The following is a 55709-nucleotide window of genomic DNA, read 5'->3' as shown; positions in this document are numbered from 1 at the left end:
CGGCGCACAAACGCAACGGCGATCTCCGGATCGCCCGTCGCCAGTCCGGACAGCAGTGCCTCGTCCGACGCGTGGTCGAGAGGGAGGCCCATTCTCCTCATACCAGGGGATACGGTCGGCCTCCCCGAAGGGATTGCTCCGTCTCCGCGGGAAATCACCCTCCTATTCTCCTCCTCCGTTCGCCCAAGGCGTCCGTGGTCCGACCGCCAATCCCTCGGCGCGGTTCATCCGTAACACCCTGCACGACGGAACTTCCAGCGAGGGCCGAGCCATGACAAGGACACTCACCCGGAACCGTGTGGTGCTGGGGCTGGCAGCCGGAGCGCTGGCGGGCGTGCTCGCGGGCTGCGCAGGTGGAAACGGAAGTGGGAACGGAGGCGGCTCGACGACTTCCACACCCCCGAAGAAGAGCGTCGAACCAGCAGTGACGCAGGTGAAAGCGGACCTGATCGACTTCCACATCGCACTGTCACAGAAAACGTTCAAGCCGGGCGCCTACGCCTTCGTCGCCAAGAACAGCGGCCATCACGACCACGCCCTGGAGATCGAAGGCCCCGCCGGAGAGCACCGCACCAAGACCCTCGCTCCCGGAGCTTCCGAGACGCTCGAGGTGACCTTGAAGTCCGGCACCTACGAGATCTACTGCCCCGTCGACGGGCACAAGGACCTGGGCATGAAGACGGAGATCACCGTGGGTGGTACCGATGCGCCCGTGAACACGACCCCGCCGAAGAGCAATGGCTACTGAGCGTGCCGGTGTCGCAGTCACTCTGCGACGGGGCAGAGCTGCGCCGTCGGACAGCTGGCTAACCTTCTCTGATGACCACCGAGTTGACCCTGCTGTCGCGGGTCTCCTGCCGCGACCAGGAGATCACCGCGCCCAGGCTGCGCGGCCTGCTCGCCCTCCTCGCGGGCGAGCTGCGCACAGGATGCAGCACCGCGCTCCTGGTGGACGGGCTCTGGCCGGACGGGCAACCGGAGAATCCGACCAAGGCGCTGCAGATCCTTGTCTCGCGCGCCCGGGCACGCCTCGGCTCCGACGTGATCGCCAGCACCCCCACCGGCTACCGCCTCGCGCTGGGCGAGGACCAGGTGGACAGTTCCGCCGTCCTTCTCCGCGCCGCCGCGGGCGCGGAGCGCTCCCGGGCCGGGGACCACGCGGCGGCGCTCGCGCACGCCGAGGCGGGGCTTGCGCTGTGGGACGGCGGTGGCGGTGGTGTGTTCCATGAGGACGCCCTACCCGACGACCCGGTGTCCGCGCTGCGTGCGGAGCGGGCCCCGACGTATCGGTCGCTCATGCGGGTCCGCGCCCTGGCCCTCGCGCGGCTCGGCCGCCGGGCCGAGGCGGTGGAGCCGCTCACCGGCCTGGTCCGCGAGCTGCCGCGGGACGAGGAGGTGCTGCTCGAGCTGTTGCGTTGCGAGGCGGCCACTGCGGGGCCGTCCGCCGCTCTGGCGACATACGACGGCTATCGCCGAACGCTGGGCGACGAGCTCGGCACCGACCCGGGGCCCGCGCTGCAGGCCGTGCACCAGGAGCTGTTGCGGGGTGAGGCGCCCGCGGTCCGCCGTGGGGTGCCGCACGAGCCCAACCCGCTGCTCGGCCGCGACGCCGACATCGCCGCGGTGGCCGAGCTGCTGCGCATGTCCCGGGTCACCTCGATCGTCGGGGCGGGCGGCCTGGGCAAGACCCGGCTCGCGCATGTGGTGAGCCGCGAGGCGGAGCAGCGGGAGGTGCATCTCGTCGCGCTCGCCGGTCTCACCAGCGACGACGACGTGGCAGGAGAGGTCGCTTCCGTCCTCGGCGTCGGTGAGTCGCTGCGCACTCCGGTGCGCCACTTCGCCATCCCGACGGACGTCCTCACCGGCATCGTGGGCGCCCTCGGTCCCGGTCCCGCGCTCCTGGTTCTCGACAACTGTGAGCATGTCATCCGCGGCGTGGCAGAGCTGGTGCAGGCCCTGGTGTCGATGACCCGCGATCTGCGGGTGCTCACCACCAGCCGGGCCCCACTCGGCATCTCCTCCGAATCGGTGTATCTGCTGCCGGAGTTGAACCTGCCGACGACCGTCGAGCTGTTCGAGCAGCGGGCGCGGGCCGCCCGCCCCGGTGTCGAGCTGCCCGCCGGGACGGTGGCCGAACTCTGCCGCCAGCTGGACGGGCTGCCACTGGCCGCGGAGCTGGCGGCGGCGCGGGTACGGGTCATGTCGGTCGGCGACATCGCCCGTAAGCTCGAGGACCGGTTCGCCCTGCTGCGGGGCGGGGCACGGGACTCACCACAGCGCCACCGCACTCTGCACGCCGTCGTCGACTGGAGCTGGAACCTCCTGGACCCGGCCGGGCGGGCGGCGCTGCGCGCGCTGTCGGTCTTTCCCAGCGGCTTCACGGCGGACGCGGCCGAGCAACTGCTCGGTGCCGACGAGCTGTTCGGCGGCCCGCCCGGCGGCAGTGACGTCCCGCAGGTGCTTGAGGACCTGGTCGACCAGTCCCTGCTCAAGGTCACCGACACCGCGTCCGGCATACGCTTCGGAATGCTGGAGACCGTACGTGAATTCAGTACGGCCCGTCGGGCGGAGGCCGGCGAGGACGGCCAGGTGACCGGGCAATTCATGGCGTGGGCGAGCGACTTCGGGGCGGCCCACCACGATGCGCTGTTCGGGCCCGACCCCTTCGTGTCCTGGGAGCTGATCAGGGCCGAGCAGGACAACCTCGTCCAGGCGCTGCGCCTCGGCCTCGCCCGAAGTGACGGCGCCACGGTCGCGGCGACCACCGCGGTGCTCGGGAGCCTGTGGACCACCGAGGCCAACTACACCCGCCTTGTCCCGCTCACCCAGGACACCGGACCGCTGCTCTCCCACTTCCGGCCCGGGCCCGGCCTCGTCGAGGCCACCCGGACGGCCGCGGTCATGTGCACCGCCAATCTGTTCCTGGGTGTCGGTCCCGGGGCGATACGTCCCCTCGTCACCCTGCGCCGGCTGCCGCCGGCCTCGCCGGACACCCTGATCGGCGCCCTCTCGATCGTGCTGTGCGCCGCACCCGAGCTCCTGGGCCCGGAGCATTCGGCGCTGAACGCGCTGTGCGACAGCGACGAGCCCCTGCTCGCCGGCGTCGCCAACTGCGTCGCCAGCTATGTGTGGGAGAGCCAGTACGACCTGGACCGCGCGCTGACGGCGGCTGACCGGATGCTGAAGGCCTTCGAGGACCGGCGCATCCCGTGGGTGCAGGTCATGGCCCCTTGCCGGATGGCCGAACTGTGTCTGCAGGCCGAGCGGGGAGATGCGGCACTGCCCCACATGAAATCGGCCCTGCACGTCCTCGAGAAGCTCGGGGTGGGGACCGACTCGCTCGGGATCCGCTGGGGAATGGTGCTCGCCAGTCTGCAGACCGGCACGGTCGACGAGGCGGAGCGCCGGCTCGAGCAGATGATGCTCAACCAGCCGCGGGAGACCTCGGACGTGCTCACGCCCGGCCTCGGGGCACGCGCGGAGATCGCGCTCACGCGTGGCGAGACCGAAGCGGGTCTGCGTCTGTGGCGCCGGGCCGTCGATCAGGTGAAGAGCAGCGCAGGCCCGGTGTTCGGCGCCGAACGGGACCTGGAACCCTGGCTCCTGGAGGTCCAGGCCGTCGCTTTGACCGCTCATGCGTGGCACGGCCGGCTCGACCTCGTGGAGGAGATCAACGCCGCGGTGGAGGACGGGCTCGGGGCGCTGCTGACGCGCCGCGACGGCCTGCCGACCCTGGTGAACTTTCCGGTCTGCGGTGCGCTGCTGCTCGCGCTCGGGGCGGTCGACCTCGACCACGGCCGTACGAGGTCGGGGGCGCGGCTTCTCGCCCTGGCAGATCGCTTCCGTCATCTTCGCAACTTCCAGCCCACCATGTCCTCCGCCCGGGCGCGGCAGGCGGCCGAACAGGCCGACAGGGCGGCGTACGCCGACGCCGTGTCGGAGTACGCCGCCCTGGACGGGGACGGACTGCGGGCCGCCGCGCTGACGGCGCTGGAGGAACGGGACACCCCCTAGGAACCCGACACCTCCTGGAGACGTACCGGCAACCGGATCAGATGGAAGCCGTCCGCCGGCCAGTGCCCGAACTCCAGCTCGTCCCGGCCCACGGCGAGCGCGGTGTCCGGCCGCTGGACGAGCAACTGGTCGAAGACCACCGAGGTGACCAGGCGGCCGAGGGCTGCGCCCAGGCGGTAGTGGGTGCCGTGGCCGAAGGCGAGATGACCGCCACCGCGGCCGAACTCCCGTGTGATGTCGAGCCGTTCCGGTGCGTCCCCGTACTCCTGCGGGTCTTGGTTCGCGGCGAGCAGGGCCACCGTCACCGTCTCGCCCTTCTTCAGCGCGGTCCCGGCGAACCCGAGCTGCGGAGGGGTCCCAGCTGCAGGGGAGTTGGGGTTTCGGGTCAGCGGGGGTCGCGGTTGAAGATCTTCTTCGACCAGAGGTAACCGGCCACGGTGATGCCGAGGCACCAGGCGACGGCGATCAGCCCGTTGTTGCCGATCTCCGTGCCCGTCAGCAGGCCGCGCAGGGTCTCGATGACGGTGGTGAACGGCTGGTACTCGGCGAACCAGCGGATCCAGGACGGCATCGAGTCCACCGGTACGAAGGCGCTGCTGATGAAGGGCAGCAGGAACGAGAGCGGAAGCACGGCGTTGCTCGCCGCCTCGGGGTTCGGGCTCTTCAGGCCGAGACCGACCGCAACCCAGGTCAGCGCGAAGTCGATCAGGGTCAGGATGCCGGCCGCGGCCAGCCACTCGACGGGCGTCGCGCTGGACCGGAATCCGATCGCGAGAGCGACACCGACCACCAGGGTCAGGCTGACCACGGTCTGGATCACGCTGCCGACCACATGGCCGACCAGGACGGAGGCGCGGGAGATCGCCATGGTGCGGAAGCGGGCGACGATCCCTTCGGCCATGTCGGTGCAGACGGCCACCGCTGTCGGCGTCGCCCCCGAGCCCACGGTGATCAGCAGGATTCCCGGTACGACATAGGCGATGTACGCGCCGCGGTCCCCGCCGCCGCCGAGCCCATTGCTCAGCGCGCTGCCGAAGACGTACACGAAGAGGAGCAGCATGATGATCGGCATGGCCACGACGCCGATCGTCATGGAGGGGTAGCGCCTGGCGTGCAGCAGATTGCGCCGCAGCATGGTGGCGGAGTCGCGCAGGGCGTACGACGTCGAACTCATCGTGGAACTCATCGGGCTTGCACCTTCTCGTTGTCGGGGCGGCCGGTGACCGCGAAGAACACGTCGTCGAGATCGGGGGTGTGCACGGACAGCTCGTCGACCTCGATCGACGCGGCGTCGAGTACGTCGAGAACGGCGCGCAGTCCGCGTACGCTGCCGTCGTTCGGGACGTTGAGCGTGAGCGCGTCGGCGTCCCGCAGACCCAGGCCAAAGGCACGGGCGGCCGCCTCGAATGCGCTGCCGTCGCCGAACGTCAGCCGGACGTGACCGCCGGGGACAAGGCGCTTGAGCTCCTCCGGAGTGCCCTGAGCGACGAGCTTTCCCTGGTTGAGTACCGCGATCCGGTCCGCGAGCTGGTCGGCCTCCTCCAGGTACTGCGTCGTCAGGAAGACCGTGACGCCGCCGGCCACCAAGTCGCGGATGATCTCCCACATGTTGTGGCGACTGCGCGGGTCGAGCCCGGTGGTCGGCTCGTCGAGGAAGATCACGCTCGGGGCGCCGACCAGGGTCATCGCGATGTCGAGCCGGCGTCGCATACCGCCGGAGTAGGTGGATGCGGGCTTCTTGGCCGCGTCGACCAGATCGAAGCGCTCGAGCAGCTCGGCGGTGAGCCGGCGGCCCTCGCGGCGGCCCAGGTGGTGCAGGTCCGCCATGAGGGTCATGTTCTCCTCGCCGGTGATCATGTTGTCGACCGCGGAGAACTGGCCGGTGACACCGATCGCGGCGCGTACCGCCTGGGGGTCCGTGGCCGGATCGTGCCCGGCAACGCTCAGCCGACCGCTGTCGGCGGTGATCAGTGTGGACAGGATCTGGACCGCGGTGGTCTTGCCGGCGCCGTTGGGACCGAGCAGCGAGAAGATCGTTCCCTTGGCGACGTTCAGATCGATGCCGTCGAGCACGACCTTGTCGCCGTACGACTTGCGCAGCCCGGTTGCCACGATGGCCGGTCGGGTTGGGGTGAGGCGTTGGTTCGAAGTCATGCCGCAGAGCGTGCGAGCAGTGAGCTTCACCGCGGTTTCACTGTGGTTTCAGTCGGCCCGACGCCGGTGAACCGGACGCGCGGCTGCCGTACTGGACACGGCCGGGCTCACCCCGACCTCCGAGGGCACCCGGGTCGCCTCGTCCGGCGGCACGGTCACCTCCGAGGTCCGCGAGATTCGCCTCGGTCCAAGGTCTCCCGCTTCGCGATACAGGCCTCACCAGAGTCAGGCCGCGGCCGCGAGCGCTGAGGGCCACATGAGTGCATCCACTGCGCCGTCCTGTGGAGCGCCGGGTGAGCCTGTTTTGCCGGAGCCGCCCACGTCTATGGATCCTGTTGCTTGATCTCGGTCGATGGCCTTGCTGCCGATGAGTCATGGCCCGGAAGTCGTCCGAAATCGGGCAGTCGGCGATGGCAGAAGACCTGCGGCAGTGCCGATTGAGGCGAGGGAGTGATCAGCGCGATGTCGGTGGAGGTGGTGCAGACGGCGGACCTGTTCACCCACACCATGGTGCGCCCCTGGAGTGCGCGAACACGTACCGAGTCGATTTCACACTGGGGCCGGTCCGGATGGCCGTCCGCACCGAGCTGCTCGACGACAACGCGGTGGGGCTTCTGCGTCCGCATAGCCGGCCGCGGGGCCACGGCCTGAAACAGAAACTTCCCACAGCCTGTCCGGCATTGATCGCTCGACTCTCCCCACGCCGACAACAACGGACGATCACTCATCAAGCGCCTTCCGAAGGAGCCCGACCCGATGCCCAGACGTTCTGGATGGCGTGTCGCCCTGGCCGCCACCACCACAAGCCTGATTGCCGCCGCTTCACTGGTGGCCGCCGAACCGGCGTTCGCACAGTACCCACCAGCCCCCGGTGTTGTGATCGACGACAACACCGTGGCCCCCGGTGATCCGATCAATCACACCGCGACCGGCTTCCAACCCCTTGAGCAGGTTGTCCTCAGCCTCGTCCCCGCACCCGGAGCCGCAGCCAGGGCCGCACTGAGGGCATCGCCCGCGTCCGTACGGCCCCTTGCATCGGCCACCCCGAACGGCGATGGCGGAGGAAGCGGGGGCGGAGGTGGCGGAGGCGGAGGCGGAGGAAGCGTGGTGCTCGGCACCTTCACCGCCGACGCCAACGGCATTGTGACTGGAGGGATCACCATCCCCGCGCGCGTGCGCCCGGGCACCTACCTCTACCAGCTCGTCGGCCAGACATCCGGGCTCACGCTGTCCGCGACGGTGACCGTGTCCGCTGCCCCCGGGGGCGGTAACGGGAGCCATCCCCCCGGCGACGGCGGGACTCATCCGCCCGGCGACGGTGACGGGCACGGACGACCCGGTGACGGGGACGGCGACGGTGACGGTGACGGGCACGGACGACCCGGTGACGGCGACGACGACGGGCACGGTGACGGGCACGGCGGCGGCAACGACGACGGGCGCGATGACGGGCACGGCGACGAGAATGGGGGCTCCCCCAACTCAGGTCACGACGACAACGGCTCCTCCGGTCATGGCAACGGAACCTCCGGGCTCGCGGACACCGGTTCCTCGGATGCACCGGTGGCTCTGCTCACCGCGGCAGGTGGTCTGCTGCTTCTCGGTGGCGGGACACTGGTGATCACCAGGCGTCGGCGTACTGACGCTGAACGCGGCTGAGACCAACGATGCCGTGGACCACCCAAAGACTCTCGGCCAGCGCCGTTCTGTCTTATGTCACCGGCCTGGTGGGACGGATTCACCGTCGCATCAGGCCGGTGATGTGGGTGGCGGCAGGTTTTCTTCTCACCGGTTCGGGCTGGGTGCTCGTCACGGGTCTGTACGCCCGTAGCGAGCTGCTCGCGGCCCGACTCGACCTGGAGACACTGCGGAACACGGTGACGGCGTCCTCCTCGCCGGTCCCGACGGCGAGTGGCGGCACTGGCCGCAGGGCGCGCGCCGAAGCAGCGGGCCGTTCCGCTGCGGCGCACGCGGCCCGGGCACACCGGCTCACCAGCGGGCCCGCGTGGTCCCTGGCCGCGCACCTGCCCGGCCTCGGAGGCCCTCTCGCGACCGTCCGTGGTACGGCCAAGGCCGTCGACCGGCTGACCGGCGAGGTGCTGCCGGCCGTCGTCAGCGCCGCCGGCAACATCACGAACGGCGCGGAGGCCGGTGGCGGACACCTGAACCTCGCCGAACTGCGCAGTGCCGCCCCAGCTCTCGAGCAGGCCTCACGACAGGTGGCGGCAACTCGTACGGAGGCCCGCAGATTGCCCCGCCACACCTGGCTCCCCGCCGTGGACCGGGTCCGGGACCAACTCCTCAGCCGGCTGGACCGGATGGCGCCCGCTATGGAGAACGCCGCCACCGGCGCCCGCCTCCTGCCGCAGATGCTGGGGGCGGACGGTCCGCGGCGCTACCTCGTGATGTTTCAGAACCCCGCGGAGGCACGTGGAACCGGTGGGATGCCCGGTGCCTTCGCCATGCTGACAGCCGACCGGGGGGCGCTGGAGCTGACGCATTTCGGAAGCGACGCCGAGATGGTGGGCGCTCACCCCGAGGTGGACCTCGGCGCCGAGTTCGCCACCATGTACGGACGTGGCGATGCGGTGAACACCTGGGCCAACTCCAACATGAGCCCGCACTTCCCCTACGCCGCGCGTATCTGGTCGGCCACCTGGCTCTACCAGAGCGGCGAGCGTGTCGATGGCGTACTCGCACTGGATCCGGGCGCGCTGGCCCGGCTGCTCGCAGCTTCCGGGCAGGCGCGCACGACCGACGGCACAGTCGTCAGCGCGGACAACGTGGTGGACATCAGCGAGCGCACCAACTACATGACGTACCCGGACCCGCTCAAGCGCAAGGCTTTCCTGCTGGACGTGGCCCGCGCCGCTGCCGGGCGGTTGATGACCGCCGCCGAGGATCCCCACCTGCGGCCCTCGCTGCTGCTCGGCCTGTACGAGTTGCTGGGCAACGGGCAGGTGACCGCCTGGAGCTCCCACGCGAAGGAGCAGCAGGAGCTGGAATCACGCCCGGTCGGCGGCTCCTTGCCGCAGCGTCCGGAGCCCTACGCCGGGCTGGTGGTCAACAATGCCGCCGGCACCAAGCTCGACTACTACCTCGACCGCACCCTGGACTGGTCCCCCGGCCGCTGCACCGCCGACGGCCGCGAGGTCACCGTCAAGGCGGTCTTCTCCAACGGTGCACCGTCCGCAGGACTTCCCACCTACGTCACCGATCGTCTCGACAAGCCCCCCTATCCGACGCGTCAGGGGGACAATCGCCTGCTGGTCTCCTACTTCGCGACCGGCGGGGCAGATCTGGTCAAGGCTGACCTCGACGGGCGGCGCGCCTTCCTGACACCGGGTGTCGAGCGCGGCCATCCGGTGTACACGTTCGACGTCGAAGTGCCCGCGGGCAGCAGCCGGACGTTGACGCTGCACCTGCTGGAGCCCCCGGCCGACCAGGGACCCACCGTCTTCCACCAACGACTGCCACGCCCGCTGCGGGCCACGGTGCACCCGTCCCCGGGCTGCCCCGAAAGCTGAGTGACGTCTCTTCCGCCCGGTCCGGCACGGCTGCCGCGTCCCGGCCAGAAAAGTAGGCGATTCCGGGGTAATACTGGCGTCATGCTCGACTCCACCCCCTCCTTCGCCGCCTGGCGCCCGTCCCCGTTTCGGGTACTCACGGTGTGCACCGCCAATCTCTACCGGTCGCCTGTCGCCGAATGCCTTCTGAGGCAGCGGCTGGCCGCACTGCGGGAGGCGATCCATGTGAGCAGTGCGGGCACGGAGGCCGTCCCGGGTGCACCGATGGCGGCCATTGCCGCATCCATGGTGGCCGAACGGGGCGCGGACCCGTCCGGGACGGTCACGCGCCGGCTGACGGCCGGACTCGTCGACAGCGCGGATCTGGTGCTCGGGGCCGCGACGGAGCATCGTGAGGCAGCGGTGCGGCTCTCCCCCGTACGGGCCCTGTCCCGGGCCTTCAGCCTTCGCGAGTTCGCCCGGCTGGTGCGGGCCGAGGACGCGGCGGGTGCGACGGACCCGGCCGCCCGGTTCGCCGCGCTCGTGGAGGGTGCGGCGGCTCGGCGCGGTGCGGCCGGGGCGGGCGTGGCTGACGACGACGTGTCCGATCCGCTCGGTGCGAGTCCCGCCGCAGCTCGGGAGTGCGTGACGCGGATCGAAGAGTCGGTGGAAAGGATCGCCGTCGCGATGCAGGCGCGCTGAGGTACGTGGTCCGCGTCATGGGACCTGTCGGACACTGCACGCCGGGGCGGTAAGCCGAAGATGTTTACGCTGCCGAGCGCCGCTGGATCAAGGTCGGCCAATCCAAGCCCACCGAGCGTGGCCTGCCGTTTTCCACCTGAGGCTTGGCCGAGATGCGTTCCTCGTTGATCAGCTGTCCACACTGATGCCAGTTCCAGCCGTGGGCGAAACGCCGGCCTTGACCGATCTCGGACTCGCAGTGGGGATTTCAGCTTTCCCCCATGCGGGGGAGGTGAGGAGCGAAGGCTTCGGTTGCCTGCGCGTGGAGTGAGCGAGGAGGCAGCCCAGGGAAACCCAGAAAGGAGCGGTCACCAGCAGGTTCCCCAGAGTGTTGGCGAACAGCAGCCCCACCGAATAGGCCACTCCGAGCGATTGGAGGACCGCTTGGTCCGCAGTGCACCGCCGGCCGAGGCCGAGCCACAGCAAAGCCACGAAGAGTGCGAGCGTGCCCACTCCGGCCTCAGCCGCCAGGCGCAGGTAGTCGTTATGGGTGTTCATGTAGATGCCGATGCCGGACGGGGACTGTGCGTAACCGGGGAACACCCCGTACCCGATCCCGCGGAGCGGATGGTCGAGCGCCACACGCACGGCCAGCAGGGCAACCTGCTTCCGCACCTCGGTGTTCGTGGTCAGCTCGGTTGACGTCCGATTTCCCGTCAAATTGCTTTCCACCGCGTCGAGTGTTCCCGGGAGAGCCATGGCGACGGCGAGGATCGCCAGCGCGATGACCGCCTTGTGCCGCAGCGGACGGCCGATGAAGAGAACGCAGGCCAGTCCTGCCGCGACCATCAGAAAGGCGCCTCGCGACCGGGTCTCCAGGATCGCGGCAGCGCACACCAGCGCGGGCAGCAGCCACACCCAGGAGTGGTTGAGCCGCGCCAGGCCGACTGCCGCAACCAGTGCGAGTGCCAGCATGGCTCCCAGGTAGTTGGGGTTCAGGCCCAGACCCGCCAAACGGTCGTCAACGTGCTCTCCCCGGACGAGTAGGTACCCGGCGACACCGGCGCCCGAGCCGGCGACGATATGCGCGACCGACCGGGGGCCCGGGGGCGCAACGGCGGAAGCCATGAGCAAGCCGAGGCCCATCAGCAAGGAGGGGAACGCACTCCACGACCGGTCCATCAGCAGCGTCATCCGAGGCAGCAGGTAACTCGAGGTGAGGGCGAAGGCGATGAGCACAATCAGAGCAAGATGGACGCGCAGCTGGAAGCCGCTCAGCACGACACGGAACAGAACGAAACCGACTCCCGCAGCAACGAATACGGGCAGTGCCACGCCACTGGAATCGCCGACGGCGACTGCTGGGACGATCCCGAGCAGTATCAGCAACGCGAGGTCGGGGCGCGGCACGGCCAACAGGGCGAGGCACACCACGACGCCGGCGGCGACGGTCGCTGTGCCGTAATACAGCAGCATGTACGTCGCGGCCGGCATGGCGACCACAAGGCATCCCAAGCTGATGACGGTGGCAGTGAGAGGTCTCATCACCCCGCCCACCAGATTGACCATCACTCACTTCTTTCATGGTTTCGGCACCGGTCAGCCGGTGCCCGTGATCAACCTGGGCATGAGCCTGGTGACGGGATTGCTCGTGGGCTCCGCAACCGCTGTGCTTCGAAACTGACACCGCGCATTCGGCAATGTGGCGCCCGGCGCCGACGGGGCGCCAATACAACAGTCACCGGGGCTGTTCTCTACCCCTTGCGTGCGAGCACAACCCGAGTATGAAACCCGCGGTACAGCGACTCGACTGCAGACCATGAAATCACAGGAGCGAGAAGTCCGGAGGCCCGGCTGACGTTCCGCGTCGCCATGACGAAATCACGCTCCACGAACTCGACTTGCGAGAAGTGGCGACCGAAGGCCTGAGAAATCTCCCGCTTTGTTGGGTAGTTGATACCGCATCTGCTGTATTCGATGTTCCGCAGTGCGGTCTCGGCAGCGCCGAGACGCCGCTGGAAGGAGTTACGGATACCCAGCCTCGCCCACAGGGAAATGAGCGCTGGATGCTGGAACCGACCGCCGAAGGGGGTGAAGATGTGCGGCTCCACCGGCCGCCAGCGAGCGGGGAAGACGTGCAGCGTCCAGGCGCCGGATTTGAGGACCCGAGCGATTTCGCTGATTGGCTTCTCGTAGCTCATCACATGTTCGAAAACGGAAGTCGAGTAGCAGAAGTCAAAGGAATCGGCGGGAAATGGAAAGTTCCCATCCGCGTCCGACAAGTGCAGGTTCCTCCTGCCGTCCGTCGACAACTCTTCCCACCCTGCGACCAATCGCTCCACCGGCCTGTCCACGCCCGTCGCCTCGTAGCCTTCGGCGGCGAACTCGCGGACATGCCGGCCCGAGCCGCATCCGAAGTCCAGCACACGCCGGCCCGGGGCAAGCCCACCATGCCGGGCCAGAATGGCTCGGCATGCCGAAGTCATCGCCTGATTGCCGAGCATTTCAGGGGCGTCGATCGCCATGTCAGCTCCCACGTGCAGTCAGGGGGTCGGGGTTCGGTGACCATAACCTGCCATTCCGACCCGACTGCGATGTTGACGGCGCCAGGCAGCAGAGGTCACCGGATCAGAGCACAGGGCGATGTCTCCCGAAGGGGAGGGCGGCCGTTGCGAGAGCAAGATCTGGCAGAATGCCCATTTCCGTGTGATATGTATCAGACACTGGTGGTCGGCCCGCGAAGCGGTGCACCGGCAAGCAGCGTTGGCGATGTCGCCGGACCGGCTAACTGACGGTGCATCACGTTGGGAGAGCATTTTATGTGCGGTGTAGCCGGAATTGTGTCGACCAGCCCTCCCGACCCCGAACGGGTACGCGTGATGTGCCGCCTCATCGCCCACCGGGGGCCCGACGGAGAGGGCTTCCACACCGACGCCCACGCGGCGCTGGGAATGCGCCGGCTCGCCATCATCGACGTGGCCGGAGGAGACCAGCCGGTCTACAACGAGGACGGCACCGTCGCGGCGGTCTTCAACGGCGAGATCTACAACTTCGCGGAACTGCGGGAGCGGCTGATCGGGTGCGGGCACCGGTTCACCACCAACAGCGACACCGAGGTGCTGGTCCACCTGTATGAGGATCACGGTGAGGACCTGGTCGGGCACCTGCGGGGCATGTTCGCCTTCGCGATCTGGGATGCCGCGCGGCGCCGGCTGCTGCTCGCACGGGACCGTGTGGGCAAGAAGCCGCTGTACTACCGGCAGGCCGGAGCGTCACTGGCGTTCGCGTCGGAGCTGAAGGCTCTGGTGGCCGATCCAGCGGTGCCCCGTGAGCTGGACCCGGTGGCTCTGCATCACTATCTGACGTACCAGTATGTGCCGGCCCCGTGGTCGATCTACCGCAGTATCCGCAAACTGCCCCCCGGGCACCTGCTGGTATGGCAAGACGGCGAGGTGCGACTGCGGCGCTACTGGAAGCTGGACTTCACACCGCAGCAGGTGGGCTGCGAGCGGGAAGCAGCAGAACAGGCACGGGAGTTACTGCTGGACGCCACTCGGGTCCGCATGGTCAGCGAGCGTCCGCTGGGCGCGTTTCTGTCCGGCGGCATCGACTCCTCCGCGGTGGTGGCCGCCATGGCCCGAGTCAGTGATCAACCGGTGAAGACGTTCTGCATCGGATTCGACGACCAGCGGTACGACGAGCGGTCCTACGCGGCGACCGTGGCCCGCCGCTACGGAACCGACCACCATGAGTTCGTGGTGGCCGGGTCGTCCGCCCTGGAGATTCTGCCCACGGTGACCCGGCATTTCGACGAACCGTTCGCCGATTCCTCTGCCATTCCCTCGTTCTTCGTGGCTCAACTGAGCCGCGAGCACGTGACCGTGGTGCTCAACGGCGACGGAGGGGACGAAAGCTTCGGGGGCTACCGCCGCTATGCGTACATGAAGCGAGTGGGGCGGATGCAGGCCCCCTACCGGCTGCATGGTGCCCTGAACCGTCTCGGTTCCGCATTGGTGGAGGGCAGTACCACGCCCCGCTTGCGCCGGGTCGGACGGGGGTTGCGGCTGCTGGGTGACACGCCACAGCACCGCTACGCCACCCTCATGTCGTACTTCACCCGCGAGGCCAAGGACGCTCTGTACACCGACGCGATGCGCGAGCAGGTGGCCGGCGTCAACAGCTACGAGCTGGTCACGGAGATGTTCGACACTTCCCGTGCGGACGAGGACGTCAACCGTTTGATGGACGTCGACGTGAACACCTACCTGCCCGGGGACTTGCTCGTGAAGGTGGACATCACCACCATGGCTCACTCGTTGGAGGCCCGCTCTCCGTTCCTGGACCACCATCTGATGGAGTGGGCCGCCGGTCTGCCGGGCCGGTGGAAGGTCGACGGCCAGGTGACCAAGGCGCTGTTGAAGAAGGCGATGACCCCTTGGCTGCCATCCGAGCTGATCACCCGGCCCAAGGCCGGCTTCGGGGTGCCATTGGCGGACTGGCTGCGCTGCGAACTGCGGCCGCTGGCCTTCGATCTGCTGACCGACCACACGGCTCGCTCTCGCGGCCTGTTCCGGCCCGATGTCGTGCGACAACTGCTGCAGGACCATGACGAGGGGCGTGACCGCTCCCTACAGCTGTGGTCGCTCCTGCAGTTCGAGCTCTGGCACCGCACATGCGCGGAGCAGTCCTGGGACACCGCGCCTGCCACCGCCCAACCCGCCCAGGGACACTGTGGCTGACACCGCACGGCAGGTACTCGGCATGCTGGGCAGCCGGGCCGCGTGCCTTGTGCTGTCCGTGTTCACGAGCGCGGCCATCGCCCGGTCGCTGGAGCCGGAGGGTCGGGGGATCTACTACATGGCGGTCACCGTCGCCACCACCGCCACTATGCTGGGACACCTGTCCGGCGAGCAGGCGCAGAGCGCGTTGTGGACGGATGCCGAGCGCCGCGAGGCGCTCGCCGGCAACAGCGTGCCCCTCGCCCTGGTACTCGGGACGCTCAGCGGGCTTGCAGGGACGGCTTTGGTGGCCGTGATCGGACCCGAGTCCCTGAATCTGCCGGGCCAGTTCCTGGTGGTGGTGGCCTGCCTCAACGTTCCGCTCGGCATCGCGTCGAACTACGCCGTCAACATCGTGCTGCTGCGGGGGCAGGTGCGTGTGGCGAACTGGTCGATGCTCGCCGGTGCGCTCACCCAATGCATCGCTGTGGCCGCGCTGGCGGCCGGTGAGCGGTTGAGCGTCGTAGCGGCGCTGGTCGTCTGGGTCGCCGCGGGGAGTGTCCCCCTGGTGGTATTCATCGCCGTCGGAGCCGGCGCGGGGCGACACAGGGATCTGGCGCTGGCACGCACGACGGTGGTCACCGGCTCCCGATACCACCTGGGGCCCGCCTCGGTGTTCCTTTTGATGAACGCGGACATCTACATGCTCAGCGCATTCGCCGGCGCGCGGGAGGTAGGCATCTATTCGCTGGCGGTCGGCCTGGCCGGGTACATCCGCGTGCTGGCGGATGTCGTGTCCCAGGTAATGCTCAAGCGCCAGTTCAACTCCACCGACACCGAATCCGCCGACGTCACCGTGCAGATCACCAGGTACGCGGTTCTGCTGGCCCTGGCCCCGGCACTGGTGCTGATGCTGTCCGCACCGGTACTGGTCTCCGCCGTGTACGGTGCGGCGTACGCCGATGCGGTGCCGCTCGTGATGCTGCTGGCTCCCGGTGTGATGGCGCTCGGAGCGAGCCGACTGCCGAGCTCCTACCTTCTGCGGTTGCGCCGCGCGAAGCTGATCGTTGTGCCGTCCGTGATCGCCCTGGCGGTCAACATCGCACTGAACCTGCTGCTGATCCCCGTGTGGGGCGCTGCCGGATGTGCGCTGGCCTCCTCGCTGGCCTACGTACTGCTGGCCGCCCTGCAGACGCGCCTGTTCGCCAGGGTGACGGGCATCCGGGCCAGAAACCTGCTCCCCGTGACCGCGGACCTGCGCACGCTCCTCTACGCCATGCGTCGCTGTGTGCCGGGCCGGAACGCCGCGGCGTCCCTGCCGCCCGGATAGCCGTCCCCGGCCCCGGCCGCCACCGCGGTGCCATCACCCGGACGACAGCGCGTCGAGCTTGATATCGACACAAAAGGTGCTGAGAGCCTGAAGAAGAAGGAAAGCACGCAGTGCCGCGCCTGACTGCTGGATGGATGGAGCTGATATCAGTGACTGGACGCCGCGACACCAAGACCGTACCGATCGCCGCGAATGTCGTCGGCGGTGCCGAACTGTCCCGTGTGTGTCTGATGATCGGCCAATTGGGGCTGGGAGGTGCGGAAAAGCAAGTCGTGATGCTTGCACGAGGTCTGGTCGAGCGAGGCATTGAAACCACACTGCTGCTGTTGTCCGAACGAGGGCCGCGTGAGACAGAGCTGGCCGGTTCCGGGGTGAGGATCGTGAGCCTGGGATACCGGGGAATCCCCCGGCCGTGGGTGGATCTCCGGGGCACCCTGAGGGACGCCGCGGCCGCCGTCAGGGCGTTCGCTCGGCTCACGGCACACCTGCGGCGTACGCGCCCGCAGGTCTTCCACTGCTACTTGTTCCACTGCTACGTCGCGGGAGCCCCCGCCGCCCGTCTGGCGCGGGTTCCGGTGTGCGTGGCCGGGCGGCGCAGTCTGGGCACGTTCAAGGAGGGACGCCGTGCACTGCTGGCCGTGGAGCGGGGCGCAACCCGGATGACAGACTTCGTCGTGGCGAACGCGCAAGCCGTCGCCGAAGATGCCCTGCGCCAGGAAGGTCTGCCACTGGACAAGATCACCGTCATCCACAACGGGATGGAAGAACGGGATTTCCGGGCGGTCGCACCGGCTGACCTGGTCACGGACCAGCCCGTGGTGCTGTGCGTGGCCAATCTGCGTACCTACAAGGGCCACCAGTACCTGCTCGACGCCGTCTTCCGACTGCAACGGCGGGGGCATCCCTGCACCCTCGCGTTGATCGGTGATGGTCCCGAGCGACTCCAACTGCAACAACAGGCCGACCGGCTGGGCATCGACGTACGGTTTCTGGGCCATCGCACCGATGTACCCGCTTTCCTCGCCCGCGCGGACGTCGTCGTGCTGCCCTCCCTGGAGGAGGGCCTGAGCAACGCCGTCATGGAGGCCATGGCGACCGGTCGGCCGATGGTTGCCACCGCGGTCGGCGGAACACCTGAACTGCTCCGCGACCGAGGGGTGCTGGTGCCGCCGGCCGACCCCGAAGCCCTGGCGCAGGGCCTGCACTGGATGCTCACCGATCGCGCCGCCGCCTCACGACTGGGGAAGGCCGCCCGAGAGTGGGCTCTTGAGCACCTGAGTGCGGACACCATGGTGGACCGGCACATCACCCTGTACAGGAAGCTGCTGGGGGGCGGTTCCGCCAGGCGGTCGGGGGAGACGGCCGATGGGAGCTGAGCACCGCGACGGTGGGGGCCCGGCGGCCGCGGAACGACCGCGGCCGCCTCGGGCGGCGAGAACGGTCAGGCTGCCGTCACACTGTGCGCCCCGCGTGAAGTGTCCGTAGTGCCCTGGTCGGCAACCGACGCGAAGACGTACTCGTTGCAGCCCAGGCCCCCTCCGCAGGTCTTGAGGTGACGCAGCTCCAGCCCATGGCGCCGGCCGACACGGAACACCTCTTCCGGAGCGGCGACTTCGAAGGGATAGCCCCCGACCCAGTCGATGAGGTCGTACTGGGCGGACATACCGCGAGCACGTGGGCCCTCGCTGCCGACAGGACGTCGCCCCGTCCGGGCCAGCTTCAACAAGGCGACCGCGCGTCCGGGAGCGTACATATACATCCGGCTGCCAGCGACCAGCAAGCGCCGCTTTACCGCACCGGAGGAGTTGTATGTGCGCTTGACATGCGTCCACAGCCGGCTGCGCAGGCCTTGATCGTTGTAGATCGACACATACAGCAGGCCACCGGGGGCAACCATTCGGCAGGCGGTGTCCAAGGCTTCCCTCAGGGCGCCCGTATGGTGCAGCACTCCCCAGGAGTAGACGATGTCGAACTGTCCGAGGCGGGAAATCAGGGAGGAATCCAGCACCGAACCCTGCTCCACCCGCCAGTCGCTGTCGGGCGCGTACCGGTCGCGCAGCCGTCTGGTGGTCGCCACCGCGTCGGGATCGTAGTCGAAGGAGTGCACCTTCGCGCCGAGTTGGAGTGCGGCCAGCGAGAACAGCCCGCTGCCGCAGCCGATGTCCAGGAACGCGCGCCCGGCAAGGTCCCGGGTTCCCAGGGCCGCCACGATGGACTCCCGCGCGCCGGCGATTCGATCCTCGTCGATGAGCCGGCTGAACTCCTGCCAGTTGCGGCCGAAGGCGAAGCGCTTGCCCTGCTCTACCTCGCTGGAGCCGTCGATCACCTCATGGTCTCCTTTCTCCTGGGAGCATTTACTGCAGACGCCGACGCTGCCCCGCTGCGCTCAACCCGACAGGGAACATACGCACTTACGCGGTATATCAGACGCCGGGCCGAGAACGGTGTCGACGCTGCGGTGCGGGATACGAGAACCGACCGAATACCAGGCTGGCTCTCGGCGATCCTTCCAAGGCCTATCGAAATGCTTCCGGGGGGTGTCCAAAGCGGCGGACACATATGTCGCGCCTTTGACAGATACCGGAGTGTGCTCGGCTTAATATCTGGCACATGTCGACCGCCACGTACCAGAGCACCGGTTTCGGCATCCCACGCCTACGCGTGATGAGAGTCATCACCAGAATGAATATCGGTGGTCCGGCCGTCCAGGTCACGGCACTCATGCGGGGCCTGGATACCGAGCGATTCGACCATCAGCTGATTGCCGGACTTGTGGGTGCGGGTGAGGCGGACTATCTGGAGCAGCGGGCACCCGACCTGCCGGTCCATCGGCTCAATGGCCTGGGCCGGACTGTCCGGCCCACGGACGATGCGCGCTGCCTGCTCGAACTGGCGGCAGCCATGCGCCGATTCCGGCCCCATATCGTCCACACGCACACAGCGAAGGCGGGCGCGCTGGGGCGGGCGGCTGCCGTGCTGGCGCGTGTCCCCTCAAGGGTGCACACATTTCACGGCCATCTCCTGCATGGTTATTTCTCCCCGGCGAAGACTCGCGTCCTGGTGCAGACCGAGCGCAGGCTGGCAGCCCTGAGCGATCGGTTGGTTGCCGTGGGCAGCCGGGTGCGGGACGACCTCGTCGCCGCCGGTATCGGAAAGGCGGACCAATTCACGGTCGTGCCGCCCGGCACCAGGCTCGCAACCGCACCGGAGCCCTCGGAAGCCCGGCGACTGCTAGGACTCCCGCAGGGCTGTCCCGTGGTTGCCTATGTGGGACGAATTACCGGAATCAAGCGACCCGACCGCTTTCTCGCCGTAGCCCGCGAGGTGCGCCGCACAGTACCCGCAGCGCATTTCGTGGTGTGTGGATCGGGCGACTTCCAGCCGGATCCGGAAGCGGTCACCGACCTCGGTGACTCCCTCCACCTGCTGGGCTGGCGCGCAGACGTGGAGACCGTATACGCGGCGGCCGACCTGGTGTTGCTGACCTCGGACAACGAAGGCATGCCCGTCAGCCTGATCGAGGCCGGCCTGGCGGGGCTGCCGGCGGTGGCCACAAACGTCGGCAGCGTCGCGGAGGTCGTACAGGACGGCACGACGGGGCTCCTGGCCGGGCTGTCGTCCGGTGAACTCGCTCGCCACACCGTGACTCTGCTGCGCGACGGGGAACTGCGCCAGGAGATGGGGGCACGCGCGCGTACGTTCACCAGCCGGCGCTTCAGCGAGGAACGTCTGGTGGCCGACACACAGGCTCTCTACACCTCCATCGCCGTCACCCGAGGCTGGTGGACCGCATCCCCGTTCGAAAGGTGAGCACTGTTGAACGTCCTTGTTACGGGAGGCGCCGGCTTCATCGGCGCCAACCTTTGCCGAGAGCTTGCATCGCGTCCGACTGTGGGCAAGGTCATCGCTCTGGACGACCTGAGCACAGGTTTCGCAGCCAACCTGGTGGGAGTCGACGCGGAGCTGGTCGAGGGCAGCATTCTCGACCCCGACCTCCTCGACAGCGTCGTCGCCGGAATGGATGCTGTCGTCCACCTCGCAGCCCGCCCGTCCGTGCCGCGCTCGCTGGCGGACCCGGTCGCCAGTCATCACGTCAACGCGACCGGGACGGTGTACGTCCTCGAGGCCTGCCGACGCGCAGGCCTCCCGGTGGTCGCCGCCTCGTCCTCCTCGGTCTACGGTGCCGTTCCCGTGCTTCCAAAACACGAGGAGCTGCCGACCCAGCCCATGAGCCCCTACGCCGCGAGCAAACTCGCCACCGAGTCCTATGCCCTCGCCTACGGCGCCTCGTTCGGCCTCCGGGTTCTGGCGTTTCGGTTCTTCAACGTCTACGGGCCGTTGCAGCCGGCCGGCCATGCCTATGCCGCCGTGATCCCGGCCTTCATCGATGCCATGCTGCGCGGCACGCCCGCGAGGGTTTTCGGCGACGGCCTGCAGACGCGGGACTTCACGTATGTCGGAACCGTCGTCAGGGTGCTGGCCGATGCGGTCCTGCGCAAGGTCGCGTACCCCGGTCCGGTGAACCTGGCCTTCGGTACCCGGGTGCCCCTCATCGACATCGCCCAGCAGCTCGCGGAAATCATCGGGTCGCCGGCCGACATCCGGCACGAGGCGGCGAGGGCGGGAGACGTCCGCCACTCCCAGGCCGCGGATGGTCTGCTGCGCGAGCTCTTCCCCGATGTCGCCCAAGTGCCGCTGCCGCGTGGACTGGCCGAGACGGTGCGCTGGTTCCGTACCCTGCCCGAGTACGCCGAGCTGCCACCGGCCAAGTCCCTCACGGTGGAAGTGGGCTGACGACAGAGTCGAGGGGAGTCACGGCGACGCACCGTGGCTCCCCTCAGCTCTGTGCGTCCGCGCTCACGGCATACACAGGGACCCTCAGAAGCAGCCCCGAGGCCACCAGGGTGACCGAGACAACCGTGACCAGCACGGCGTTCTGCGGGAGGACCTTGAACATGACGAGCACCGCTGTCAGGCATGTCATGGCCGCGAAGCCCCCGATGACAACGGCTACCTGACGAACCGTCAGTCCCAAGCGACGGAGTCGGTGGGCGATGTGATCCCTACCGCCCTGCAGCACAGGTCTGCCCTCCCTGCGTCGCGCGACCATGACCAGTCCGGTGTCCGCAGTGACGACCAAGGTGACGAGGAACAGACTGGTGTACCCGGACAGGGCGCCGTTGTCCCTGTGCAGAGACACCGTGGCGGACGACACCAGAAAGCCCACGAAAAGCGAGCCCGCGTCACCCAGAAAGATCCGCGCCGGATGCCAGTTGTGGAAGAGGAAGCCTGCACACGCCCCGGCCAGGGCGGCCATGACCGAGGCAGTGCCCACCAGACCGCCGGAGAGAGCGGCGCAGCAGAGGAATCCCGCGGTGACCACGGTCACGGTGGAGACCACGCCGTCCATGTTGTCCAGCAGGTTGAAGGCGTTGGTGGTGAAGAGGATCCACGCGACCGCGACGACCACGTCGAGCCATGTACCGAAGAGCACGGGATGGCCGCACCACAGAACCACCACCAGGGCTGCCGCCGCCTCGATGCAGACACGAAGACGGATGCTGAGCGGACGCAGGTCGTCTGCGAGGCCGAGAACGGCGATGAGCGCAGCGCATGTGAGCACGACGCCAACCGTGGTGTCGTGCCCCTTCGCGGCGAGTGTCGCCACACTCGCGGAGCACAGGGTGGCAAACGCGACCGCGATGCCGCCGAGATAAGGCGTGGGATGGACATGGATTCTGCGTGCATTCGGCTGGTCGGTGTATCCGCGCCGCAGGGCCAGCCGCCGCAGTGGCTCGGTCAGCAGAGCAGCGATGAGCAGAGCCCCCAGCCCCGCGACTGCCGACACCAACCAGGGGCTCAGACCGGACATGGACCCGCCAACACGGTCTGGCCGGTGGAATTATCTGTTTCCCCCTTGGCCTGGCCGTCGGCGACAAGCCCGAGTACCTGCCGCCTCACCTCGCTTCGGGCATCCGCGACGGCGTCCGCCAGCACATCGTCGAGGTTCCGTTGCGGCTGCCAGCCGGTGAAGGCCCTTAGTTTCGTGGTGTCGGGGACGCGACGCTCCATGTCTTCGAACCCCGGTCCGTAGGCCTCGCTGTACGAGAGACGGTGCACGGACGAAGTGCTCTCGGCGCAGGCAATGATCCGCTCCGCGAGATCCAGAATGCTGATCTCCTCGTCGCTGCCGACATTGAAGGTCTCACCTACGGAATCCGGAAGGTCAATCAGCGACAGGAGCGCTTCGACCACATCCGCGACATGCAGGAAACAGCGGCTCTGCTGCCCGGTGCCGTAGACGGTGAGGTGTTCTCCTCGGACCGACTGACGGGCGAATCTCGGGATGACCATGCCATAGGCGGGGCTCTGCCGGGGACCGACGGTGTTGAAGAACCGCACGATGGTGGCACGCAGTCCGTACTCCCTGCGGTACAGCTCGGCGAGGATTTCGTCGACCGCCTTGGCGGTGCTGTAGGACCACCGTGGGACAGAGGGACTGCCCAGGATGCGGTCGGAGGTCTCGTTCAGCGGTCCGGAGGAGTTCTTGCCGTAGATCTCCGATGTACTGGCGAGGATTACCCTTCGGCCATAGCGGTGAGCAGACCCGATGACGGTTTCGGTGCCTTTGGTGTTGATGGTGAAGGAATTCAGCGGCTGTTCGACGATGAGTTTCACGCCTACGGCTGCCGCCAGGTGCACTACACAATCACATGCACGCACCAAATCGTCTACGAGCGGCGCATCCAGTACGGAGCCGTGGATGAATTGGAAGTTACCCTGCTCGCGCGCATGCGCAAGGTTCTCCAGGCGTCCGGTGCTGAGGTCATCGAGTGCGACGACCGGCTCACCACGTGCCAGCAGTGCATCGACGAGATGGGAGCCGATGAAGCCGGCTCCTCCGGTGACCAGGTACTTCGGACGATCCATCACGCCGTCACTCCAGGTTTGCGGGTGGGGCGTTGCCGGGGACATGTGCACCGGCGACGCATGGCAACGATAACCAGGGGCAACGCAAATAGAATGAACGGAATCGACAATTAGCCCATTCGCGCCCCCACTTGACGGCTGACATGGCTCCATTCGCCTGACGAGTGTCACTCAAGAGATGTACGGGAAGCCACGTCGAGCGAGTGTCAGGCATATTCCTCCGAAACATTCTGCTTGGCAAGCAAAGAGGAGGCTCACCGTGTCGGAGGCAGCAGAGAAGGCGGTAGTGGCCGGCCAGGAGCCGGTCAACCGCAGCCAGGTCCTCTTCCGTCGTCATTGCCACTGACCATGACGCCTTGGATTACGCAACGGTGAAGCGTTTCGCCGACTAGGTTTTCGATGCCTGTAAAAATCGATGCCGTGCGAGACCGTTGAGCCCCTCCGAGGGGACGTCCATTCACTCCGTTGGGGTAAGAAAAGGCGAGTGTGCATGCCACGTGCCCCAAATCCCGCAGCGTGGTCCTAGCGTGACTGTTTCACCCACTCGCTCCGATCGGGGAAGACGTTGGATTTGCGCGACTACCTACGAGTCCTTTCCCGCCGATGGCACGTCATCGCTCTTGTGGCTTTGCTGGGGACGACAGCCGGAATCCTGGCAAGTGTCTTTGCCACTCCTGAGTACCGGGCAACGACCACGCTGTTCGCTTCTCTCCAGAGCGGCGCCGACACGTCCCAGCTCAATCAGGGGAACGCGTTCACCGAGGCCAGAGTCCAGTCCTATGCCGACGTGGCGAGCAGCCCGAAGGTGACCGGACCGGTCGTAAAATCCCTCCGGCTCGACATCACGCCGGCTCAGCTGGCGAAGCGGATCTCGGCCGAGGCGCCGCTCAACATGGTGCTGGTCCGTCTGACCGTCACCGACACCCAGGCGTCACGAGCTGCCCGGATGAGCAACGCGGTCGCTGCTCGCTTCGCACAGGTGATCAGAGAGCTGGAACGTCCGGAGAAGAGCAAGTCCGCCTCCCCGGTGCGACTCACCGTCACCCAGCCTGCCACCGTGCCGTCCGCGCCTTCGTCCCCGAACACCACTCTCAATGTCGCGCTCGGTCTGGCGGTGGGCCTGTTTCTCGGGCTGGGTCTGGGCGTCGCACTGGAGACAGTGGACACGTCGATGCGTGATTCCAAAGCCCTCGCCGAGTGCCTGGCAGGGGCCGGGGGGCCTCCCGTGCTGTCCAGCATCGTGCAGGACCCGCGAGCCGTACGGCAGCCGGTCTCCTTGCGCGACGACAGGCACGGTCCTCGTGCGGAGGGCTTCCGGAAGCTTCGGGTCAATCTGCAGTTCGCGGACGTGGACCAGCGGCCGAAGGTGATCGCCGTCACCAGCCCGCTGCCCCGTGAGGGCAAGAGCAGCGTGTCGGTCAACCTGGCCGCCACACTGGCCGAAGAGGGCGCGAGGGTGTGCCTGATCGACTGCGACCTGCGCCGCCCATCGATTGCTCCAGCCCTTGGCCTGGTCAGGGACGCCGGGCTCACCACAGCTCTGGTGGGCCAGGCCGAACTGCATCAGGTACTGCAGTCGGCCGGGTCCTTCACCGTGCTCACCAGTGGGATGATTCCGCCCAACCCGACGCAGCTCCTCGGAAGCACCCAGTTCGGCTCCTTGCTGCACACTCTTGCCGAGCAATTCGACCATGTCGTGGTGGACACCCCTCCGGTGCTCCCCTTCGCCGACACGGCAGCGATGGCACCCGCCATTGACGGTTACCTGCTCGTGGCGCGCGCCGGGCGGACAAGCAGGAGCCAGGTCGTCGACGCCTTGCGCATCCTCGAACGCGTCAACGTCCCTGTGCTGGGGGCTGTCCTGAATGGCGCTCCGGCACGCGGGGAGGGCGACGCATACGGCTATGCGTACAAGTACCGGCCGAAGCAGAACACGACAGAACGGCTCACCGCGCTCGTGTCGTCGCGCTTTGCGGCAGTGGTCCCCGGCCGAGGGCCCGCTGCCAAGGGGCACGGGGCACCGGCTTCGGCCAAGACACGACCGCAGAACCAGGTGACCCGGCCGGTGTTCGTGGACGGCCTGTCCCCTTCGGTCGTCCCCTCGCCCCCCAACGGCGGCGAGCCGACGCCGGGACAACTACGCCTTGGGAGCGAGCGTCCGTGAGCCGGTCGGGCGGGACAGGGCTGCTCTTGTCGGCCACCGTGCCGGTGTGAGGCGAGATGCGTCTTGCGCCGGCGGTCCCTGTCGTGGTCGTGGCCCTGGTCAGTGGAATGCTCGTCCCGTCGTGCGGGACGGGTGGCGGAGCCGAGGGCCGCGGCCCGGGCATGCACGGGCGGGCCGCGGCAGGGGTCGAGCGGTTGAAGGTGGAGGTCGTCGAGGTCCTGCCGCATGACCCGAAGGCCTTCACCCAGGGCCTGGAGATGACCGGCGGCATGCTGTACGAGAGCACAGGCGTGGCCGGACAGTCGTCGGTTCGGGCGGGGCCGCTCGGCAAGCCTCCCGCGGTCCGCGCCGATTTGCCCCTGCCGCTGTTCGGCGAGGGAATCACCGTTGTGGGGCCGACTCTGTGGCAGCTCACCTGGCAGGACGGTGTCGCGGTCGAACGGGACGCGAGGACGCTGGCCGAGTTGCGCCGGGTCCCCTACCGGGACGAAGGCTGGGGAGTGTGCCACCAGCGGCACCGCGACCGGCTGGTGACGAGCAACGGCTCCTCCCGGCTCACTTTCCGGGACCCCGGAACACTCGCGAAGACAGGGGAGGTTGCCGTCACCGCTCATGGGCGGCCCGTGAGCCTGCTGAACGAGCTGGAGTGCGTCGGTGACATCGTGTACGCAAACGTCTGGTCCGCCGATCGGATTGTGCGTATCGACGCCAACACCGGCACGGTGACCGGCGACATTGATGTTCCGGCACTGCTCGGCGCAGCCGAGAGGCGGCGCGCGAACGTCCTGAACGGTATCGCGGCCATTCCCGGGACCCATCAGTTCCTGCTCACCGGCAAGTGGTGGCCCAAGATGTTCCGGGTCGCCTTCGTTCCCGGGTGACTCACCATGCAGGGCCGTTGCAGTGCTGATCGGCGGCATTCCGCTGCCTCATGGGCAGGGATCTGACCATGCCCATGCTCGTCGGAACCTCGGGGTGGCAGTACAAGGACTGGCGCGGCGTTCTCTATCCGCCCGAGCAACCGCAGCGGCTGTGGCTGGAGGAGTACGCCCGGCACTTCGCCACTGTGGAGAACAACAACGCCTTCTACCGGCTTCCCACCACGGAGAACTTCGCCTCCTGGCGGGAGCGGACGCCGGAGGGCTTCGTCATGGCGGTCAAGGCCAGTCGCTATCTGACCCATGTGAAGCGGCTGCACGACCCCGAGGAGCCGGTGCGCCGGCTGATGGACCGGACCGAGGGCCTGGGCGACCGGCTGGGGCCCGTCCTGCTGCAACTGCCGCCCAACTTCCGGCAGGACATCGGGGCTCTGGACGCCTGCCTGAGCTGCTTTCCCGGCACGGCCCGGGTGGCCGTCGAATTCCGCCACACCTCGTGGTGGGAGGCGGAGCGGGAGCTTCGGCAGTTGCTGGAACGGCACAGCAGCGCACTGTGCTGGGCGGATCGGGGGTCCCGCCCGGTGACGCCGCTGTGGCGTACAGCCTCGTGGGGGTACGTGCGGTTGCACGGCGGCATCGCCGAGCCCCCGCCGCGCTACGGCCGCCAAGCGCTGAAGTCCTGGGCCCGACGCATCTCCGACACCTGGCCGGACGAGGACGATGTGTATGTGTACTTCAACAACGACCTGGGCGGTGCGGCGGTCGTGGACGCCGCGAAGTTCGCCCGGGCAGCGGCCGCGTTGGGCCGGACGGTGAGCCGTACGCCGTCGGCCCCGGCGGCGGGCGGAAGCGGCGCCACGGACCTACGATGAGATGACCGTCGAGTCGAACCGGCGTTCCGGAGGAGGCTGCGATGGAGGAGCATTTCGTCTGGGTGACGACGCGCCGGATCAAGCCGGGCGCGTTGGAGGAGTTCGAGAGGGTCTGGCGCCCTGCTCCGCACCCGCAAGGCCTGCGTCGCGCCTATGCGTACTGGTCCGAGGACGGACAGGAGATCACCGGGGTGTCGTTCTGGGACACCAAAGAGGCGTGCGACTCCTGGCGGGCCTCCGAGGCGGAGACACAGCGGCGTGCGGCCATGGCCCCTTACGTCGTAGAGGAGCGCGAAGGTTTCTACCGTGGCCGCGAGCTCGGCGTCGGCTCCGCCTGAGACCGCCGCGGCGCTCACCGCCCCCGCACTCCCCCTGCCTCCGGGGCCACTGGAGACATGGCCCCGGACCGACCATGGCGGGGCAGACACGATCAGCCGGCCGTCGCCGGCTGCGTCTGCGGCACATCGACGAGAGCGGTCGGCAGGGCAAGGTACGCCGTGACTCCGCAGACCCCCTCCTGCCCCTGGGTGGGGCGCAGTTCGACCTGGGCGCCGAGCCGGGCCGCGAGGGTCCCGACGACGAAGTGGCCGAGGTAGCGGGTGGGGGCGACCAGGAAGGACTCCCGGCCCGCGAGCCGGGCGTTGGAGCGGGTCAGTTCCTCGGCCGTCATCCCGGAGCCGCGGTCGACGACCGCGAGGCAGTACTCGCCGCCGTCGCGCCAGCCGTGGATCTCGACCGGACGCGTCGGCGGTGAGAAGAGCAGGGCGTTCTCGATGAGTTCGGCGAGCAGATGGGAGAGCTCGGCGACGGCCCGGCCGCGGATCCGGCCCTCCTGTACGTCGACCACGGCGACGCGCTGGTACTGCTCCACCTCGGCGATCGCCGACTGCACCACCTCGGCCGCCGACACCAGTCCCGACCAGGTGCGCGGCGGCAGCTCCTCCCCCGCGAGCACGAGCAGCGACTCGGCATTGCGGCGCATGCGAGTGGCCAGGTGGTCGAGTTCGAAGAGCTCGCCGAGTGCGTCCGGGTCGATCTCCTGACTCTCCAACGTGGTGATCAGGCCGAGCTGGCGGGAGAGCAGTGCCTGATTGCGGCGGCCGAGGGAGGCGAGTGACTCGGAGCTGTTGCGGCGCAGCACAGCCTGCTCGGTCGCAAGACCTATCGCAGTGTGCTCGACATTGTGCAGGGCGGTGGCGAGCCGGGTGATCTCGCGGGCGCTGTCAGGCACCCTGCGGGACGGTCCGGAGACGAGTTCGTCGTCCGCCTCGGCCTCCTGGATCCGGGCAACAGCGGCGGGCAGTCCGGTACGGGCGACCGAGTCGGCCTCATCGGCGAGTGCGACGAGCGGCCGGGTGATCGAGCGGGCGGAGAGCACGGCGAGTGCGGCCGCAACCGCGAGGATCAGCACACCGAGGCCGATGAAGCCGCCCAGCTGGCCGGTGGCGTCGTCCCCGATCCGGTCCGCGCGAACCCGGACCTCGGCGCCGATCTGCCGCTGAACGCCATGGAGTTGGTCGACGAGCGCGGTCATCGACGACCACCATGTGCCGGGGTCCACGGCGAGCCGGCTGCCATCGGCTCCGCCCTCGGCCCGCTTCTCGTAGCCGATGGCCCGCCGGGCGCCCCCGGTGGCGAAGGCGGCGTCGAGCGCGGACTGCTGGGCGGGGGTGGCGAGTTCGGCGTACTGGGCCAGGAAGGCCAGCCGGGCCGCCCGCACCTCGGTGAAGTCGAGGAACTCGCTCTTCTTGAAACGCCCTGCCGCGAAGACCCCGTTGAGGGAGCCGCGCTCAAGAGCGACGGCCTCGGTGGCTCGGACGAGGGCCTGCCAGGCGCCCATCGCCTCGGCGAGGCCGCGGTCACCGCGAGCCGGTTCCGCGGCTGCGGCGTCGATCAGTCCATCGATCGCCTTGGTGTACGCGGCCAGGGTTGGGGCGCGCTGACCAGTGCCGCCGTCGACCTGGCGGCGTACGGCGGCCAGTGCCGCGACCGGGGCGAGCGCCTCCCGTAAGGCGTCGGCGGTGTCCGCTCCCGCGTCCCCCGCCCCGAGCAGGGCGTCGAATCCGGCACGGGCGGTTTCGGTGCGTGCGCGCTGGACATCGACGTCGTCGCGGTACTTCGCGGCGCCGCCCAGCAGGCCATTGGTGAGGCCACGTTCGCGCTGGAGCTCACGCACCAGGTCCTGGGTCTTGAGGAGGAGCTCGACTCGGCCGGCGGTCTCGCGCGCCGCGGACCAGTCAGCAGCCCGGTCGGTGACGCCGAGGCCGGTCACGACCAGCAGCAGACAGGTGGGGACGGCGAGCACGATGGCCACACGGCCGCGGATCGTGCCCCAGCCGGGCAGAGCGGGCGGTTGCTGTAACAGGCGTCGTTGGATGCGCATCACATCCGACGACGTTACGAACCGGGGTGCCCGGCGTGGTTTCCCGGGGGTAAGGGTCTGATTGCTACCGGTTCACAGGAGGCAGGGCCGCGGCGGGCACCGTACGCCACCCTTTCGTAACGCAGCGGCCGGCCCCACGGCCCTTGGCCTCCCACATCCGCAGCCGACCGGTTCCTGACGGACGCAGATCCGGCTGTTTGCTGGTACACGATGGGGTGGGTGCCGGTGTGGTGCAGGGAGCTGAGAGGGCGGGAGGCGCGGATGGGTGGTGACGTAGGTCGGGGACGGGTGCTGGTGGTGGACGACGATCCGGCGATCCGGCGTTCGCTGGAGCGGGGACTGCGGTTGGCCGGTTTCGCGGTGGCGCTGGCCGAGGGAGGGCGGCCCGCCCTGGTCCATGTGCGCCGGGAGCCGACCGATGTGGTCGTGCTCGATATTTCGATGCCCGATCTCGACGGAATCCAGGTGTGCCGGGCGCTGCGCGACGACGGCAACGACCTGCCCGTACTGATGCTGTCGGCGCTGGACGAGACGGCGGACCGCATCGCGGGGCTGCAGGCGGGTGGTGACGACTACCTGGTCAAGCCGTTCGCGTTGCAGGAGCTGGTGCTGCGGCTGGAGGCGCTGTTGCGCCGGCGGCCGCCGAGGGACACGGACATGGTCCGCATCGGCCTTCTGGTGCTGGATCCGGCGGCCCGCGAGGCGAGGCTGGACGGCGAGTTGCTGGTGCTGACCCGGCGGGAGTTCGAGCTGCTGGAGGTCCTGGCGCGCAACGCGGGGATCGTGCTCACCAGGGACCAGTTGCTGGAGCGGGTCTGGGGGTACGACTTCGAGGTGCGCACGGATGCCGTCGACACCTTCGTCAGCTATCTGCGGCGCAAGCTGGAGAGCGGCGGCCGGGCACGGATCATCCATACCGTGCGGGGCGTCGGTTTCGTCCTGCGCCCGGACAACGGGAGCCGGAGCGCGTGAAGCTGTCGACGCGTATCGCACTCGCCATTGGCGTCACTGTGCCGGTTCTGGTGCTGGCGGCGGGATGGTTGCTGCTCCGGCTGGTCGCCCGTGATCTCCATGCGGAGCAGGACGCGCATCTGCGGGAGCGTGCGGCAGTGGCCGCGGGGGACGCCCGCCGGCTGTTGCGGGCCACCGCCGCCGACCGTCCCGCTGCGGTCGAGCAGGCCCGTGAGCGGCAGTTGTACGCCTCCGGCCTGGATGTCGGTATCCGGCTGACCGGGCCGCGGGGCACCGTCTCGGGCGGCCCGCAGCCCGATGCTTCCGTACCGCTTCCGCAGAGCACTCGGACGCCGGTCACCGTCGAGGAAGGGGCCAGGAGCTGGCGGGTGCTGTCCGTGCCTGTGCAGGGCTCGCGCCCCGGTGTCGACGGCACGCTGTGGCTGTTCTCCCCCGATACCGCGAGCGAGGACCAACTGGCTCTCGTACGTCGGCGCGTGGTGACCGTGGCGCTGCTGGCCGCGCCGTTGTCCGGGCTGCTGGCTCTGGCTGTCGCCTCGCGGGCCGGCCGCCCGCTGCGACGACTGCAACAGCGCACCAGCGGCCTCGACCCGAGGGTGGATGCGGCAAGGCTCGACCACAGCCGGACCGGGGTCACCGAGGTCGACGACCTCGCCCGTACGCTGCAGACCGTACTGGCCCGCTATGACGAACAGGCCGCGCGGACCACGGGTGCCCTGACCACAGCCCGGTCGTTCGCTTCCGCCGCGGCGCATGAACTGCGCACCCCGCTGATGAGCATGCAGACGAACCTGGAGATCCTCGCCGAGCATCCCGACCTCGCATCGGCCGACCGGGACGAGGTCCTGAGGGATCTCCGGGCCGAGCACGCCCGGCTGCTGAGCCTGCTGGTGATGCTCAGGGAACTCGGACGGGGCGACCTGGTCGAGGCCGATGCCTTCGGTCCGGTGGACCTCACCGAAGTGATCGACGCCTCCGTCGCCGACGCCAGGCGCAGGCATCCCACAGCGGAGATCACCGTCCCGGTGATGCCGCGCCTCAGCGTGCACGCATGGGAGCCCGGAGTACGGACAATCGTCGACAACCTCCTGGCCAACGCCCTGACTCACGGTCGGGGCAGCGACGGACGGGCCCGGATCGAGCTGGGCCTTCGAGCCGGCGGACAGCCCACGGGCTCGGTCGCCGTACTGACGGTGGACGACCAGGGGCCCGGCATCCCACCGCCACTCCGCGATGCGGTGTTCCATCGCTTCGCGCGCGGACCGGACAGCCCCGGCTCCGGGCTCGGCCTGACCCTGGTCGCGCAGCAGACCGCCCTGCACGGCGGCCGCGTCCAGGTCCAGGACCGCCCTGGCGCCGGCGGCACGCGGATCGAGGTGCGGCTCCCGGTGCGGGAGAGCAGGCAGACCGAGATCCTCCTGCCGGCCGAGCGGGACTGGCTGACCGGAACTGCCCAGCACCCACAAGGTTTCCACAAGGACGGCTCCTAACTTCTCGGCAGGCGCTGGCAGATGGGCCTCGCCCTGATCCGGAGGAGAAACCGCCATGAGGACCGTCAAGACCGCTGCCCTGGCTCTCACCGCCGTCGCCGCGCTGCTCGCCGCGGCAGGCACGGCGTCCGCCGGCGGAGGGACACCGTCGCCGGACGCCGCGCCCACCGGCGACGGCGCCCAGGCCCTCTGCAAGCGGGTCCCCAAGATCGAGAAGCGTCTCGATCGAGCCCTGGCCCGCCTCGACGGGAACGCGACGCAGCGCGGCTCCATCGCGCGGCTGGCGAAGCGGGCCGAGAACGCCAAGGCAGCCGGTCACACCGAGATCGAGACCTACCTCAACGACAAGCTCACCTTCCGCCGCTCCCTCGTTCCCACTCTCGAGAAGCGCCGGAAGGACCTGACCGCCGTCAAGACCTGGTGCGAGGCGAACAACAACGGGAGCGAGAAGTGATGTCCCGCCGACGCAGTGCCACCGCCGTCGCGGCCACCCTCCTGTTCCTCACGGCCCTCACCGGCTGCGGGCAGAACAGCGACGAGAACGTCGGCGGAACGCCCGACGGCCCCGTGACCACAAGCCCCGCAGAGGTCACCGACATGAAGGCACGCGTGGATGCCGCCGAGTCGGCCGCTGCCGCAGCGGAATCCGCGGCGGCGGAGGACGGGCGGGGCTGATCGGACGGAGGACGCACGGGGACGGCCACCCCGGCCGCCTGCCCGGGATGCAGTCGCGCTGACGCAGGGCGACGATGGACGCACCGTGTGAAAGGCGGAGGCCCATGTCGAAATACCTTGTCAGAGCCAGGTTGACCGTGGACGGGCTGAAGGGCCTGCTCAAGGAAGGCGGTACGGCACGCCGTGAGGTCGTCGAACGCATGGTCCAGAGCCTGGGGGGTCAGCTCGAATCGATGTACTGGGCATTCGGCGAGGAGGACATCTATGTCACGGTGGACCTGCCGAGCAACGCCTCCGCCGCGGCCTTGGGTCTCGTTGTGTCGGCGGCCGGCGGCGTGCGCACGAGCATGGTCGTGCTGCTGACGCCCGAGGAGATCGACGAGGCGGTCCGCCAGAAGGTGGACTACCGCGCACCCGGCGCCTGACGCGTCATCGCTTCTGTGGACGCGCCCTGAACCGCCCCACACGGGCCGACCGGAACTCGGTCAACGGCCGGTTTACGGAGCAGAAGCAGCGCCGCGTCGTCGTGGAGGTGGCCGCCCACGTGCGCCAGCAGCTCGTTGTGCAGCGCGGCGACGGTACGGGACGGCTCGTCCGACACATGCCGTGCCACCCGTTCGATGAGCGGGTAGAACTCACGACTGTGGTTGCGGGCCTCGGTCACCCCGTCGGTGTAGAGAAGCAACTGGTCTCCGTCGGTGAAAGTCAGCACCTGAAGGCTGGGGGTCTCACCGGTGAGGGCGTTCAGCCCGAGCGGCGGAGCCGGATGGGTCGGTTCGACAGCCCTGACGTCGGATCCGCGAACCAGCAGCGGAGGGGCGTGTCCGCAGTTGACTATCTCCATGCGCTCGGCCCCGGCGTACCCGGCGACAACGGCGGTGACGAAGTCGTCGGGACCAAGGTTGCGCGCCAGGCTCCGCTCGATCCTGCCGACGACATCCAGGAGATCCGGCTCGTCATAGGCGGCCTCGCGGAAGACACCGAGCACCAGCGCGGCGGTGCTCACCGCGGGCAGCCCTTTGCCGCGCACATCTCCGACGATCAGCCTGATCCCGTGAGGGGTGGGCACGAGCGCGTAGAGGTCCCCGCCGATTCGGGCCTCCGCCGCGGCGGCGCTGTAGCGGACAGCCACCTGGAACTGCCCGACCGTGGCAGGCACGGGCTTGAGGAGGGCGTGCTGGGCAGCCTCGGCGACTGAGCGGACGGCTTCCAGCACCCGTTCGCGACGCCCGCGCAGCGCGCTGGCCAGGCTGCCCGCGAGGGTGACCGCGACCAGTGCGGACAGCACGATTGCCTGCTCACGGCCCGGCGCACCGCCGCGTACGCCGAACACGGCGCCCAGTGCCACGGCGATGAAGCCGATACGGAGGACTCCCGACGGCCTGCTGGTGGCGGCGGCCAGCGTGGGTCCGACGGCGAGCAGCGGCAACCAGGTCGCCCCGGCTCCGCTGATGAGGGCGAGGAGCGCAACCGCAAAGACGATCAGCGCGGGCGCGCCGGCGAGGAGGGCGGCGGTGCGCGGCTGGTCCAGCTTCGTTGCCCCCGAGGCCAGGATTTCCCCCGGGTTGTCGTCCGGCCCGGCCGGTGCACAGGTGCCGGTCGTGCGCTTTGTGAGCTTCCAGATCCGTGGGCGGTCGCGCTGATCGTCTCGGGTCTGAATCATGTTCGCGTCCGCAACTCCCTGATCCGCTGGTGAGGCCTGAATGGCCCGGTTTGTCCAGGAAACAGGTATGAGCGGGTGAGTCACAAGGGCAGGATTTTCAGATAGTGAGTGAAAGGCCCCTGGTCACGCGATTCGCTGCCGGGATCAGCTGCGCGAGGACTTGATCGATTCGGGAGAGCCGGTCCGCCCGGACGGAGACACCGAGCGAGCCGAGTGTCCGGCCGCTGTATACGGGCACGGCGACGCAGACCGTACCGAGGGAGTACTCCTCCAGGTCCAGGACGGCCGGGGTGGCGGGTGACGAATCGAGTCGTCGGAGCAGTTCGGAACGGTGGGTGATCGTCCGTGGCGTGAGATCGGCGAGACGGTGCCGGGAGAGGTAGTCGCCGCGGGAGTCGTCGTCCAGCTCACGCAGAATGCACTTGCCCAGCGCCGTGGCGTGCCCGGCGTCCTCGAATCCCACCCAGAGGTCGGCCCGTGGTGCCCGGGGGCTGTCGACGATCTCGGCGACCCGGATCTCGCCGTCCTCGTAGAAGGTCAGATAGGCGGCCGCCGTAATCTCGTCCCGCAGAGCGGCGAGCGTGGGACGGATGCGCGTGAGCAGCGCCTGCCCACGGCTTCCGGCATGCAGCACGTGCAGCTTGTCCCCGATGACGAACCCGCCGTCGTCCAGCTTCCGTAGATACCCGTCGTTGACCATCGTCCGGAGCAGGTGGTAGGTGGTGGCCAGGGGCAGCCCTACCTCACGCGCCAGCTGCTTCGCCGGTACGCCGCCCTCGTGTGCCCCCACGGCTTCCATCAAGCGGAAGGCTCGCTGCACGGAAGTGATGAGCGTTGGGCCCTCTTGAGCACCCATACCCCCAGACTGCGCCCGGCGCTTCACGTTAGCAAGGCGCCTCGGCCGGGGTCGCCGACGTGACCCCGGACCGGATCCGTCCGGTTTGCTGCCCAAGCTCTTGTCGCCGCTCTCTTTGCCTGGTTGTCTACCCGGGCGATCTCGAACAGGTTCGCCGACGGGCTGCGTATCCGCTGTGGGTACGAGGGTGACGATGGGAGAGTCGTGGCACCAGTGGCTGGGCAGGAAGTACGAGGCACTCTGCCCGAGGGACTCGGTGACGCGATACGCGACACCGCCGAGGAGATCGCCGCGCTGCTGCGCGGGGTCGCCGACACAGGTGTTCCGGTACCCGGGTCGGAGTGGAGCGTCGGGGCGGCGGCAGCGCATCTGGCCCAGGCGAATGAGCTGATGGCCGATATCGCGGCAGGGCACGAGCGCAGCTACGGGGACGGCACCGCGCGGAGCCTGGCCGAGGCCAACGAGCGCGCGCTCGCCGAGTTCGACGAGCGCGCGGCCGATCCGCTGGCCGGGATGATCGTGGAGCATGCTGCCGCGTTCATCGAGGCGGTGGACCAGCGCACGGTGGAGGGGACTGTGTTCACCCCGCTGGGCCCGATGAGCCGGGCCGAACTGGGCTCGTACCTGGTGGCGCACATGCTCGGGCACGGCTACGACCTCGCCCGCGCGCTGGGCCGCCCGCACATGATCGACCGCGCCCGGGTCGAGCTGACCCTGCCCTTCCTGATCACGGCCATGCCACGGGTGGTCGACACCGCCACCACCGCTGGGCTGACCGCCCGCTACACGATCCGCCTGTGGGGCGGCGCCCGCTTCGGCGTCACCTTCACCGACGGCGCCGTGGCCGTGAGCGCGCAGCCGCCGAGCCGGCCGGACTGCACCATCCTCACCGAGCCGGTCACCTTCCTGCTCATGGCGCTCGGCCGCTGCGAGCCGTGGGGCGCAATGGCCCGGGGCCGCGTCCTCACCTGGGGCCGCAAGCCCTGGCTCGCTCCCCGCTTCCCGACACTCTTCACGGCGCCCTGATACCGCTTCCGCGGAGCCCAGGCACTGCGACCGGCACTCTCGCGGCGTCACAATGGTGGTGAGGGACACACCTGCCGTTGCGGAAGGGCGGGAAACGCCGGTGCCGTACATAGCTGTGACCGCATTGAGCCATGACGGGCTGATCCGGGATCACAACGAGGACAGCCTCGTCGTCGGACCGTGGACGCTGTGCGGCACCGTGACCGAGAGTCCCCAGACGCTGCTGTTCCCCGCCGGCACACCGCTCGTCGTCGCGGTCGCCGACGGGCTCGGCGGGCAGCCGGCCGGCGAAGTGGCCAGTTCACTGGTCGTCCGCCAACTCGCCTCGCTCGGGCCTGCCTTGGACGGCGAGCAAGCAGTCCGTGACGTTCTGGACCTCTGCAATCGCTCGGTGTATGCGGCGACCGACGGGTTTCCCGAGCGGGTCACCATGGGAACTACGGTCGCGGGCGTCGTCGTGCTGGCGGATTCGCTGCTGACGTTCAATGTCGGCGACAGCAAAGTGTTCCACGTGACTGAGGACGGACTTCGCCAGGTGAGCGTGGACGACAGCCCCCCGCCGGCACCTGGGCGGCGCACCACGTCAGCCGTCACACAGACGCTCGGCGGCAGCCCCGCGTTCAGCGCCATCACGGCACACACGACCGCCGCCCCGGTGTCCACGGGCGATCGCTACTTGATCTGCACCGACGGGCTGACCGACCCGGTGCCGGACGAAGCGATCGAGAGCCTGCTGCGGGTGCACGACGACGAGAGGGCCGCCTACGAGTTGTGGAAGGCCGCCATCGAGGCGGGCGGGCCTGACAACATCACGTTCGCGGTCGTGCGTATCGGCGAGTAGGGCCTTCGAAGAGGGCCTTCCCCCGCGCCGGCAGAAAGCCCCGGGCCGGCGACCCGGGGCAGGAGAATCCGAGGCCCAACTCGGCGCAGGGGCAGGAAGGTTCAGCCTCTCTGCCCGGGGCCTCGGCCGCTCAGGTCACACCGTCAGGTCACACCGTCAGGTCACACCGTCAGGTCACATCGGAAGTCTTGGGCATCTCGCCCTCGGTCGTCGTCATGTCGATGACGGAGAACGCCGCGCCCTGCGGGTCGCTCAGCGCCGCGAACCGGCCGAACGGACTGTCCATCGGCCCGAACCGCAGCACCCCGCCGCGTTCGGTCGCCTTCGCCACCGCCGCGTCGCAGTCCTCGACGCCGAAGTACACGTTCAGATACGGCGGCACCTCGGGCGGGAAGTCGTCCGTCATTTCCATCCGGCCCAGAACCGGTTCGTCGCCGAGGCTGAAGAGCCTGTAGTCCATGACGTCGTCGTCCATCCGCTTCACGCTGTACGGAAAGACGGAGGGGAAGAAGGCATCCGACTTCTCGGGCTCCCTGGTGAAGACCTCGGCCCAGCAGTACGCGCCGGGCTTGCCCTTCGCCTCGAAGCCTTCGTGGGTGCCCCCCTGCCACACCCCGAAGACGACACCGCCAGGGTCGCGAGCCAGGAGCATCGAGCCGAATTCGCCGACCTGCATCGGCTCCATCAGCACCTCGCCCCCGTTGTCATGGATCTTCCCGGCGACGGCGGCGGCGTCCGACGACGCGAGGTACAGACACCACGCCGAGTGGCCGTCCTGGCCGGGCATCGGGGGGACGACGGCGGCCACCGCCTTGCCGTCGGAGTACGCCTGTGTGTAGTTGCCGTACTCCGACGACTCCTCACCGAACGTCCAGCCCAGCACATCGCCGTAGAAGCTCTTCGCTCCTTCGACGTCGCTGAACATCGCATCGACCCAGCACGGCATGCCCTCAGGTTGCGCGGCCATGAATCCGACCCTCTCCCGCTCGACGACTCGTGCGGTTTTTCACGCTAACCAGCCGACCGCCAACCCGCGCGCTGAAGCATCGCGCCGCTGAGCCGTGCCGCGGGTCCCGGTCGCGCTGCGCCGGGTGGACGGAAATTCTTGTGCCTTCCAGCGGTCACATTCCTCCGGCGCGGCGGGTCAGCCCAGTGACGGACCGGACTCCGTCAAAGCTGATGAGACCCGCGACATGAGGAGTACGCCATGACTGAAGGCATGAAGACGATCATCTACCCCGTCAAGGACCTCGCCCAGGCCAAGGCCCTGTACAGCGAGCTGCTGGGTGTGGAGCCCGTCATGGACGAGGCCTACTACGTCGGCTTCAGGGCCGGCGGCCAGGACATCGGTCTGGACCCCCACGGCCACAGCAAGGGAATGACCGGCCCGGTCGGCTACTGGCACGTCGACGACATCCGGAGTGCTGTCAGCGCCCTCCTCGGTGCGGGTGCGGAAGCGGTGCAGGACATTCAGGACGTCGGTGGCGGCAAGCTGACCGCCATCGTGAAGGACTCCGACGGCAACACCATCGGACTCATCCAGGCGGCCTGACCTGCCTTGACCTGCCTTGACCTGCCTTGACCGGTCGGCCACGGGGGCGGCGGGCCGGGGAGCCGGAGGCGCCGGCTTCTCAGTCGCCCAGGACCTCCAGGTCGAGCCCGCTGAGCCGTTCGGCGTCGGCGAGGATGTCGATCGCGGTGATCCTTCCGTGCGTGATCGTGAAGCCGAAGACGACGCGCGGCCGTCCGCCCGGGGTCCAGACGAGTCCTGCGGGAATCCGGCTACGGCTGATCGAAAAGCCGCGACAAGCCGCGACAAGCCGCTGACCAGCACCTGTCGGTACCGGTCGGATGCCCGCAGCCGGAACGTGCGCCGCGGGGCGTTCGACGGACCGGCCGGCCCGCGGAGTCAGACCCCGACGCCGAATTCCCTGGCGCGGATGCCGGCTTGGAATCGCGACGTGGCGCCCAGCGTCGTCATGAGCTCGGCGACGCGTCTGCGGTAGGTGCGCACAGACATGCCGAGGTGGCGTGATGCCGTCTCGTCGGTGTGTCCGGCGCTGAGCATCCGCAGGATCTCGCGAGCCTGATCGTTGAGTACGGGAGGTCGTGTGCGCCGGACGTCGGCCAGGTCGGCGGCGGTCTCCCAGGTCGCGTGGATCAGCGATCTGACACCGTCGACGACGTCCGGTGACCGGACCACCGTGTAGGTCCGTATCCCGCGGACCGGTGTTCCGGCGAGGATCGCGACCTGCCGGTCGATGACAATCGCCTCGCGGGCGAGCGGCCCCGCGCAGATCCGTATCTGGGCGCCCGACTCAACGATCCTCACCAGACGACGCTCGGATTCGGCGTCGGCCAGCGCCTGCGTGGTGTACAGCTTGCGCATCGACAGACCGCCCGGCGTCAGGGGCGGCCGCTTGCCTCCGGCGAAGGCGGCGTTCACTCCGGACGACCAGGTCAGCAGGTCCGCGGCGGCGCACAGGAACTCCTGCCGCGCTCCGGTGAACAGGTGCCCGGCCCGGCGCACCAGTTCCTGCTCGCCCCGCAGGGTCACGATCTGATCGGTTGCCATCGTTCGAACAGTCTGCGATCCGCTGACGATCACGGTCAACGTGACCCCTTACGGAGCGGCGCCGATACCGGCCTGAGCAGGGCCGCAGCCGGCCCGAGCAAGAGCCGGTGCCGGCCTGGGCGAGGGCCGCAGCCGGACCGGCAGCGGCCGGTGGCACACTGGCGGTTGTTGCCCGAAGGAGTTCGCCGTGCCAATGATCCGCAATCTCCGCCGTGCGGTGCGCCGCGTCGCCCGCAAAACCGTGGACCTGAGCCATCCGGCCCGCTCCCCGCTCGGCAGCACGGTCGTCAACTGCGTGATCTACGAGGACGGCGTACGGCAGCCCGAGAACTACCCGGTCGACGAGGCCGTACGGCGGGTGCGCAAGACCGGCCGCGGCTTTGTGTGGATCGGGCTGCACGAGCCCTCTGATGCGGAGTTCGCCGGGGTCGCCGAGCTGTTCGGGCTGCATCCGCTGGCCGTCGAGGACGCGGTGAACGCCCATCAGCGGCCCAAGGTGGAGCGGTACGAGGAGTCACTGTTCGCCGTCTTCAAGACCTGCCGCTACGTCGAGCACGAGGAACTCACCGCCACCAGCGAGGTGGTGGACACCGGGGAGCTGATGATCTTCACCGGTACCGACTTCGTGATCACCGTCCGGCACGGCAGGCACGGTTCACTCGGCCCGCTCCGGGAGGCCCTGGAGGCCACGCCTGAGCAGCTGGCCAAGGGGCCCGCCGCCGTACTGCACGCCATAGCCGACCAGGTGGTCGACGACTATCTCGCCGTGGCGGACGCCGTGCAGAACGACATCGACGCCGTCGAGACCACCGTCTTCAGCGAGCAGGGGGGCCATGCCGACGCGGGCCGGATCTACCAGCTGAAGCGCGAGCTGCTGGAGCTCAAGCGCGCGGTGGCGCCGCTGGACCGGCCGGTGCACGCCCTGGCCACCCAGCCGCTGCCGCTGGTCGGCCCGGACATCCAGCCGTACTTCCGTGATGTCGCCGACCATCTGTCGCGCGTCACCGAGCAGATCACGTCGTTCGACGCGCTGCTCGACTCGATCCTCCAGGCCCACCTCGCCCAGGTGACCGTCGCCCAGAACGAGGACATGCGCAAGATCACCGCATGGGCGGCGATCATCGCCGTGCCGACCATGGTCTGCGGGGTGTACGGCATGAACTTCGACCATATGCCGGAGCTGCGCTGGACCTACGGCTACCCGCTCGTCCTCGGCGTCATGGCCCTCCTCTGCGTCGTCCTCCACCGCAGCTTCCGCCGCAACGGCTGGCTCTGACTCCCTCGGCTCCCTCGGCTTCCCTCGGCTCCCTCGGCTTCCGGACGGGCAGTTGACGCCCGTTCTATTGACATGTGCCTGACTCGGCGCTGAGATGTGGTCGCTTTCGTTCGCCCCCGTTTGTTTGTGCGCCATTCACCCCCCTCCGGAGCCGAATATGCACACCGAACGACACACCGTCAGAGAGCGCCTGGCCGTCGTAGCCGCCGCGCTCACGCTGCTCACCGGCGGCGGGGCGCTCATCGCCGTCCCGGCTGCCGCAGCCGCAGCCACAGCCACAGCCACCACGGACGCGCGAGCTGTCACGGCTGTCACGGCTGTCACGGCACCGGCCGCCGACAACGGCCTGGCGCGTACGCCCCAGATGGGCTTCAACAACTGGAACTCCACCCACTGCCGGGCCGAGTTCAACGAGGCGATGGTCAAGGGCATCGCCGACACCTTCGTCTCGCAGGGCCTCAAGAACGCCGGGTACACCTACGTCAACATCGACGACTGCTGGGCACTCCCCTCGCGCGACGCCGCCGGAAATCTGGTCCCCGACCCGGTGCGCTTCCCGGGCGGCATCAAGGCGGTCGCCGACTATGTGCACTCCAAGGGACTGAAGTTCGGGATCTACTCCAGTGCCGGCACCAAGACCTGCGACGTACAGGGGTTTCCCGGCGGTCTCGGCCACGAGCAGCAGGATGCCAACCTGTGGGCGTCCTGGGGCGTGGACTACCTCAAGTACGACAACTGCAACAACACCGGCGCCGACGCCAAGCAGCGCTACACGGCGATGGCCAACGCACTGAAGGCGACCGGCCGGCCGATCCTCTACAGCATCTGCGAGTGGGGCGAGAACCAGCCCTGGAACTGGGCGCCGGACCTCGGCAACTCCTGGCGCACCACCGGGGACATCAGCGATTCCTGGTCCAGCATGATCGGCATCGCGCATCAGAACCAGGGGCTGGCGCCGTACGCCAAGCCCGGCGCCTGGAACGACCCGGACATGCTCGAGGTCGGCAACGGCGGGATGACCGACACCGAGTACCGCACCCACTTCAGCCTCTGGGCGCAGATGGCCGCCCCGCTGCTGATCGGCAGTGATCTGCGCAGCGCCTCCCCCGCGACCCTCGCGATCCTGAAGAACACCGACGTCATCGCGGTCGACCAGGACAGCCTGGGCAGGCAGGGCACGGTGGTGGCAAGCTCCGGCGGCCTGGTGGTGATGTCCAAACCCCTGGCGGACGGCGGCCGTTCGGTGACTCTCACGAATGAGACCACCTCCACGAGGACGATCTCGACGTCCGTCGAGGCGATCGGGATCGGCGGCGCGTCCTCGTACACCCTCAAGGACCTCTGGTCCCAGCAGACCAGCACCACCACGGGCACCATCAGCGCTTCGGTGCCCGCCCACGGCACGGTGATGTACCGCGTGACGCCGGGCACTCCGGTGCCGCCGCCGACCGGGGTCAACCAGCTCAGCGACCTGTCGTGGACGTCGGCGGTGAACGGCTGGGGCCCGGTCGAACGCGACCGCAGCAACGGCGAACAGGCCGCGGGCGACGGCAGGACCCTCACCGTCAACGGCACCACCTACGCCAAGGGCCTCGGCACCCACGCGGCGAGCGACATCACGTACCACCTGGGCGGCAGCTGCCGGTCGTTGAGCGTCGATGTCGGCGTGGACGACGAGTCGACAGCGGGCGGTTCGGCGGTGTTCAGGATCTATCGCGACACCGCGCTGGTCGCCGACAGCGGGCTGCGCACGGCCGCCGACCCGCCCCGCCGGCTGAGTGCCGACCTCGCAGGCGGTACGCAACTGAGGCTGGTCGTCACCGACGGCGGCGACGGCATCAACTACGACCACGCCGACTGGGCCGACGCCAAGCTGACCTGCGGCAACGGCCCCGCGGCCGGTACGCACGCACTCAGCGACCTGTCGTGGACATCGGCGGTCAACGGCTGGGGCCCGGCCGAACGCGACCGCAGCAACGGCGGACAGGCCGCAGGCGACGGCAGGACCCTCACCGTCAACGGCACCACCTACGCCAAGGGCCTCGGCACCCACGCGGGCTCCACGATCACGTACTACCTCGGCGGCAGCTGTACGACGCTGACCACCGGCGTCGGCATCGACGACGAGTCGGAGGGCGCGAACGGGTCGGTCGTCTTCCAGATCTACCGGGACGGCACAAAGGTCGCCGACAGCGGCAGGCTCACCGGCGCCGACGCGTCCAGAGACCTCACCGCGGCTCTCACCGGCGGCCTGGAACTCAGGCTGGTGGTCACCGACAGCGGCGACGGCATCAACTACGACCACGCCGACTGGACGGCACCCAGGCTCACCTGCACCTGAGGGGTCGGAGCGGCGGCATCCGCCGCCGTCCTCCGACGTGGTGGCGCCGGGCTCGTCGCACAGCCCGGCGCCGGCCGAGCGGCATGTCCGAGATGCAACGCGTGATCGACGCACGACGGGACGGCGGTCTCGCAGTGGAGACAGCCGTGGATAGTGGAAGGCCACGGCATACAACGTCCTGCGGAGTGAGCACGTGATCAGAGCCCGGCGGCCCGAAGCCCTCGACGGATACGGCGAAAGCGTCCTTCGCGTCTGGTACGCGGCATACGGCTCCAACATGGATCTTGACCGGCTGAACCACTGCCTCGCCGGTTGCCGGGACTCCCGCCCGCCCGCGCGTTCGGTGGCGGTCATGCTGCCGGGGCTGGTGTACTTCGCCACCGAGTCGCTGGTGTGGACCGGCGGCAGAGCGTTCTACGACCCCGAAGGCGGCGGCGAACTTCCCGCCCGCGCCTACTTGCTGACAGCCGCACAGTTCTCGGACATCGCAGCGCAGGAGATGTATCGGGCGCCGGGACCGGACCTCGATCTGACGGAGGTTCTCGGCCGGGGGCGCGCGGAGACGGGCCCCGGGCGGTACGAGACGCTGGTGTGCGCCGGGCTGCTGGACGGTTGTCCGGTGCTGACGTTCACGGCCCCGTGGGGCGTCGGAGACGTCGCGGTGAAACCACCCGCTGCGGCGTATCTGCGGCATCTCGTGGCGGGGGTCGTCGCGGCACACGGATGGAGTGCGCTGCGGGCCGCCGAGTATCTGGCGGGCTGCCCGGGGGCCGAGGGACAGTGGACGGCCGCGGAGATCGCGGCACTGGTCTCCGACAGCAGCGGGAACGAGAACGGGAGCGGGCGCGGGAGCAGGAGCAGGAGCGGGCGCGGTTCGGCGTGAGCGCGGGCCGGGCGTTTCAGAGTTCCAGCAGGTCAGGCAGGTCGGCGAAGGAGTCGAGAACGTGGTCCGGTGTGCCGTCGGCCGCCTCATGCGTCTCGGGCAGGTACTTGCCGGTCTTCACCAGCACGCCCGTGATGGCACAGCGCTGGGCCGCCAGTACGTCGGATTCGATGTCGTCGCCCACCATCATCGTCTCCGCCGCGTCGGCGCCGAGGTGGGCCAGGGCGGTGGCGAAGAACGCCTCGGCCGGCTTGCCGGTGATCTCCGCCTCGACGCGGGCGGCCCGTTCCAGCCCCAGGAGGAACGCCCCGGTGTCGAGCTCGAGCCCGTCCGACGTACGCCAGTACAGATTCCGGTGCATCGCGACGAGCGGCGCACCGCGCTGCAGCTCACGGAAGGCACGGTTGAGGACCGGATAGCTGAATTCGTCGCCCGCACCGCCGAAGACCACCACGTCAGGGGTTGCGTCATCACCTTCGTCGACGAGCGTCACGCCCGCGAGATCGGCCCGTACGTCACCGGTGTTGATCAGCAGGCAGCGGGCTTCCGGATAGTGCTCGCGCAGGTACGCGGCGGTGACGGCGGGCGCCGTGAGGATGTCGTCGACACCGACCGGAAAGCCCGCACCGGACAGCTTCGCGGCGATCACGGCGCGGGTCCGTGAGGTGTTGTTGGTGACCAGCGCCAGGGGGAGTCCCGCGGCTCGCAGGCGTTCCATGGCCGCTACGGCGCCGGGCAGCGGCTTCCAGGACACGGTGAGCACGCCGTCGATATCGATCAGGACCGCGCCGATTCGTTCCATACGAACGACCGTAGCCTCCGTACCTCGCCAACCTCCTCAGCAGCGGCAAATGGGGTTATTTTGAAAGAGGTGCGGGAGTGGTTCCTGTCTCCCCTGGGTTGGGGGTGAACCACTGTGCTGTTCACCGATCGTACGGACGCGGGACGGCGCCTGGCCGAAGCGCTACGTCACCTTCAGGAGGAGAAACCCGTCGTCCTGGGGCTGCCCCGGGGCGGAGTCCCCGTGGCGTTCCAAGTGGCGCGGGCGCTCGGCGCCCCGCTCGATGTGATCGTGGTCCGCAAGCTCGGCGTCCCGTACCACCGGGAGCTGGCGTTCGGCGCCATCGGCGAAGGCGGAGTGCGGGTCATCAGCGACGACATCGTCCGCCGCGGCAGGCTCCGGCGCGAGGAACTCGCATCGGTCGAGCACGCCGAGGAGGCGGAACTCGTACGGCAGGCGCGGCGGTTCCGCGAGGACCGGCCACGCGTGGCGCTCGACGGCCGGACGGCGATCATCGTGGACGACGGGATCGCGACCGGTGCCACGGCGGCGGCCGCCTGCGAGGTCGTACGGGCGCAGGGCGCGGGCCGTGTGGTGCTGGCCGTTCCGGTGGCGCCACCGGACGCCGCCGCCTGGCTGCGCACCAAGGCGGACGAAGTGGTGTGCCTCTCCACGCCGGCCATGTTCTCCGCCGTCGGCGAGTGGTACCAGGACTTCTCCCAGACCCCCGACGAAGAAGTCGTCTCGCTGCTCGCACAGGCCGCGGACGTCGGGACCACGGAGGCCGAGGTCACAGGGGTCGAAGTGGACGCCGGCGGGGTCCGGCTGGCCGGGGACCTCACCCTTCCGGACGGTGCACAAGCGGTGGTGATGTTCGCCCACGGCTCGGGCAGCAGCCGCCACAGCCCGCGCAACCGGCACGTGGCGACGGCCCTGAACCGGGCGGGTCTGGGCACCTTGCTCTTCGACCTGCTCACACCGGCGGAAGAAGCCGACCGGGCGAACGTCTTCGACATCGAAACCCTGGCCCAGCGGCTGGCGGACGCGACCCACTGGCTGCGGAGCCGCGAGTCCCTCCCGATCGGCTACTTCGGGGCGAGCACCGGAGCCGCGGCGGCACTGCGGGCCGCTGCTTCGGCCGATGCGGACGCCGGTGCCGTGGTCTCCCGCGGCGGCCGGCCCGACCTCGCCGGACCCCACCTCGCAGACGTACGGGCGCCCACCCTGCTCATCGTGGGCGGCCACGACACGTTGGTGCTCGATCTCAACCGGCACGCGCAGGCGGAGCTGCGCTGCGAGAACCGGCTCGAGATCGTCCCCGGCGCCACGCATCTCTTCGAGGAGCCCGGGGCCCTGGACCAGGTCGCGGACCTGGCCCGCTCCTGGTTCGTCCGGCACTCGACAGGCACTGACCGACCGTCATAGGGGGCACTACTCCTCCTGACGGAGCACGCCCCCGGCGTGACGGCATGCGGCTCTGCTACCAGGATGCGCCGGCGACCTGCTTGGTGGTGGCGTTGAGGCGGTTGAAGAGATTGGTGACGCCGATCATCAGGATCAGCGCGGCGAGCTGCTGCTCGTCGTAGTGGTCGGCGGCGTCGTCCCAGATGGCGTCCGGTACCGGGTCGGAGCGGTCGCTGAGCCGGGTGGCGGCCTCGGTGAGCGCGAGAGCGGCGCGTTCGGCGTCGGTGAAGTACGGCGTCTCGCGCCAGGCCGCCACCGCGAACAGCCGCTCGTCCGTTTCGCCCGCCTTCCTGGCGCTGCGCACGCCCCCGTCGACGCAGACGCCGCAGCCGTTTATCTGGCTGGCGCGCAGGTGCACCAGCTCGAGCGTCGTCTCCGGCACGCCGCCCTTCCTCGTGGCCTTGAGCACGTTCAGGATGGCCGGCATGGCCTCGGGAATGACCACCGCGGGGTTGCTCATACGTGCTTCCATGATTGCTCTCCTCGTATCCGCCTGGTTTCGTTCTTCACTCCTCTGACGGATCTCGACGGAAGAATGTGACCGATGGACGAGAAAGATTTTCTGGCGGAGAGATTCGAAGCCGAGCGGCCCCAACTGCGGGCGGTCGCCTACCGGATGCTCGGATCGCTCAGCGAGGCGGAAGACGCGGTCCAGGAAGCCTGGTTACGGCTCAGCCGCTCCGACACCAGCGACATCGGCAACCTCGCCGGGTGGCTGACGACGGTCGTGGGACGGGTGTGCCTGGACGTGCTGCGTACGCGCACATCACGGCGCGAGGACCCGCTGGATGTGTATGTGCCCGACCCGGTCGTCGGCCGCGCGGAGGCGGTCGACCCCGAACACGAGGCGCTGCAGGCCGACTCGGTCGGTCTCGCCCTGCTCGTGGTCCTCGACACGCTGGCGCCCGCCGAGCGGCTCGCCTTCGTCCTGCACGACATGTTCGCCGTCTCCTTCGACGAGATCGCCTCCATCGTGGAACGCACTCCGGCCGCCACGAGGCAGCTCGCCAGCCGCGCCCGCCGCCGGGTTCAGGGCGCGGCGCCGGTTGCCGACACCGATCTCGCCCGTCAGCGAGAGGTGGTCGACGCCTTCCTCGCCGCCTCGCGCGGCGGTGACTTCGAGGCGCTCCTCACGCTGCTGGACCCGGATGTGGTGCTCCGGGCCGACAGCGGTGCGGCGGCTGTGGGCGTGTCGAAGGTGGTTCGCGGTGCGCTGGCCGTGGTCGAGCAGGCGATCACGTTCTCGCGGTTCGCCCAGTACGCACGGCCGGCTCTGGTCAACGGAGCCGCGGGTATCGTCGCGGCTCCCGAGGGACAGCTGTTCTCGGTCATGGGCTTCACGCTCACGCACGGGAAGATCATGGAAATCGACATCCTCGCCGACCCCGAGCGGCTCCGCCGGCTCGACCTCAGCGACCTCACCGACTTCAGCGACCTCACCGACCAGGAGGACCGCGACACCCTCGACGACCGCGACGACCGCGACGACTGACGAACCGCGGTACGTGCCCGTCAGACCTCGGCGATCAGCGCGTACCGTTCGTCGGTCACCGGGCCGCCCCACAACTGCGGGTCGCCGCTGAGCGGTTCGACGCGCACCTCCGCCACGAGTGGGCGTACGGCGGCGGCCAGTTCGGCCGCACCGATTCCACCGTTCCACGGCAGCGACGCGGCTTCCGGTACGTAGGGCACTCCCTTCTGCCCGGCCTCGCGCCACCGGCCCTCGACCAGCACCAGCCGGCCGCCGGGTCGCAAGCGGCTGACCCACTCGCGCAACGCGGCCTCGGGGTCGGGCAGCGTCCACACCAGATGCCGGGAGAGGAGGACGTCGAAGCGCCGGTCGCCCGTCGGCGGTATCGCCGCGTCCCCGACCAGGAAACGGGCCGTGAGGCCGGCGGCCGCGAGGCCGGCGGCCGCGAGCTTCGCACGTGCCTGGTCGACCATGCGTGGCGCCAGGTCGACGCCGGTCACCCGGTGTCCGGCCTCGGCGAGCAGCAGGGACAGGGAGCCGGTGCCGCAGCCGGCATCGAGAACGTCCACCGGGTCCGACGGCAGCCAGGAGCGCAGCAGCCGGTCCCATGCGGCACGCGTCAGCCCGGCGCGGAGTCCATGGTCCGGTTCGTCGTCGAAGCCGGGCGCGGCGGCGTCCCAGTAGTCGGTGATCGCAGCAGTGGGGTCGGTCATGACACCGAGCCTCTCATCAGCCACTGACAACGGCCGCTCACTGCGGACGTCTGCCGTCACCTCACGTCAGGGCGATGAACAGGCCGAGTGTCACCAGGGCGAGGACGGCGCCGTACAGCGCGAGCGTCACGGAGCGCGCCTCGGCGGACGGGTCGCCGCCGCCGGCTCGGGAGAGGCCGAGGACAGAGGTCACGAGCAGGGCGAGCGCGGCCGCACAGAAGGCGGCGATCAAGGAGTCGATCATCTTGCGACAATCTCACGGGTCGTCAGATGTCGCATTTCGGCGATCGGCCCTTCCGGTGAGGCGGCGCTCGTCACGGCGAACGTCACGGTGACCGTCACGGCCGTCGCCCGAACTCCTTCAGCGCATCGGTGAGCCACTTCGTCCAGAACGTCTCCAGCTCGATGCCCCCGCGCAGCACCACGTGCCGCAGCCTGTCCTGCTCACTCGACTGCCGCTCCGGCGGAAAGTCGCGCTCCTCGATCGCCGAGTACTCCTCCAACTGCCGCCGGTGAAGCGCGAGATGACGTTCCAGCTCCGCCTCGAGCCCCTCGCTGCCGACCACGCCCGCCGCACGCAGCCGCAGCAGCAGCGGGTCGCGGACGGGCTTCGGGTCCTCGGACCTGGCGACCCACGCCGCCAATTCCTCGCGGCCCGCGGGCAGGACCTCGTACTCCTTCTTCTGCCCGCGGGTCGGCTGCGCCGACGGCAGTGCGCGGATATGGCCCGCCTGCTCCAGTTTTCCCAGCTCGCGGTAGATCTGCTGGTGCGTGGCCGACCAGAAGTAGCCGATCGACTTGTCGAAGCGGCGGGTCAGCTCCAGCCCCGACGAGGGCTTTTCGAGCAGGGCCGTGAGGATCGCGTGCGGGAGGGACATGGCTCGATCCTAGGTACGCGGCGCCGACGCCTCAGAGCGTGGCCGCGAGCCGTGTGCCCTGGTCGATGGCGCGCTTCGCGTCGAGCTCGGCCGCCACGTCCGCCCCGCCGATGAGGTGCACGGAGTGGCCCGCGGCGCTCAGCTCCTCGTACAGCGCGCGCTGCGGCTCCTGTCCTGTGCACAGCACAACCGTGTCCACGGGGAGGACCCTGGCCGCGCCGTCGACGCTCACATGCAGGCCCTCGTCGTCGATCCGCTCGTACGTCGCCCCGGCGGTCATCTGGACCCCGCGGTGCTTGAGCTCCGTGCGGTGGATCCAGCCGGTCGTCTTGCCGAGACCCGCGCCGACCTTGCTGGCCTTGCGCTGGAGGAGGTGGACGGAGCGCGGCGGCGCGGGCCGCTCGGGGGCGGTCAGGCCGCCCGGAGCGCTGTAGTCGGTGTCCACGCCCCACTGGCGGAAGTACGTACCGGCGTCCAGGCTCGCGCCCTCCCCGCCGTCGGTGAGGAACTCCGCCACGTCGAAGCCGATACCGCCCGCGCCGATGACCGCGACGCGCTCGCCGACGGGCGCGCCGTCGCGCAGGACGTCGAGGTAGCTGAGGACGCTCGGGTGGTCGACGCCCGGGATCTCGGGGGTCCTGGGCGTGACTCCGGTGGCGACGACGATCTCGTCGTACGCGGCCGACGCGAGGTCGTCCGCGGTGACGCGGGTGCCCAACCGGACCTCCACGCCGTGCAGTTCGAGCTGCGTACGGAAGTACCGCAGCGTCTCGTTGAACTCTTCCTTGCCCGGGATCCGCTTGGCGATGTTCAGCTGGCCGCCGATCTCGTCCGCCGCGTCGAAGAGGGTCACCTCGTGTCCGCGCTCGGCCGTCGAGACGGCGCAGGCGAGTCCGGCGGGGCCGGCGCCGATCACGGCGACGCGCTTGCGCAGCCGGGTCGGCGAGAGGACGAGTTCGGTCTCGTGACAGGCGCGCGGGTTGACCAGGCAGGAGGTGATCTTCCCGCTGAAGGTGTGGTCCAGGCAGGCCTGGTTGCAGCCGATGCAGGTGTTGATGGCTTCCGCGCGGTCCGCCTTCGCCTTGGCGACGAATTCGGGGTCGGCGAGGAACGGCCGGGCAAGCGACACCATGTCCGCGCGCCCCTCGGCGAGCAACTGCTCCGCGACCTCCGGGGTGTTGATGCGGTTGCTGGTGATCAGCGGGACGGAGACGGACCCCATCAGCTTCTTGGTCACCCAGGTGTAGGCGCCGCGCGGCACCGAGGTCGCGATGGTCGGGATACGGGCCTCGTGCCAGCCGATCCCGGTGTTGATGATCGTCACGCCGGCCGCCTCGATCTCCTTGGCGAGCGTGATCACCTCCTGCAGCGAGGAGCCGCCGGGCACCAGGTCCAGCATGGAGAGCCGGTAGATCAGGATGAAGTCCGTGCCGACGCGCTCACGGGTGCGGCGGACGATCTCCAGCGGGAGCCGTATCCGGTTCTCGTACGAGCCGCCCCAGCGGTCGGTGCGGTGGTTGGTGGCGCTCGCGATGAACTCGTTGATGAAGTAGCCCTCGGAGCCCATGATCTCGACGCCGTCGTACCCGGCGGACTTCGCCAGCTCTGCCGCCCGTACGAAGTCCTCGATGGTCTCCTCGACCTCGGCGTCGGTCAGGGCGTGCGGGACGAACGGGCTGATGGGGGCCTGGATGGCGCTCGGCGCGACCAGGTCCGCGTGGTACGCGTACCGGCCGAAGTGCAGGATCTGCATCGCGATCCTGCCGCCCTCCGCGTGCACGGCGGCGGTGACGGCCCGGTGCTGCTCCGCCTCGGCCTCGTTGGTGAGCTTGGCGCCGCCCTCGTACGGACGGCCCCGGTCGTTCGGGGCGATGCCGCCCGTGACGATGAGGCCGACGCCGCCGCGGGCACGGGCGGCGTAGAAGGCGGCCATCCGCTCGAAGCCGCGCTCGGCCTCCTCGAGGCCGACGTGCATCGAGCCCATGAGGACCCGGTTGGGCAGGGTCGTGAACCCGAGGTCGAGCGGGCTCAGCAGATGGGGGTACGGGCTCAGCGGGCTCGGGGTCGGGCTCATCGGGGCGCCTCCTCGCGCAGGGTTCGTCAGTCCAGTTCTAGCGGGCCGCGAGCGATTATGCAACAAAGTGCAAAAGAGCTTCCGCCGGCATTGCGCAGGCTGCCACTACGCGGACCGGCACGACCGGCGGGTCGTCCGTTGTCCTGACGGTCCGACAAATGTGCTGATCAGTCGTACGGGTGAAACTGGGCGCCGGTCCGGGCTTCGCGGACATAACGTGCCCCTGTGGCGGGATATGGGCAGTTGAGCGCACTGGGGATCGCGGCGATTCTCGGCTCGCAGGGGATCGGGGTCGGGGTCGGGGCCGGGATCGCCGACCGAGTGCCGGGTGTGGCCGATGTGTCGGTATCCGTGTCGATATCGGCGTCCGTATCGGTGTCGATCTACTTCGACGACTGCACGCCGACACCGACACCGACTCCGAGCGTGCCGCCGGCACCCGCACCGCCTGTGCCGCCTGTGCCGCCGGCACCCTCACCGCCCGGCACTCCACCGACCAGTACACCGCCGCCGCCCGAACCGGAGCCGCCCGCGCCCAGCCCGACCGTGACGCGTCCGGTCGTGCCCGCGCCGCCCTCGACGCCCCCGCTCCCTCCGGCGCCACCCGCGGCACTGCCGCCGGCGCCGCAGCCCCCGGAGCCCGCGCCCAGGACGTCTTCCGCACCCCCGCGCGCTCCCGTCGCCCGTACGGGTCCCGAGCGGCCGCGCGCCCTCGCCGTACGCAACCACCGCCGGGCGGCCGGAAAACGGGCCGCCACCGGGACGCCGCTGGTGATCCTGATTCTGGTGATCACCACTCCGGCCGTGCTCGCGGCAGCGGTGCTACGGCCCCGCTCACGGTCCGCCGCATCCCGGCGCAGCCGCGCCTGACCACGCACCGCCCTCGCCCTCGCCCCCACCCGATCGGAGAACCCTCATGTCGGAATGGCTGGTCCTGACCGGCGCGATGGCCGTCGCCTGCGCCGTCGTCCTTGTCATCACGGTGCTCAGGCAGCGCAGGCTCAGCAGGGCCGAGGACACGGAGGAGAACGATCCCGCCGAAACCCCCGACGTCCTCGAGTACATGACGATGATGGTCGGCGTCGTGTACGCGATCGTGCTCGGTCTGGCCATCGCGGGCGTCTGGGAGGCGCGCGGCGCCGCACAGGACGACGTACGCCGCGAGGCACAGGCGCTGCACGAGATCACTCAGCGGGCACAGGTCTATCCGGCCGACGTGCAGGACAAGCTCCGCAGCGACATCGACCGTTACGTCTCCCATGTCGTCGACCAGGAATGGCCGCGGATGATCGACCACAACGAGCTCTCCGGCCGGGGCGCGGAGCTGCTCGGCGTCGTACGCGCGGACATCGCCGAGCGGAAGCCGGCCAATGAGCTGGAGGCGCAGGCGTACCAGCCGCTCGTCGATCAGATCGCCGTCGCCGACGACGCGCGCAACGCCCGTGCGCAGAACGCCGGGGAGACACTGCCGGGCGTCGTGTGGTTCGGCCTGATCACCGGGGCGCTGGTCACGGTCGGGCTGATCTTCGCGCTGCAGATCGGCGGCACACCGCGGGAACTGCTGCTCGCCGGGCTGTTCAGCGCCCTGATCGCGTTTCTCCTCTTCCTGGTCTGGGACTTCGACGCTCCGTTCGGGCGGTCGGGCCAGGAGTCGGCGGATGCCTTCCAGCAGCTGTTCACGAGCGCGACGGGGCGGAGCTGAGCCGAGCCGGACTGCCCGGCATCCGCACGGTGCCGACCACGAACAGGAGGACCGGGCACGGGGTGCGGCTCGCCGTCACCCCGGCTCACTTCTGCGCGTGCTCCCCCACGTAGAAGAGGATCCACACGAAGCCGGCGAAGAGGTGAGTGGCGAAGACGTAGACGAAGACACGCAGAGCGACGCCCCGCTCCTTCCATCTTTCGCTCTCGCTCTCGCTCACCGCAGTCCTCCAGCCGGTCGGCACCTCGAGTGGTCCCCGCACCAGGGTACGAGCACCCGGAACAGGGGGCGGGTCACCGTTACAGGGCTTGGTGCAGCTGTCGGAGTGCCCGCCGGTGCGCCGAACGGCCGCTCATCGGTGACACAGTTTGTCTGATTTTGCGTAGGCTTTACAGAGAGCTACGTACCGGAGGTGGCGGGTATGGCAGACGCAGGCAGGATCGTCGTGGGCGTGGACGGCTCCGCGCCGTCGATCAGGGCGCTGCGCTGGGCCGTACGGCAGTCCGAGCTGACCGGCGACCCGGTCGAGGCCGTGATCAGCTGGGAGTACCCGGCGGCGGGCTGGGCGTCGATGGTGCCCAGTGTGCCCCCGGATTTCGACCCGGAGGCACTGGCGACCCAGATCCTCGCCGACTCGCTGACGGAGACCCTCGGCGCGGAGAGGGCCGCCGCCATCACCCAGAAGGTCATGATCGGGAACGCCGCACAGGCCCTGATCGAACAGGCCGACGGCGCCTCGCTGCTGGTGGTCGGCCACCGCGGCTACAGCGGCTTCAAGGCGACGCTGCTCGGCTCGGTCGGCCTGCACGTCACCCAGCACGCGCCGTGCTCGGTGGTCGTGGTGCGGGGCGAGCCGGACTCCGGGACGGACTGAGGCCGTGGAGCCGCGGCACGGGCCGGAGTCCGGGCCCCTCGCTACCGCCCCCCTCGTCCGGTCGACCGGCGGCTTCGACGACCGCTCCGACGAGGACCGCGCGCCGCACGGGCGAGACAGTGCGCCGCCGCCTCACCCTCGAACCGCCGGGCCCGCAGCTGGTGCAGAGTGAGATGGAGGGCGGCAGCGACCGCCGTCACAGCGCCACCACATCGGCGACGACACAGGCGACGTTGTCGGGGCCGCCCGCGCCGCGGGCGAGTGCCACCAGTTCACGGACGGCCTCGTCCGGGTCGGCGATCACGCCGACGGTCCGCCGCACATCCTCGTCCCACACCGCCCTGAACAGGCCGTCGGAGCAGAGGAGATAACGGTCGCCGGCCCGCGCCTCGTGCAGCTTCAGATCGGGACGGGCGAGCCCTTCACTCCCGTCCAGCGCCCGCAGCAGCATCGCCCGCTGAGGGTGGGATGCCGCCTCCTCGGGGCTGAGGCCGCCCTCGTCGATCATCGACTGCACGACGGTGTGGTCGTGCGTGATCTGGAAGAACTCACCGTCGCGCAGCAGATAGGCACGAGTGTCGCCGATATGGACGAGCGCCAGCTGCGAGCCGGTCCACACCATCGCGGTCAGCGTCGTACCGGAGTCGGCCAAGCCGTTCACGGCGGCGTTGGCCCGATGGACGGCATCCTCAAGGGCGTTGAGCAGATCTCCGACCCGCGAGGACGCGGGCCCCCCGGCCTGCGGCCCCCCGGACTCGAGGGGCTTGAGCGCATCGATCGCCGCCGCACTGGCGGGCGCGCCCTCGTCCCCGAAGCCGTCGGCGACGGCAAACAACCGGGAACCGGCGTACGCGGCATCCTGGTTGGTCTCCCGGACGAGGCCGCGGTCCGACCGTGCGGCGTAACGGATCCCCAGAGGCGTGCTGAGCTGAGACATCGTGTCGGTGTCCTTCCCTGACAGCTGGTCGACGAGGAAGGCCGCCAGATCACGCCGCGCGGAGGTCTCCGCCTCCACCTGTGCCCAGTACGCCCGGATGTCCCGGGCGGCCGCGGCCGTGTCCGACGCGCACAGGTCGCAGACGTCCCGAATACGGGCCAGCGGCATCCCGATCCGCCGCAGCCACGCCACCAGCCGGGCCCGCTCCAGCTGCGTCTCGTCGTAGTACCGGTATCCGGTGAACGAGTCGACGCGGGCCGGCGGCAGCAGCCCCAGCTCGTCATAACGGCGCAGCGCCTTCGCGGACAGCCGGGAAGCGCGGGCGAACGCCCCGATCGTCAGCAATCCCATGCTTTCTTTCCTCCTCGTACCAGGCACTTCGCCCGGCCCCAGCGATGCTGGGGCTTCCCCGAGGGAGAAGGTCAAGGCAGAGGCTCACGGTAGACAGCACAGACGCGCCGCGGGGGGGGCGGGGGAGGGGGGGGGGGGGCCGGGGCGCCCCCCCCCGGGGGGGGGGGGGTTGAGGGGGGGGCGGGGGGGGGGGCGGGGCGACCAGAGGGGGGGGGGGGGGAACAACAGGAGCGGGC

At 69.3% G+C, this 55709-nt stretch carries 53 protein-coding genes (1 of these 53 running past the window's edge); 30 read left to right on the top strand and 23 right to left on the bottom strand.

Annotated elements, in window-relative coordinates:
- A protein-coding gene (locus ACFWDI_RS06655; RefSeq protein ID WP_327324980.1) for a sigma-70 family RNA polymerase sigma factor crosses the window boundary here: on the bottom strand, nt 1–101 show its start. Its footprint begins 478 nt before the window's first position; the window shows 101 of its 579 coding nt (coding positions 1–101); the start codon lies at nt 99–101; its stop codon lies beyond the left edge, outside the window.
- 170 nt (nt 102–271) lie between these two features.
- Here ACFWDI_RS06655 and ACFWDI_RS06650 point away from each other — a divergent pair, with 170 nt between their 5' ends.
- Complete coding sequence (locus ACFWDI_RS06650) at nt 272–748, top strand: copper-binding protein (protein ID WP_385301714.1); 477 nt, start codon at nt 272–274, stop codon at nt 746–748.
- A gap of 71 nt (nt 749–819) precedes the next feature.
- Complete coding sequence (locus tag ACFWDI_RS06645) at nt 820–4014, top strand: ATP-binding protein (RefSeq protein ID WP_385301712.1); 3195 nt, start codon at nt 820–822, stop codon at nt 4012–4014.
- On the opposite strand, the gene ACFWDI_RS06640 is transcribed toward ACFWDI_RS06645, so the two are convergent.
- The 3 genes from ACFWDI_RS06640 to ACFWDI_RS06630 form a co-directional block, all read right to left on the bottom strand.
- Nucleotides 4011–4319: a hypothetical protein gene (locus ACFWDI_RS06640; RefSeq protein ID WP_385301711.1), complete on the bottom strand. Its 309-nt coding sequence runs from the start codon at nt 4317–4319 to the stop codon at nt 4011–4013. The two genes, ACFWDI_RS06645 and ACFWDI_RS06640, sit on opposite strands and share 4 nt — an antisense overlap.
- Nucleotides 4320–4399: 80 nt before the next feature.
- Entirely contained in the window at nt 4400–5188 is a 789-nt protein-coding gene (locus tag ACFWDI_RS06635; protein WP_385301947.1) for an ABC transporter permease, read from the bottom strand.
- A gap of 8 nt (nt 5189–5196) precedes the next feature.
- Nucleotides 5197–6168 (bottom strand): ATP-binding cassette domain-containing protein, encoded by a 972-nt coding sequence (locus tag ACFWDI_RS06630; protein ID WP_385301710.1) that lies wholly within the window; start codon nt 6166–6168, stop codon nt 5197–5199.
- Nucleotides 6169–6924: 756 nt separating this feature from the next.
- Between ACFWDI_RS06630 and ACFWDI_RS06625 the strand changes: the two genes are divergently transcribed.
- The 3 genes from ACFWDI_RS06625 (at nt 6925) to ACFWDI_RS06615 (ending at nt 10376) form a co-directional block, all read left to right on the top strand.
- Entirely contained in the window at nt 6925–7827 is a 903-nt protein-coding gene (locus ACFWDI_RS06625) for an LPXTG cell wall anchor domain-containing protein (RefSeq protein WP_385301709.1), read from the top strand.
- A 101-nt stretch (nt 7828–7928) separates the two neighbouring features.
- Entirely contained in the window at nt 7929–9695 is a 1767-nt protein-coding gene (locus tag ACFWDI_RS06620; RefSeq protein ID WP_385301946.1) for a DUF4012 domain-containing protein, read from the top strand.
- 81 nt (nt 9696–9776) lie between these two features.
- The gene (locus ACFWDI_RS06615) at nt 9777–10376 is read left to right on the top strand and encodes a low molecular weight phosphatase family protein (RefSeq protein ID WP_385301707.1); all 600 of its coding nucleotides are present in this window, start codon (nt 9777–9779) and stop codon (nt 10374–10376) included.
- Nucleotides 10377–10544: 168 nt separating this feature from the next.
- On the opposite strand, the gene ACFWDI_RS06610 is transcribed toward ACFWDI_RS06615, so the two are convergent.
- Nucleotides 10545–11849, bottom strand: coding sequence for an O-antigen ligase family protein (locus ACFWDI_RS06610; RefSeq protein ID WP_385301705.1), 1305 nt, complete (start codon nt 11847–11849; stop codon nt 10545–10547).
- Here ACFWDI_RS06610 and ACFWDI_RS06605 point away from each other — a divergent pair.
- Nucleotides 11830–12039 (top strand): hypothetical protein, encoded by a 210-nt coding sequence (locus tag ACFWDI_RS06605; protein ID WP_385301703.1) that lies wholly within the window; start codon nt 11830–11832, stop codon nt 12037–12039. The genes ACFWDI_RS06610 and ACFWDI_RS06605 overlap by 20 nt on opposite strands.
- A 70-nt stretch (nt 12040–12109) precedes the next feature.
- On the opposite strand, the gene ACFWDI_RS06600 is transcribed toward ACFWDI_RS06605, so the two are convergent.
- Nucleotides 12110–12880 (bottom strand): class I SAM-dependent methyltransferase, encoded by a 771-nt coding sequence (locus ACFWDI_RS06600; RefSeq protein WP_385301702.1) that lies wholly within the window; start codon nt 12878–12880, stop codon nt 12110–12112.
- A 294-nt stretch (nt 12881–13174) separates the two neighbouring features.
- On the opposite strand from ACFWDI_RS06600, the gene asnB reads away from it, so the two are divergent.
- The 3 genes from asnB (at nt 13175) to ACFWDI_RS06585 (ending at nt 17779) form a co-directional block, all read left to right on the top strand.
- A complete protein-coding gene (gene asnB / locus ACFWDI_RS06595; protein WP_385301700.1) occupies nt 13175–15094 on the top strand; it encodes an asparagine synthase (glutamine-hydrolyzing) in 1920 nt (639 codons plus the stop codon).
- Nucleotides 15087–16403 carry a lipopolysaccharide biosynthesis protein gene (locus tag ACFWDI_RS06590; RefSeq protein ID WP_385301699.1) on the top strand — a complete coding sequence of 439 codons (1317 nt, stop codon included), beginning with the start codon at nt 15087–15089 and terminating at the stop codon, nt 16401–16403. Before asnB ends, ACFWDI_RS06590 begins: the two co-directional genes overlap by 8 nt.
- Nucleotides 16404–16552: 149 nt before the next feature.
- Nucleotides 16553–17779 carry a glycosyltransferase gene (locus ACFWDI_RS06585; protein ID WP_385301697.1) on the top strand — a complete coding sequence of 409 codons (1227 nt, stop codon included), beginning with the start codon at nt 16553–16555 and terminating at the stop codon, nt 17777–17779.
- 65 nt (nt 17780–17844) lie between these two features.
- Here ACFWDI_RS06585 and ACFWDI_RS06580 read toward each other — a convergent pair whose 3' ends face one another.
- The gene (locus ACFWDI_RS06580; RefSeq protein ID WP_385301696.1) at nt 17845–18729 is read right to left on the bottom strand and encodes a class I SAM-dependent methyltransferase; all 885 of its coding nucleotides are present in this window, start codon (nt 18727–18729) and stop codon (nt 17845–17847) included.
- Nucleotides 18730–19013: 284 nt separating this feature from the next.
- Between ACFWDI_RS06580 and ACFWDI_RS06575 the strand changes: the two genes are divergently transcribed.
- Together ACFWDI_RS06575 and ACFWDI_RS06570 are read left to right on the top strand one after the other, a co-directional pair.
- Nucleotides 19014–20213, top strand: a complete 1200-nt coding sequence (locus tag ACFWDI_RS06575) for a glycosyltransferase (RefSeq protein WP_385301695.1) — start codon at nt 19014–19016, stop codon at nt 20211–20213.
- A 6-nt stretch (nt 20214–20219) separates the two neighbouring features.
- Nucleotides 20220–21197 carry an NAD-dependent epimerase/dehydratase family protein gene (locus ACFWDI_RS06570; RefSeq protein ID WP_385301694.1) on the top strand — a complete coding sequence of 326 codons (978 nt, stop codon included), beginning with the start codon at nt 20220–20222 and terminating at the stop codon, nt 21195–21197.
- 43 nt (nt 21198–21240) lie between these two features.
- On the opposite strand, the gene ACFWDI_RS06565 is transcribed toward ACFWDI_RS06570, so the two are convergent.
- Nucleotides 21241–22275 carry an MraY family glycosyltransferase gene (locus ACFWDI_RS06565; protein ID WP_385301693.1) on the bottom strand — a complete coding sequence of 345 codons (1035 nt, stop codon included), beginning with the start codon at nt 22273–22275 and terminating at the stop codon, nt 21241–21243.
- Nucleotides 22263–23378 (bottom strand): NAD-dependent epimerase/dehydratase family protein, encoded by a 1116-nt coding sequence (locus ACFWDI_RS06560; protein WP_385301692.1) that lies wholly within the window; start codon nt 23376–23378, stop codon nt 22263–22265. Before ACFWDI_RS06560 ends, ACFWDI_RS06565 begins: the two co-directional genes overlap by 13 nt.
- 520 nt (nt 23379–23898) lie before the next feature.
- Between ACFWDI_RS06560 and ACFWDI_RS06555 the strand changes: the two genes are divergently transcribed.
- The 4 genes from ACFWDI_RS06555 (at nt 23899) to ACFWDI_RS06540 (ending at nt 27585) form a co-directional block, all read left to right on the top strand.
- Nucleotides 23899–25497 (top strand): polysaccharide biosynthesis tyrosine autokinase, encoded by a 1599-nt coding sequence (locus ACFWDI_RS06555; RefSeq protein WP_385301691.1) that lies wholly within the window; start codon nt 23899–23901, stop codon nt 25495–25497.
- A 56-nt stretch (nt 25498–25553) separates the two neighbouring features.
- Entirely contained in the window at nt 25554–26378 is an 825-nt protein-coding gene (locus ACFWDI_RS06550) for a glutaminyl-peptide cyclotransferase (RefSeq protein ID WP_385301689.1), read from the top strand.
- A gap of 68 nt (nt 26379–26446) precedes the next feature.
- Nucleotides 26447–27247, top strand: a complete 801-nt coding sequence (locus ACFWDI_RS06545; protein WP_385301688.1) for a DUF72 domain-containing protein — start codon at nt 26447–26449, stop codon at nt 27245–27247.
- A gap of 41 nt (nt 27248–27288) precedes the next feature.
- Nucleotides 27289–27585, top strand: a complete 297-nt coding sequence (locus ACFWDI_RS06540) for a hypothetical protein (RefSeq protein ID WP_385301687.1) — start codon at nt 27289–27291, stop codon at nt 27583–27585.
- 92 nt (nt 27586–27677) lie between these two features.
- Here the strand turns inward: ACFWDI_RS06540 and ACFWDI_RS06535 are convergent, their stop codons facing one another.
- Nucleotides 27678–29561, bottom strand: a complete 1884-nt coding sequence (locus ACFWDI_RS06535) for a nitrate- and nitrite sensing domain-containing protein (protein WP_385301686.1) — start codon at nt 29559–29561, stop codon at nt 27678–27680.
- A 330-nt stretch (nt 29562–29891) separates the two neighbouring features.
- Between ACFWDI_RS06535 and ACFWDI_RS06530 the strand changes: the two genes are divergently transcribed.
- The 5 genes from ACFWDI_RS06530 (at nt 29892) to ACFWDI_RS06510 (ending at nt 33192) form a co-directional block, all read left to right on the top strand.
- Nucleotides 29892–30602, top strand: a complete 711-nt coding sequence (locus ACFWDI_RS06530) for a response regulator transcription factor (RefSeq protein WP_385301685.1) — start codon at nt 29892–29894, stop codon at nt 30600–30602.
- The gene (locus tag ACFWDI_RS06525; RefSeq protein WP_385301684.1) at nt 30599–32092 is read left to right on the top strand and encodes a sensor histidine kinase; all 1494 of its coding nucleotides are present in this window, start codon (nt 30599–30601) and stop codon (nt 32090–32092) included. Before ACFWDI_RS06530 ends, ACFWDI_RS06525 begins: the two co-directional genes overlap by 4 nt.
- Before the next feature lie 55 nt (nt 32093–32147).
- Nucleotides 32148–32546, top strand: a complete 399-nt coding sequence (locus ACFWDI_RS06520) for a hypothetical protein (protein WP_385301683.1) — start codon at nt 32148–32150, stop codon at nt 32544–32546.
- A complete protein-coding gene (locus tag ACFWDI_RS06515) occupies nt 32546–32767 on the top strand; it encodes a hypothetical protein (protein ID WP_385301682.1) in 222 nt (73 codons plus the stop codon). The genes ACFWDI_RS06520 and ACFWDI_RS06515 overlap by 1 nt, the downstream gene beginning before the upstream one ends.
- Before the next feature lie 104 nt (nt 32768–32871).
- Nucleotides 32872–33192: a GYD domain-containing protein gene (locus ACFWDI_RS06510; protein WP_385301681.1), complete on the top strand. Its 321-nt coding sequence runs from the start codon at nt 32872–32874 to the stop codon at nt 33190–33192.
- Here ACFWDI_RS06510 and ACFWDI_RS06505 read toward each other — a convergent pair.
- Together ACFWDI_RS06505 and ACFWDI_RS06500 are read right to left on the bottom strand one after the other, a co-directional pair.
- Complete coding sequence (locus tag ACFWDI_RS06505) at nt 33171–34430, bottom strand: PP2C family protein-serine/threonine phosphatase (protein ID WP_385301680.1); 1260 nt, start codon at nt 34428–34430, stop codon at nt 33171–33173. The genes ACFWDI_RS06510 and ACFWDI_RS06505 overlap by 22 nt on opposite strands.
- Before the next feature lie 97 nt (nt 34431–34527).
- Nucleotides 34528–35286 carry an IclR family transcriptional regulator gene (locus ACFWDI_RS06500; RefSeq protein ID WP_385301678.1) on the bottom strand — a complete coding sequence of 253 codons (759 nt, stop codon included), beginning with the start codon at nt 35284–35286 and terminating at the stop codon, nt 34528–34530.
- Nucleotides 35287–35490: 204 nt separating this feature from the next.
- On the opposite strand from ACFWDI_RS06500, the gene ACFWDI_RS06495 reads away from it, so the two are divergent.
- On the top strand, nt 35491–36312 hold the full coding sequence (locus ACFWDI_RS06495; RefSeq protein ID WP_385301677.1) for a maleylpyruvate isomerase family mycothiol-dependent enzyme: 822 nt from the start codon (nt 35491–35493) through the stop codon (nt 36310–36312).
- Between the two features lie 100 nt (nt 36313–36412).
- A complete protein-coding gene (locus tag ACFWDI_RS06490; protein WP_385301676.1) occupies nt 36413–37153 on the top strand; it encodes a PP2C family protein-serine/threonine phosphatase in 741 nt (246 codons plus the stop codon).
- A gap of 169 nt (nt 37154–37322) precedes the next feature.
- Here ACFWDI_RS06490 and ACFWDI_RS06485 read toward each other — a convergent pair whose 3' ends face one another.
- On the bottom strand, nt 37323–38120 hold the full coding sequence (locus tag ACFWDI_RS06485) for a VOC family protein (RefSeq protein WP_385301675.1): 798 nt from the start codon (nt 38118–38120) through the stop codon (nt 37323–37325).
- Between the two features lie 240 nt (nt 38121–38360).
- On the opposite strand from ACFWDI_RS06485, the gene ACFWDI_RS06480 reads away from it, so the two are divergent.
- Entirely contained in the window at nt 38361–38705 is a 345-nt protein-coding gene (locus tag ACFWDI_RS06480; RefSeq protein ID WP_385301674.1) for a VOC family protein, read from the top strand.
- 357 nt (nt 38706–39062) lie between these two features.
- Here the strand turns inward: ACFWDI_RS06480 and ACFWDI_RS06475 are convergent, their stop codons facing one another.
- Entirely contained in the window at nt 39063–39728 is a 666-nt protein-coding gene (locus ACFWDI_RS06475) for a DNA-binding response regulator (protein ID WP_385301673.1), read from the bottom strand.
- A 193-nt stretch (nt 39729–39921) separates the two neighbouring features.
- Between ACFWDI_RS06475 and corA the strand changes: the two genes are divergently transcribed.
- The 3 genes from corA to ACFWDI_RS06460 all read left to right on the top strand — a co-directional run bounded on the left by corA (nt 39922) and on the right by ACFWDI_RS06460 (nt 44228).
- Nucleotides 39922–41004 (top strand): magnesium/cobalt transporter CorA, encoded by a 1083-nt coding sequence (gene corA / locus ACFWDI_RS06470; protein ID WP_385301672.1) that lies wholly within the window; start codon nt 39922–39924, stop codon nt 41002–41004.
- Nucleotides 41005–41161: 157 nt separating this feature from the next.
- A complete protein-coding gene (locus ACFWDI_RS06465; protein WP_385301671.1) occupies nt 41162–43345 on the top strand; it encodes an NPCBM/NEW2 domain-containing protein in 2184 nt (727 codons plus the stop codon).
- Nucleotides 43346–43538: 193 nt separating this feature from the next.
- The gene (locus ACFWDI_RS06460; protein WP_385301670.1) at nt 43539–44228 is read left to right on the top strand and encodes a histone deacetylase; all 690 of its coding nucleotides are present in this window, start codon (nt 43539–43541) and stop codon (nt 44226–44228) included.
- A gap of 16 nt (nt 44229–44244) precedes the next feature.
- On the opposite strand, the gene ACFWDI_RS06455 is transcribed toward ACFWDI_RS06460, so the two are convergent.
- Nucleotides 44245–45030: an HAD-IIA family hydrolase gene (locus tag ACFWDI_RS06455; RefSeq protein ID WP_385301668.1), complete on the bottom strand. Its 786-nt coding sequence runs from the start codon at nt 45028–45030 to the stop codon at nt 44245–44247.
- A 114-nt stretch (nt 45031–45144) separates the two neighbouring features.
- Between ACFWDI_RS06455 and ACFWDI_RS06450 the strand changes: the two genes are divergently transcribed.
- Nucleotides 45145–46434 carry an alpha/beta family hydrolase gene (locus ACFWDI_RS06450; protein WP_385301667.1) on the top strand — a complete coding sequence of 430 codons (1290 nt, stop codon included), beginning with the start codon at nt 45145–45147 and terminating at the stop codon, nt 46432–46434.
- 55 nt (nt 46435–46489) lie between these two features.
- Here ACFWDI_RS06450 and ACFWDI_RS06445 read toward each other — a convergent pair whose 3' ends face one another.
- Nucleotides 46490–46945 (bottom strand): carboxymuconolactone decarboxylase family protein, encoded by a 456-nt coding sequence (locus ACFWDI_RS06445; RefSeq protein WP_327324942.1) that lies wholly within the window; start codon nt 46943–46945, stop codon nt 46490–46492.
- Nucleotides 46946–47017: 72 nt separating this feature from the next.
- Here ACFWDI_RS06445 and sigJ point away from each other — a divergent pair, with 72 nt between their 5' ends.
- On the top strand, nt 47018–47965 hold the full coding sequence (gene sigJ, locus ACFWDI_RS06440; protein WP_385301666.1) for an RNA polymerase sigma factor SigJ: 948 nt from the start codon (nt 47018–47020) through the stop codon (nt 47963–47965).
- A gap of 20 nt (nt 47966–47985) precedes the next feature.
- On the opposite strand, the gene ACFWDI_RS06435 is transcribed toward sigJ, so the two are convergent.
- From ACFWDI_RS06435 to ACFWDI_RS06415, 5 genes are all read right to left on the bottom strand, one after another.
- Nucleotides 47986–48657 (bottom strand): class I SAM-dependent methyltransferase, encoded by a 672-nt coding sequence (locus ACFWDI_RS06435; protein WP_385301665.1) that lies wholly within the window; start codon nt 48655–48657, stop codon nt 47986–47988.
- Between the two features lie 61 nt (nt 48658–48718).
- A complete protein-coding gene (locus ACFWDI_RS06430) occupies nt 48719–48901 on the bottom strand; it encodes a hypothetical protein (RefSeq protein WP_385301664.1) in 183 nt (60 codons plus the stop codon).
- A 94-nt stretch (nt 48902–48995) separates the two neighbouring features.
- Nucleotides 48996–49535 carry a PadR family transcriptional regulator gene (locus tag ACFWDI_RS06425; protein WP_385301663.1) on the bottom strand — a complete coding sequence of 180 codons (540 nt, stop codon included), beginning with the start codon at nt 49533–49535 and terminating at the stop codon, nt 48996–48998.
- A gap of 31 nt (nt 49536–49566) precedes the next feature.
- Nucleotides 49567–51609, bottom strand: a complete 2043-nt coding sequence (locus ACFWDI_RS06420; protein ID WP_385301662.1) for an FAD-dependent oxidoreductase — start codon at nt 51607–51609, stop codon at nt 49567–49569.
- A 383-nt stretch (nt 51610–51992) separates the two neighbouring features.
- Complete coding sequence (locus tag ACFWDI_RS06415; protein ID WP_385301661.1) at nt 51993–52487, bottom strand: hypothetical protein; 495 nt, start codon at nt 52485–52487, stop codon at nt 51993–51995.
- Between the two features lie 38 nt (nt 52488–52525).
- On the opposite strand from ACFWDI_RS06415, the gene ACFWDI_RS06410 reads away from it, so the two are divergent.
- Entirely contained in the window at nt 52526–53311 is a 786-nt protein-coding gene (locus ACFWDI_RS06410) for a hypothetical protein (protein ID WP_385301660.1), read from the top strand.
- Nucleotides 53312–53396: 85 nt separating this feature from the next.
- Here ACFWDI_RS06410 and ACFWDI_RS06405 read toward each other — a convergent pair whose 3' ends face one another.
- Nucleotides 53397–53531 (bottom strand): DUF6126 family protein, encoded by a 135-nt coding sequence (locus tag ACFWDI_RS06405; RefSeq protein ID WP_385301659.1) that lies wholly within the window; start codon nt 53529–53531, stop codon nt 53397–53399.
- A 201-nt stretch (nt 53532–53732) separates the two neighbouring features.
- On the opposite strand from ACFWDI_RS06405, the gene ACFWDI_RS06400 reads away from it, so the two are divergent.
- On the top strand, nt 53733–54185 hold the full coding sequence (locus tag ACFWDI_RS06400) for a universal stress protein (RefSeq protein ID WP_385301658.1): 453 nt from the start codon (nt 53733–53735) through the stop codon (nt 54183–54185).
- A gap of 196 nt (nt 54186–54381) precedes the next feature.
- Here ACFWDI_RS06400 and ACFWDI_RS06395 read toward each other — a convergent pair whose 3' ends face one another.
- Nucleotides 54382–55473, bottom strand: a complete 1092-nt coding sequence (locus ACFWDI_RS06395; protein ID WP_385301657.1) for a MerR family transcriptional regulator — start codon at nt 55471–55473, stop codon at nt 54382–54384.
- Nucleotides 55474–55709 lie beyond the last annotated feature (236 nt).

Origin of the sequence: Streptomyces sp. NPDC060064, assembly GCF_042736455.1 — a bacterium.
Lineage (GTDB): Bacteria > Actinomycetota > Actinomycetes > Streptomycetales > Streptomycetaceae > Streptomyces.
Note: the sequence above shows the minus strand (reverse complement) of the source record. Positions and strands in the feature narration are given on the sequence as shown.

Excerpts from the sequence above, each read along its gene's own strand:
- ACFWDI_RS06650 (WP_385301714.1), top strand. The coding sequence starts at position 272 with ATGACAAGGACACTCACCCGGAACCGTGTGGTGCTGGGGCTGGCAGCC.
- ACFWDI_RS06645 (WP_385301712.1), top strand. The coding sequence starts at position 820 with ATGACCACCGAGTTGACCCTGCTGTCGCGGGTCTCCTGCCGCGACCAG.
- ACFWDI_RS06635 (WP_385301947.1), bottom strand. The coding sequence starts at position 5,188 with ATGAGTTCGACGTCGTACGCCCTGCGCGACTCCGCCACCATGCTGCGG.
- ACFWDI_RS06630 (WP_385301710.1), bottom strand. The coding sequence starts at position 6,168 with ATGACTTCGAACCAACGCCTCACCCCAACCCGACCGGCCATCGTGGCA.
- ACFWDI_RS06625 (WP_385301709.1), top strand. The coding sequence starts at position 6,925 with ATGCCCAGACGTTCTGGATGGCGTGTCGCCCTGGCCGCCACCACCACA.
- ACFWDI_RS06620 (WP_385301946.1), top strand. The coding sequence starts at position 7,929 with ATGTGGGTGGCGGCAGGTTTTCTTCTCACCGGTTCGGGCTGGGTGCTC.
- ACFWDI_RS06615 (WP_385301707.1), top strand. The coding sequence starts at position 9,777 with ATGCTCGACTCCACCCCCTCCTTCGCCGCCTGGCGCCCGTCCCCGTTT.
- ACFWDI_RS06605 (WP_385301703.1), top strand. The coding sequence starts at position 11,830 with ATGTACGTCGCGGCCGGCATGGCGACCACAAGGCATCCCAAGCTGATG.
- ACFWDI_RS06610 (WP_385301705.1), bottom strand. The coding sequence starts at position 11,849 with ATGCCGGCCGCGACGTACATGCTGCTGTATTACGGCACAGCGACCGTC.
- ACFWDI_RS06600 (WP_385301702.1), bottom strand. The coding sequence starts at position 12,880 with ATGGCGATCGACGCCCCTGAAATGCTCGGCAATCAGGCGATGACTTCG.
- asnB (WP_385301700.1), top strand. The coding sequence starts at position 13,175 with ATGTGCGGTGTAGCCGGAATTGTGTCGACCAGCCCTCCCGACCCCGAA.
- ACFWDI_RS06575 (WP_385301695.1), top strand. The coding sequence starts at position 19,014 with ATGTCGACCGCCACGTACCAGAGCACCGGTTTCGGCATCCCACGCCTA.
- ACFWDI_RS06565 (WP_385301693.1), bottom strand. The coding sequence starts at position 22,275 with ATGTCCGGTCTGAGCCCCTGGTTGGTGTCGGCAGTCGCGGGGCTGGGG.
- ACFWDI_RS06560 (WP_385301692.1), bottom strand. The coding sequence starts at position 23,378 with ATGTCCCCGGCAACGCCCCACCCGCAAACCTGGAGTGACGGCGTGATG.
- ACFWDI_RS06550 (WP_385301689.1), top strand. The coding sequence starts at position 25,554 with ATGCGTCTTGCGCCGGCGGTCCCTGTCGTGGTCGTGGCCCTGGTCAGT.
- ACFWDI_RS06545 (WP_385301688.1), top strand. The coding sequence starts at position 26,447 with ATGCCCATGCTCGTCGGAACCTCGGGGTGGCAGTACAAGGACTGGCGC.
- ACFWDI_RS06540 (WP_385301687.1), top strand. The coding sequence starts at position 27,289 with ATGGAGGAGCATTTCGTCTGGGTGACGACGCGCCGGATCAAGCCGGGC.
- ACFWDI_RS06530 (WP_385301685.1), top strand. The coding sequence starts at position 29,892 with ATGGGTGGTGACGTAGGTCGGGGACGGGTGCTGGTGGTGGACGACGAT.
- ACFWDI_RS06520 (WP_385301683.1), top strand. The coding sequence starts at position 32,148 with ATGAGGACCGTCAAGACCGCTGCCCTGGCTCTCACCGCCGTCGCCGCG.
- ACFWDI_RS06515 (WP_385301682.1), top strand. The coding sequence starts at position 32,546 with ATGTCCCGCCGACGCAGTGCCACCGCCGTCGCGGCCACCCTCCTGTTC.
- ACFWDI_RS06510 (WP_385301681.1), top strand. The coding sequence starts at position 32,872 with ATGTCGAAATACCTTGTCAGAGCCAGGTTGACCGTGGACGGGCTGAAG.
- ACFWDI_RS06505 (WP_385301680.1), bottom strand. The coding sequence starts at position 34,430 with ATGATTCAGACCCGAGACGATCAGCGCGACCGCCCACGGATCTGGAAG.
- ACFWDI_RS06500 (WP_385301678.1), bottom strand. The coding sequence starts at position 35,286 with ATGGGTGCTCAAGAGGGCCCAACGCTCATCACTTCCGTGCAGCGAGCC.
- ACFWDI_RS06485 (WP_385301675.1), bottom strand. The coding sequence starts at position 38,120 with ATGGCCGCGCAACCTGAGGGCATGCCGTGCTGGGTCGATGCGATGTTC.
- ACFWDI_RS06480 (WP_385301674.1), top strand. The coding sequence starts at position 38,361 with ATGACTGAAGGCATGAAGACGATCATCTACCCCGTCAAGGACCTCGCC.
- ACFWDI_RS06475 (WP_385301673.1), bottom strand. The coding sequence starts at position 39,728 with ATGGCAACCGATCAGATCGTGACCCTGCGGGGCGAGCAGGAACTGGTG.
- corA (WP_385301672.1), top strand. The coding sequence starts at position 39,922 with ATGATCCGCAATCTCCGCCGTGCGGTGCGCCGCGTCGCCCGCAAAACC.
- ACFWDI_RS06465 (WP_385301671.1), top strand. The coding sequence starts at position 41,162 with ATGCACACCGAACGACACACCGTCAGAGAGCGCCTGGCCGTCGTAGCC.
- ACFWDI_RS06455 (WP_385301668.1), bottom strand. The coding sequence starts at position 45,030 with ATGGAACGAATCGGCGCGGTCCTGATCGATATCGACGGCGTGCTCACC.
- ACFWDI_RS06445 (WP_327324942.1), bottom strand. The coding sequence starts at position 46,945 with ATGGAAGCACGTATGAGCAACCCCGCGGTGGTCATTCCCGAGGCCATG.
- sigJ (WP_385301666.1), top strand. The coding sequence starts at position 47,018 with ATGGACGAGAAAGATTTTCTGGCGGAGAGATTCGAAGCCGAGCGGCCC.
- ACFWDI_RS06435 (WP_385301665.1), bottom strand. The coding sequence starts at position 48,657 with ATGACCGACCCCACTGCTGCGATCACCGACTACTGGGACGCCGCCGCG.
- ACFWDI_RS06430 (WP_385301664.1), bottom strand. The coding sequence starts at position 48,901 with ATGATCGACTCCTTGATCGCCGCCTTCTGTGCGGCCGCGCTCGCCCTG.
- ACFWDI_RS06425 (WP_385301663.1), bottom strand. The coding sequence starts at position 49,535 with ATGTCCCTCCCGCACGCGATCCTCACGGCCCTGCTCGAAAAGCCCTCG.
- ACFWDI_RS06420 (WP_385301662.1), bottom strand. The coding sequence starts at position 51,609 with ATGAGCCCGACCCCGAGCCCGCTGAGCCCGTACCCCCATCTGCTGAGC.
- ACFWDI_RS06410 (WP_385301660.1), top strand. The coding sequence starts at position 52,526 with ATGTCGGAATGGCTGGTCCTGACCGGCGCGATGGCCGTCGCCTGCGCC.
- ACFWDI_RS06400 (WP_385301658.1), top strand. The coding sequence starts at position 53,733 with ATGGCAGACGCAGGCAGGATCGTCGTGGGCGTGGACGGCTCCGCGCCG.
- ACFWDI_RS06395 (WP_385301657.1), bottom strand. The coding sequence starts at position 55,473 with ATGGGATTGCTGACGATCGGGGCGTTCGCCCGCGCTTCCCGGCTGTCC.